The sequence below is a fragment of the Frischella japonica genome (genome assembly GCF_014489845.1).
Classification (GTDB): domain Bacteria; phylum Pseudomonadota; class Gammaproteobacteria; order Enterobacterales; family Orbaceae; genus Frischella; species Frischella japonica.
This window is the reverse complement of sequence record NZ_JABURY010000018.1, coordinates 57,672-115,342: the sequence shown is the minus strand read 5'-3', so window position 1 is coordinate 115,342 and position 57,671 is coordinate 57,672. Positions and strand designations below refer to the sequence as shown.

The window sequence follows — 57,671 nt, the reverse complement described above, 5'->3', positions numbered from 1 at the left end:
TGATAAGGTTGTAGTGGTTGATAAGCTTACTTATGCAGGCAATTTAGCCTCTTTGAAGCAATTTCAAGGTAACGATCGTTTTCAATTTGCACACGTTGATATTTGTCATCTTGAACAGTTAAAAAAGATTTTCGAACAATTCCAGCCAGATGCTGTTATGCACTTAGCAGCAGAAAGTCATGTAGATCGCTCTATTGATGGTCCAGATGCGTTTATACAAACCAATATTATTGGTACTTATAATATGCTTGAGGCAGCTCGTAGCTATTTTCACACTTTGGATCCGAGTAAAAAAGCGTTATTTCGATTCCATCACATATCCACCGACGAGGTATATGGTGATTTACATGGTACAACAGACTTATTTACTGAAACGACGCCTTATGCACCGAGTAGTCCTTATTCAGCTTCAAAAGCATCTGGTGATCATTTAGTGCGTGCTTGGTTACGTACATATAGTTTACCGACAATTGTCACAAATTGTTCCAATAATTACGGACCTTACCATTTTCCTGAAAAATTAATTCCGTTGACCATCCTAAATGCTTTACAAGGAAAACCTTTACCTGTTTATGGTGATGGTCAACAGATTCGCGACTGGTTATATGTTGATGATCATGCTCGTGCATTATATATGGTTGTTACTAAGGGAGAAATTGGTGAAACTTACAATATTGGTGGTCATAATGAACAAAAGAATATTGATGTGGTTAAATCAATTTGTTCGTTATTAGATGAATTATGTCCAAAACATCCGAATAATATTAACAGCTATCATGAGCTTATTACATTCGTCACCGATAGACCTGGTCACGATGCACGTTATGCTATTGACGCCACAAAGATTCATCAAGAATTAAATTGGATGCCAGAGGAAACCTTCGAAACCGGATTACGTAAAACAGTAGAATGGTTTCTCAATAATCAAGATTGGTGGCAGGCTATTTTAGATGGATCGTATAGGAATATCACATTAGATTAAAGTAATATTGGAGGTATTTAATGAAAGGGATAGTTTCGGCCGGTGGTACTGGAACCCGCTTGCATCCGATAACGAGAGGTACTTCTAAGCAACTACTGCCAATATATGATAAGCCGATAGTATATTATCCAATATCATTTTTAATGTTATCAGGAATCCGAGATATATTAATTATTTCTACACCCGATGATATTGACGGTTTTAAACGCCTTTTAGGTAATGGTGGTGAATTTGGGGTTAATTTTAATTATGTTTAACCTAGCCCAGATGGTTTAGCTCAAACTTTCATCTTAGGGGAAGAATTTATCGATAGAGATAATTGTAGTTTGGTATTAGATGATAATATTTATTTTGGGCAAAGTTTTGGTAAAAAACTTCTTCAAGCTGCTAATAGAAAAGAAGGTGCGACTATATTTGGCTATCAAGTCACCGATCCTCAACGTTTTGGGGTAGTTGAGTTTGATAAAAATTTCAAGGCACTTTCTATTGAGGAAAAACCAGCAAAACCAAAATCAAACTGGGCTGTTACTGGATTATATTTCTATGATAATCAAGTTGTAGATTTAGCTAAACAGGTTAAACCATCAGCCAGAGACGAACTAGAAATTAGCACCCTAAATCAAATGTATCTTGAGGAAGATCAATTAAATGTTGAAATGCTAGACCGAGGATTTGCTTGGTTAGACACCGGTACACACGATAGCCTGATCGAAGTGTCCCAATTTATTCATACAGTTGAAAAACGCCAGGGAATGAAAATCGCCTGTTTAGAAGAAATAGCATTTAATAATAAATGGTTAAATCAAGATCAGCTAAGGGATGCAGCTAATAGACTCAATAAAATTGAATATGGTCAATATCTATATAGATTGTTAGGAGAATAAAACTAATGCAAGTTATAGATACCGCAATTGCAGATGTTAAGATAATTCAGCCAAAAGTTTTTGGTGATGAGCGAGGTTTTTTTTAGAAACATTTGAAAAACGTCGCTATCAAAAAATGTTGAATATAGATTACGATTTTGTTCAGGACAATCATTCCCGATCACGAAAAAATGTATTAAGTGGATTGCATTTTCAAAAAAGAATCCTCAAGATAAATTAGTTCAAGTCGTTAGAGGTGAAGTTTTCGGCGTTGCTGTCGATATTCTTAAAGATTAACCAACATACGCCACATTGATAGGAGTAAATTTGTTTGAAAATAATAAAACGCAATTTTGGATTCCACCAGGATTAGCCATGGGTTTGTCGTTATTTCTGATATTGCTGATTTTGAATATAAATGTACTGATTACTATAATCCCCATGATGAAGGTTGTTTATTGTGGAATGATCCAACAGTTAATATTAACTGGCCGATGTTAAGTCCATTATTATCGGATAAAGATAAACTTGGAAAATTATTAGGAGAATTGTAGTGAAAGTTTTATTAACTGGTGCCAATGGTCAATTAGGACGTTGTTTCCAGGATATAGTTCCTAATGAATGGCAATTAATAGCAGCTGATCATGACGTATTAGATATTACTAATACAGAACACGTTGAATCTTTTGTGAAACAATATCAACCTGATGTTATTGTTAATGCAGCTGCTTATACAGCAGTTGATAAAGCTGAATCAGAAGCGGTAATTGCCAGAAAAATTAATGCACAAGGTCCTTATAATCTTGCGGTTGCTGCTAATAAAAATAATGCGCGTTTTTATCATATTTCAACTGACTATGTTTTTGATGGTGAAAAAACTAAGCCGTATCTGACCACAGACCAAACAAATCCTCTTGGTGTGTATGGTAAAACCAAGTTGCAGGGTGAACAATTATGTTTAAAAGTTAATCCGAATGTAACCATAATCCGTACTGCGTGGGTATTTAGCCAATATGGCAACAATTTTGTCAAAACGATGCTTCGACTGGCTAAAGAACGAAGTGAATTAAAAATTGTTAATGATCAAATTGGTTGTCCTACTTATGCCGGTGATTTAGCATATTGCATTATTCAGTTAATTAAACAAAATAATATACCTGGGATTTATCATTATTGTGGTGATGAGGTAATGAGTTGGTTTGATTTTGCAAAACTAATCATTTCCAAAGCTTATGAGTTGAATATGATTCCAAAATTACCAAAATTATCTGCTTTAAGCTCGTATGAATATCCAGCACTAGTTAAAAGACCTGCATATTCAGTGTTAGATAAAAAAATATCAGTAACTATAATTATATACCAGGTAAACTGGATAATACGCTAAATAAAATCGTTACAATGTTAATGTTATCACTGTAAATAAACATTTTAGTAGCTAAGAAGTATTGAAATTAAAACTCTGTGTTGAGGTTATAATATGTTAAAAAATAAAGTTTCACGTTTTGCTATGCCTACTTTTGCGGTTTTCAAAATGTTACTTGACATAGCAGTTATTATTATTAGTTTTATTATAACAAATTATTTATTCGATAAATATGATCAAAAAATTGATGGCAATTTTTGTTTAATGGTTGTTATCTTTTTTTTAGTTATTGCTAATATGCGAGATTTTTACTATTCATTATTCGCTAGTAAACTCAAAGAGTTATTTATTGATTTACTAAAAATATGGTGTTTTAGTTTTTGGGGGGCTTTCGTTTTTTATAAAAGTGTGACTATTTTTTCTATATCGTATGAAATTCTAATTATTTGGTTCCTAATTGCCGTCATCATTTATTATATTATTCATTTTTTATTTGAATTGTATTTAAATAATAGAATTAATCAAAAAGTATTAAATGTAACTTTTGTTGGTAGTAGAGCACAAAGAAGATTATTATCTTTAAACTTAAAAAAAATACCATGGACCAAATATAACATTACGAGATATTATGAAGAAAATATATATTCTTGTAATGATTCTAATTGTAAAGGTGATTTACAACAATTATTACAAGATGCAAAAAAAGGCGTATTTGATCAAATTTTTATAGCTGATTCTATTGAACACCACAAGATTTTCGTCGATTTAGTCAGAAAACTGGCAGATACAACTTGTACTGTTATTTTCTTACCTGATATTTTTACTTTTGATTTATTAAGATCAAGAATTCACACTATTAACAATATTCCAATTGTCTCTATTTATGATACTCCACTTAAAGGATTTAACGTATTGTTGAAAAGAATTGAAGATATTATAGGGTCTATTATCATATTAACAATCATTTCGCCGCTTCTGTTCATTATTGCAATTCTCGTTAAGTTGACGTCAAAAGGTCCTGTGTTATTTAAGCAAGATCGCTATGGAGTGAATGGAAGAATTATCAAAGTATGGAAATTTCGGTCAATGAAAGTGATGGAGAATGACCATCAAGTTAAACAAGCGACGAAAAATGATCCAAGATTAACTAAAATTGGTGCTTTTTTACGTCGAACCTCTTTAGATGAGTTACCGCAATTCTTTAATGTATTATTTGGTGATATGTCAATTGTGGGACCAAGGCCGCATGCTGTTATTCACAATGAACAATATCGTACGGAAATTTTAGGTTATATGTTAAGACATAAAGTAAAACCGGGTATAACTGGATGGGCTCAAATCAATGGTTACCGTGGTGAAACAGACACTTTAGATAAAATGGAAAAACGGATAAAATATGATTTAGAATATATTCAGAATTGGAGTTTAAATTTAGACATAAGAATAATTTTGCTCACAATTATAAAAGGTTTTACAGGGAAAACAGCATATTAAAACGTGTGACAATTTCATTGTTAAAGTGATTTTGTATCCTATTTTAAGGTTAAAGTATCAATCATGAAAAAAAATGTATTAGTCCTACTCTCACAAGGTTGTGAAGAGACAGAAGCAGTAACAACAATCGATTTACTAACCCGCGCAGGTATTGAAGTGACCTATGCTAGCATTACTGACGAACGTGAAATACGTTGTTCGCGTGGTGTCGTAATTTTAGCGCAAAAAACCTTTTCCGAAATTAAGGATCAAGTGTTTGATGTGCTGGTATTACCGGGTGGTTTGAAAGGTGCGGAGAATTTTCGTGATAGCCCCACTGTAATCGAAAAATTAAAACAAACTCATGCGCTAGGCAAAATCATAGCGGCAATTTGTGCTACACCGGCAATGGTTTTACAACATCATAATTTATTTCCGAAAGCAGCTATGACGGGCTATCCTAGTACTAAAGCTGCATTTAAAAACTGGCGAGATGATCGTGTTTATTATGACGAAACCTATCGAATTTTAACAAGCCAAGGTCCTGCAACATCGATTGATTTTGCATTAAAAATTATCACTGTTCTATTAGGTCAATCAACAGCGCATAGAGTAGCAACTGAATTAGTGCTTCCTATTGGTATTAATGATTATACTCATTAGTTTCACACATTTTTAGCCGATTGTGTTGTGGATCTTACGATCCACTACAGTTCTTATTGCATATCTTACTCACCCATATCATCACATTATTTGTTTGTCATTATTTATATAATCTTTGCCTCTTATATCTTGTACCGTTATTGACTTATTAATAAAAACAAGAATAATTCTCGTTTCTATTATATAAATAATACTTATTTTTATTTGGTGTCATAATGAATAAATTCCCTTCACTTTCTTTGTTTGTTATTAGCCTTGGCTTGGCATCTGCTCCAGTCATGGCTGAACAAGAAGAAATGCAAGCAGACGTAGCAGAGCAATCGAAAAAAGAAAAAGAGGAGGACATTAAGGATGTAATGGTTGTTAATGCCTCAATTAATGAGGTGGTAAAACCTGAAATGATTACGTCTGAGGACATCAAAAACAATACTATTGGCAATGGTAATATTACTGATTTGATAAGAACCTTGCCTGCCGTACAAATGTCAAATGGTGGGATGAGTGGTAACCAACAAGGGGAAATCAAACCGACCAAAATGACAATTCGGGGAGCTAATAGTTACCAAAATAATTTTATGCTCGATGGTATCAGTTTTAATAATGATTTTGATCCATCAAGTGATGGTAATGGTGTGACTGCTACAACGATCGAATCAAGTGAACAGGGTTATTATATCGATAGCCGACTAATCGATAATATTAAAGTATATGATAATAACATTCCCGTAGAATATGGTAATTTTACCGGCGGTGTTGTTGATATCACCAGTAAACGTTGGCGTTATCATAATGGTGGAAGCGTTTTCTATAGCACTACCCGTTCGGGTTGGAATCAAGTGCATTATGATCACCAAATCAAGTTTAGTACTGCCAACAATGATAATAGCCGTCCTAGTCGTTTTCAGCCTCATTATAAAAAAAATAGCTTCGGCGGCTGGTTTGAGTCTGGCATTACCGACACATTAGGGATTGTATTTTCTGCCTCCCATCGTGAATCTGATATTTCGGCGGTCAAGTTTCAAGGGCTATCACCAGAACTAGATGAAAATAATAATATTGTCATCACAAATAAACCTTATCAAGGCTTTAAAAATCAAACTCGAGATGCCGATAATTTTTCTGGCAAGCTTAGCTGGTACATGACTGAAAATACCAATGCAGATTTATCAATTAACTATTCGAAACATAAAGATTATTCATTTTCACCTAAAGAAGACCACTCAGGTAACCAAACAGATCATACTGGTATTGGTGGGATGTTTGAATTAACCAGTAATTTTGATATGGCAGAGTTATCAATAAATGCCGGTTATCAGCAATTACAAGATAAGCGTACCAGCGATCAAAACTACTTTATTGGATTTAATGATTATTCACAATATCCAAGTGCAAGTTATAATTCTGGTGGAATAGGGGATTTAAAAACAACTCAAAAAAGCACTAATTTAAAGACTAAACTACAGTTTCGTCCAATACAGCTATCTGGGACAATTCATGAGCCAAAACTAGGACTAGAATATAGTAAAACTAAAGGAATTTATCAGCGGGATAAAGATTATTATCGTTATAATTTTTATTATTTAAACATGGGACCGTGGATGAATGATTACTGGTCTACATCCGTTTTTGAAGCGGGTCGCCATTCCGCTAGTTATACGAATTATGCAGCATACGTTGATGATACGATCAAATATCATCGTTTGACTTTACGACCAGGGATTCGCATGGATTATGATGATTTTGTTAAAGAAGCTAATTTTGCACCTCGTATCACAGCATCTTATGATGTATTAGGTGATGGGAAAACCAATATTATTGCTGGTTATAATCGCTATTATGGACGCAATATGTTGATATATGCATTATATGGTGCTCAAAATGCAGGTCTAAAAAATTGTACGGGTTATATGGATATTGATGATTGTGCACCAGGAACAGAAATAGATGAAAATTGGCAACATCAAAGTGATTTTGAAGGGTTAAATTCATTATCAACACCATATAGTGATGAGTTCAGTTTAGGCTTAGAACAAGTTGTTCTTAATACACTTTGGAAATTCCAATATGTCTATCGTAAAGGACGTAATGAAGTAATAAGCCGACCAAAAATAGATAATTCAGTGGTGAAAATTTTTGATAATTCAGGTGAAAGTTCACACAATAGCTTTTCAATTAGTATGAGTAATCCTGAACCGTGGATGTTAGGAACTACAGAAAACACGCTGACAAGTTCAATTATTTGGGAAAAAAATGAAAGTAACAAACCTAAAAATGGATATGCAAGTTATGATCCTTCAGGAAGAGTTAGTAAAGATTATGTTTACTACAATGGTAAAGTCATTAAAGCATCAAAGTTGCCGGCAACCGATTTTAATTTGCCATTACGTTTAAATGTCGAATTAAAAACTCAGATTCCTGATTGGGGATTATCCGTTTATAATTTATTAGAATGGCATGGACGACGTTATCAAGCTGTTCGTTATGACAACAAATATTATAATGATAGAGAACATGGTCAAATGGCACGATATGAACGTGAAGATTTTGCTAGCACTTTACGTTGGGATATGAAAGTTTCTTGGGCACCTTCATTTGCTTATGGTGGAAGCGTTTCACTTGAAATCGATAATGTTTTGAATAAAAAAAATGTAACTGATCGTTATGCATATTATAACTCAAATAGAGAAATGATCATTGCTAATTCCTATGATGTCGGTAGACAATTTTGGCTACAACTCAATTATGATTTTTAATTTTCTAGATCAACATGCAAAAATTTAAACAATTTCTTTATTTAATTAAACCTTTTTGGTTTTCATCCCAAGCGATAATAGCTTGGGTATTACTGATTGCCACTTTAGCACTAAGTTTAAGTACTACATGGCTAAATGTTTTATTGGCTGATTGGAATGGTCAATTTTATAACGCGTTACAATTGTTAGATAGTAAAACTATAATCAATTTATTGTGGCAATTTTCTCTATTAGTTGTGGCATTGATTTTGTTAGTAGTATTTGCTGACTTTCTGCGTAAAAAACTACAAATTAAATGGCGTGACGCCATGACGCAATTTATCACCGCCAAGTGGTTAGCTCATAACGGACAATATTATCATTTAACCTTGCAAGGGAAAATGCCCGATAATCCTGACCAGCGGATTGCTGAAGATGTCAATTTATTAATTAGTCAAAGTTTAGAATTATTAATCTCTTTTTTGACTTCAACGCTAACTTTTTTTTCGTTTGCGACCATCTTATGGCAATTATCTGGTGCATTACAGTTTACCGTTTTTTCTTCGGATATTTCGATACCTGGTTATATGTTTTTTGTTTGCATAGTTTATGTATTTGTTGGATCATTATGTACCCATTTTATTGGTCGCAAATTACATCCCATCAATATTGAACAACAAAAAAATGAAGCGAATTTTCGTAGTGATTTAATCCGCTGTCGTGATAATGGTGATAGTATTGCTGGACAACATGGCGAAAGTGTCGAACAAGAACGCTTACAGATAACGTTTTCGGCAGTCGTACGCAACTGGCATCGTTTGATTGGTAAAGAGCGTAATCTGCTGTTTTTTATAAATGGCTTTAGTCAAATATCTAGCTTAGCGCCTATCTTTTTTGCTTTGCCGAAATTTATTAGCGGAGCCATACAGTTAGGTGGTTTGATGCAAATTCGGATTGCATTTATGCAACTTAATAGTGCCTTGAGCTGGTTTATCTTTAGTTATAAAAATATTGCGGTTTGGCAAGCTACTGTTACTCGTCTTTATCATTTTATGCAGTTATTAGAGGAACCGATTGATAATTCAATTAACCCGACAACAGACAATCAACCAACCAAATTAGCGGTTAATCATTTAGCTATCAGCGTGGCTAGCAAAGAGCAGCCAATTTTAACTACGTCTTTTACCGTTAAAACAGGGCAAATCGTTATGATTAAAGGACGCTCTGGTATAGGAAAGTCAACATTGTTAAAATGTTTGGCCGGTTTTTGGCAAGATTATACGGGAGAGATTATTCGTACTTCTGATTTTATATGGTTACCGCAAAAAGTTTGGATAGGTGAAGGAAAATTAGCTGATTTAGTGAGTTACCCACAACCATCAATCAAGTATCAGCAAGATCAAATCGCTTTAGTACTTGATCAGGTGGGATTGTCGCAACTTAAATCAGATTTACAACGCACAGCAGACTGGCAAATAATTCTATCAGGCGGAGAACAGCAACGATTATTATTTGCACGTTTATTACTGCAAAGACCTGCCCTAATGTTACTTGATGAAACTACAGCCAGTTTAGATATTGAAAGTGCAAAACAATTAATTTTGTTATTAAAAACTGAGTTATCGAACAGTGCGATGGTTTTTATCTCTCACCAAAATGAATTACAAACATTGGCTGATACCATTATTGATATAGATACGAGTACAGGAAATCAGAAATGAGAAAAATCACTTTTCTATTAATTATGACATTACTGGTTGCGTGTACAAACCAGCAGACAAACCTACAAAATCCAAAAGTTTCACAATTTACCTTAGATAATGGATTAGATGTGGTGTTTTTCCCACGTGAAAAAGAGGGGCTTGAAATGCGCTTAGTGGTTCATAGCGGATCATTACAAGAAGATGAGCAACAACTTGGATTAGCGCATTTTGTGGAACATATGGCATTTAAAGGTACTCAACATTTTCCCGATAAAAGTAGTTTCAAACGTTTAGAAAAATATGGTATTACCTTAGGCTCGCATATTAATGCAGTCACTGGTTTTAATGCAACCACTTATAAATTATCTTTACCGGATGATGGTAAAGCAATCAATCTTGGTTTGCGAGTTTTGTCTGATTGGGCTTATCATATTGCATTTAATCAACAAGATTTTGATAGTGAACGTGATGTCATCATTGAAGAGTGGCGGTTACGTCAAGGCGTTGCTTACCGCATCAATAGTCAGTTGGAAAATTTGCGTTATCAAGGTAGCCTTTATGCAGATCGTAACCCAATAGGAAAACTATCAATTATTAAAACAGGCCCCTTAGAACAGGCTAAACGTTTTTATCAACAATGGTACCAACCACAAAGAATGAGTTTAGTTATTGTGGGTTCATTTGATCAACAATCAATGAAACAGGCGATTGAAAAATTATTTGGTCAACAAGCTAGAGGTGATACACCCCAAGATATTCCAACATTACGTTATTACAAGCCACAAAGCGCCCCATTAATTGAAACGATTTTCGATCAAGAGCAAGGGCAACGTATGATTCAAGTGATGTTACAAAAAAACTTGCCACAAGCTTTAAATACTCAAACAGGTTTTAAAGACGATGTGATTGATCAACTATGGCTATATATATTAAATCAGCGTTTTAGTTTACTAGTTGAACAGCAGAAAATTCAAGCAATGCAAGGACAAGATAAAAGCGTATTACTAGATCAACAAAGACAACAGTATACCTTTTTCGCTGTTCCTAAACAGGATGATTATTTAGAAGCAACGCAGCTATTATTTACAGAATTGCAACGGCTAGCAGCTGTACCAGTATCTGATGCGGAATTATTTGAAGCTAAGCAGGCAATAACCAGTCAGTTATCTCAGCAAGCACTAAACGAAATCAATTATAGTAATACTTATCAGGCTGATCAGATCGCTACAGCATTACAGTATCATTTGCCAATCATCAGTAAAAAACAACAATGGCGCATGACTAATGATATATTTAATCGTATTAGTGCCCAACAATTACAAAAAATTGTGGCAGAAAGATTAGCCACCAGTGAGCTTCGGGTAGCGATTATTGGGCCTGAAACTGATAAACAAGTGATTACAAAACAAGCTGTTCTTACCGCATGGGATTCCATTCGGGCTAACCAAAATTTAACGGTTTTCCCTTATCAGAAAAAGCCAATTCAATTGGCGATTACACCAATTTCTACGGGTAAAATAATTGCTTCGCAAACGATAGGAGCAATAAATAGTGAACACCTGCAGTTAACAAATGGTATGCAGGTCATTTTACATTCTGATAATAAGCTGAGTGATAATGTGCAGATTAAGTTGCGCGTGCCAGGCGGACAATCGATTGACAGCAAAGATCAACTTGGATTAGTTGCATGGTCACAACTTATTGCCAATTCTTCAACTAATGAAAGTGTTAATGTCATGCAGCTCAAACAACGTCAAATTGAATTAACTCCTTATACCGAACTGTTGTATCACGGTTATGAGGGGAGTGCGCCAGCAGATCAATTAGAAACCTTATTTAAGCTATTATATATGAAATTAATGGCGGCTAAATTTGATGAAAATAAATTGATATCAGCAAAACAAAATGCCCAGTTAAGTCGAGCTCATCAACCTGTTGAGCGGCACTTTCTTGATTTTATTCATCAAAAATCATTCCATCATAGTGAACGTTTAACGGTTGATCCTAAAGGCTCTTGGCAAAACTTCAATCTTGATCAATTGAAAAAACAATATCACCAGTTGTATGCTAATCCTGCCGCGATGACGGTCGTCATTGCTGGCAATTTTGATAGTAATAAGGTTAAACAATTGATAACAACTTGGTTAGCTGGTATTCATCAAATAGATCAGGCAAATGCGGTTACAAAATGGCATGATAATCATATTACGCCAATTCATGATGTTTTACGAGTTGATTATCCTTATGGTACTAGTAATAAAACCATGGTTAGTATGCTTTATTCGACCGATGCAAAATGGCAAATGTCTGATCAACTAGCTTTAGCATTGTTAGATAATATTATCAATGTACGCTTAAGAACGATTATACGAGAACAGCATTCTGGCGTATATACGATTGTATTTTCAGAACAGTTAATTAAACGTCCTACAGCTTATTATTTAGCACGTTTAAATTTCACAACCGATCCTAAACGGGCAACGCAGATAACGGAATTAGTCAACAAAACGATGGATAATATTCGGCATTATGGTGTAAGTAGCGAAGAGTTAGCTCAAGCTAAACAAGCATGGTTGGTTAACCATAAACAAATGGTTAAAAGTGCACAATATTGGGTGAATGCGATCGCACAGGTAGCAACAGATGATCAGGATTATGATCAATTAGTTAATCAGCCAGAGTATATTAAGTCAATTAAATTAGAAAAAGTGAATCAACTTGCGAATCAATTTATTGGCAAGAATATAAAACAATTTCGTCTACTTCCAAGTGCCGAAATTAAATAGCTTACATAAAGCTATAACAGCTAACTTTTGTTAGCTGTTTTATTTATTTCTTAATCTATTTTTAATATAGCGCTATAAGTCGAATTTACTGTCTAAATACTTTTACATTAGTGTAGCCTTGTTCGATTAAATACAGTGCTTGTAATTTACTCATTACGCCACGTTCACAATATAAAAGATATTGTTTATGATGGTCTAAATTGCCAAACTGGGTTGATAATTTGTAAAAAGGAATGGATTGAATATCAACACCTTCCATTTGTAACGGTTTATCTTCCTGCTCATCGGGAGAACGGATATCTATGATAATATTATTTTCATCAAAGTCAGATACCGTTTCTACAGATCGAATAGTGTTATCAGTTTGTTTAGCGATTTCACGAATATCAATATTTTCCGCTTCACTGATGGCTTTATCTAAAATCGCAAAGTCAAAGTGGGATTCCTCAGCTTCAATTTTTTCTTTAATCGCTTTAACGGTCGGATTTTTCGAAATGACACCACAAAATTCAGGCATGGTTTTTGCGATATCTTCGGTACCAATTTGTCGCGCTAATTTGATAATTTGCTCTTTATCATGAGTAATTAATGGTCGTAGAATCAAAGTATCGGTTGCATTATCAATTAAACGTAGGTTGGTTAACGTTTGGCTTGAAACCTGACCTAATGCTTCGCCGGTTACCAGTGCCTGTACACCATATTTTTCAGCAATGCTAGATGCCGCCCTAACCATCATCCGTTTTAAGATAACACCCATTTGCCCATCATCAATTTTTTCTAAAATCTCACCCACCACATCCGCAAAATTTATAGCAATAAAACGTACTTTATGAGAGCGACCAAAACGATGCCACAGATAATGTGCCATTTGTTTTACACCAATCTCATGACTGGCGCCACCTAAGTTAAAGAAACAATAATGTACTCTTGAACCTCGACGGATTAACATATAACTTGATACGCCTGAGTCAAATCCTCCAGAAATTAGCGATAATACATCTTCTTGAGTGCCAATTGGAAATCCGCCAATGCCTGCGTACCGCCCTTTCACTAATAGCAATTTATCGTTTTCAATTTCTAAATGAACAGTCACATCAGGTTTAGTTAATTTGACTTTAGCGCTCTCAACCGACTGATTCAAACCACCACCAACATAACGTTCAACTTCAATTGAACTAAAATCGTGTTTACCTCGACGCTTGACACGAACACAGAAGGTTTTATTTTCAATCAATGGGGCATAATAATCCCGCGATTTTAGATAAATATCATGTACATCAGTGAAAGGTAATTCATCAACAGCTAAAATATGATGAATTCCAGGAATACGTGAAAGCGCATCTAAAATAGCGGGTTCTTCATGAGTATTCTTTGCTCTGACTTCGATATAGTCCCAATGACGAACCACAGCTACCGCAAAGTCATGTGTCAAAATATTACGAATATTACTGGTTAAAATCTTAATAAATCGTAAACGGACAGAATCACTCTTAATGGTGATTTCAGGAAAAAGTTTAATAATAAATTTCATTTGTATTACCACTGCATAAAAAATTCGCGACATTATACCGATTTATTACAGAAATGCGTACTATAGATTAAGCAAATAACAATAAAATATAAAAATTTGCTTGCTTGTTTGGTCAGCTTTCGCTAATATTTCGCATCAATATTTTTATTTTCCTTTTATCAAAGTTGTTAAAGCTTAAAAAAGGACAATCAAATTAGCTGTGGGTTAATATGTACGGAATTTTAATCGTTGTATATTTAGTTATTGCAGTCGCAATTGTTGCCTTAGTTCTAATCCAAAAAGGTAAAGGTGCGGATATGGGAGCTTCATTCGGCGCTGGTGCATCTGCAACACTATTTGGTTCAGCTGGCACCGGGAATTTTCTGACCCGTACGACAACGATTTTAGGTATTTTATTTTTTATTCTTAGTATTGTATTAGCTAATCTTGATAGTAAAAATGATGCTGGCAAAACCTTTTATAATATTGGGGATGATACACCTGTTGCAACGCAACAAACTGAGGATGGTCAGAAGCCTGTCACAACTGATTCGCTTATTCATCAAGAACAAGTCAATCCAGTTTCTGATATTCCTGAATAAATTTTAGATGCCGTGGTGGTGAAATTGGTAGACACGCTATCTTGAGGGGGTAGTGCTCTAAGGGCATGCGGGTTCAAGTCCCGCCCACGGCACCAATTCAATAATCAGTAATATTCTTCAAAATCCTTTAAACCACATCAAAACTAGTACGAATATATTTTACTATTCTGCAAGTATCAGTAAGACATATTTGAATTGATATTTTGGGAGACTACATTAAGGACTACGCGGACATAGTCCCATAATTTCATAGCCACCAAAAGGTGAAAGTATGCCTAAAAAAAGCTCCAATGACTGATACACAAATTAAGAACGCCAAGCCACAAAGTAAGGATTATCCTATTTATGATGGTAGTGGTTTGCTTTTTCTTATCAAGTCTACAGGTACAAAAATATGGCAATTTAGCTATAACACCCTTAAACTCCAAAAAATATCTTTATCATGCATATATTGAGTATGTCCGAAATTCAGTGCTTAATAATCCCATTTTCACTAAATGGTTTTGGCACATCATTAGATTAGGCTATAAATGAAAACCAAAAGTCTTATATTAAAAAAACGTACTAATACTGGGATGAATCAAATTTACAAATAAATTGAGACATGAATAAAGATTGGCTATCATGAACTAAAGATTTTATAAAATAACCTTCATTTTACGGTAAAGATAAATTCTTTATTAAATGTAACCTTTACTTTATGGTGATTAAATAATATCATTTAACTCAATTTTTAAAAAATGAGTTAAATATGAGAATATCACACGCTAAATCATTAAAAGAAATGATTAAAGTTATTCATTCTATAGATTTAATTAAGGTTTTAGGTAAATTTAAGGAAACTGATGTAAAAGGTCGGTATCTCCATTGGAATGACTTTAAATATAAAAAAAATGATGAAGATATTGATATTGATTTAGCATGGGCTGCGACTAAAATTTCTAGGTTACAGTCAAGTAAAAAAATTAATATAGGTGAATATCAATTTAGCTTTTGTGTTCCTGATTCTTTACAAAGAGATCTCCACACAATAGATAAAAAATCCAGTGGTTATATAGGGACGAATAATCCTGAATCGATGGATGGAGTTAATAATAAATATTTAGTTCATTCTTTAATTATGGAAGAAGCTATTTCATCGGCTCAGCTTGAAGGCGCTTCAACAACAAGAAGAATAGCCAAAAAAATGCTTGAATTAGATAGGAAACCAAAAAATAAATCTGAAATTATGATTTTAAATAATTATTTATTAATGAAGAAAGCATTGGAAATGAAAAATGAAAGTTTATCTATTGAGCTAATTCTCAGTTTTCATGAAATAGCAACAACTGGTGCAATAGAAAATAATGCTGTCTGTGGTGAGTTTAGACAAACAGATGATATTTATGTTAGAAACCATTTACAAGAAGTTATTTATACGCCACCTAAAGCAGATAAACTTTATGATTTGATGAGTGATTTATGTAATTTTGTTAATACTCGTCATGATTGTGAAGAAGGCGAGTTTTTTATACATCCAGTAATTAAAGCAATATTGTTACATTTTTTTATTGGCTTTATTCATCCTTTCGGAGATGGAAATGGAAGAACTGCAAGAGCCTTATTTTATTGGTTTATGATGAAGTCTGGTTATTGGTTATTTGAATATACATCAATAAGTAAATTAATTAAAAACGCACCAATACAGTATGCAAAAGCTTATTTATATGTAGAAGATGATGAATTAGATACTACTTATTTTCTATACCACCAAATTGATATTATCATGCGGTCTATCGACGAATTAAATAATTATCTACATAGAAAGCAACGAGAATTAGCCTATTTCTTAACTAGAATTAAAAATTCTAAAATAGCATCAAAGTTAAATTTTAGACAAATTGATATTCTAAAAAAAGCAGCTAAAGAACCGGGTAGGCAATTTATTGCAAAATCGATAAGTATTGAATACAGTGTGTCTGAAAATACAGCAAGATCTGATTTAAAAGGGCTGGAAGATAATGGACTATTATTGCTTATTGGAAACAGCAAAGTTAGAACATATATTTCACCATCTGACTTGTTGGATAACTTATTAGATAATTAATCTCATTATCATAACTATGAGCCGCTATTATTTAGCGGTTTTTTTATTTAGTGAATACGTAAAGTGAACACCAGTAAATAATTAATCCTAAAGTGTTTACCGTCTAAATCCTTTTAGAATAAGGCTTATAAGAAATAATAAATAATGTAAACATTTTTTATAAAATTTAATTTTTATGGAGATAAGGTAAAAGTCTACAATTTTTCAGTTTGATAAATTAGCGCAGTTTTTTAGCGATAAAATATTATAGATTTCTTATGGTTTAAAAATAAGAAAAAGCTTTGGAGTTAAAAGACAATTGATTACAGAACTTGAAAAAATTTAAGCTTTGTCGTTTAAACAGCGTATCTATACTTACATGTTTAGTAAGACCAAAGAGACTAATAAAAGTTTTTGCTTTAATATTGCCTGATGCGGTTTCTAATACAATAGTATTAAGCCCGTAAAGTTATAGCGAAAATAATTGACTCGGTCATATCCAATGACTTTACCGCTTTGACATGACCGAGATGTGTTGCTAATTCATCTAAAAAGCACTAATTTAAAATTAATGAGTTTGCTATTTTTATTTATTTCTGACATTTTTTTATACGCTATAAAATAATGTCAGAATCAGATTGAATAAAGACTATTACACATTAATTAAAAATCGATTTTAGTCGAATTTAACTTTTTTGAGTTTATCACTTAATTTGAGAAAGTATAACTTATTTATCATCTTCATCGTCATCGTCTTCCCACTCGTTTTCATCTTCTTCTTCGTCATCATCATAACCATCATCCGCCCAATCATCGTCGTCATCATCACAATTTTCTTCATCATACACACCTTCAATTGGTGTAAAATCATCATCTTCATTAATGTTACCAGCTAATAACTGAGCAAGAGATGGATAATGTCGAATATCATCCATTAAATAGCAAACCATATAGGCATCTTTTTTATTACACGTGATACCCAATGCATTTAATGCGACATATAAATATTCTCCACCAGCTCTCTTTTCAACATCATTTTGATTAAAAATATGAGCAGCTCGCTCTGCAATGGCTATATAAAGCTTTTCTAAATATTCTCTGCTTTTCAATTTTTCGGCTAATCCGAGTTCATTAAGAATATAAGCCGTTTCTTTGGCTTGATTCGGATTGTCAATATTAATAAGCTGAGCTGCTAAAAACGTGAATGCATATTCATCATTGTCGTCAAATCCCCATTTTGTTAATAATTGAGGTATATGATTTCCTTTTTGCCCATCGAAATCAAATCTAGCTTTATGGCGATTAAGGTAGATTATACTATCTTGCAAGCGACGGTAAGTGACTAAGTATTTTTTATCGTTATAAGCATTGACAAATGCTGCAACTGCACCGACTGGCATACTATCATCACGCATATTCGTCTTTTCATCAGTGTTATTGGTAATGATCTTGGTTAACAATTCATTAATTAAAGGTCGTAAAGACTCATGTTTGACAGCGGCTAGATAAAAGTCTAGCTCATTATCACCTGACACAACTGTATGAGGAACAAATTTACCATCTTTTACTTGACCATAAAAAATACCTTTTCCTTCAATAGCTTCGATATACTGGAAAAAATTTGTATAGTGATTTTCTAAAGTATTTTGTAGGGACTTAGGATCATTAAAATCAACAATAAATTGATTGTCTTGCAAAAGTACACCATCCACTGTTTTTGCAGCAATATCTTCAGCAGTTTCTTCTGTTTCAACACGATCAAATTCAAAACCATTTTGAACCATTTTCATTATTAAACCATTAAAAGCAATGCCTATATCATTTTGATCGGTAAAGGTTTCGATCTGAATATCAGAGTCTAATCCTGATCGCAAAGTTAAACCATTTAATTCTATAAAGCCGGTTTGACCTTTTTTATTTTTATAATATGTACGGGTGATCATTGTTTTCTCCAAATTAATTTTATTATGCAATATCATCTAAACTAATAGATGAATTTTCATGTATAGATCTTAATGCATTAATTAGCTTAACTTCATTAAAATCAATATCGACTGTTTCTAGTACTGGTTCTAAACAGACACTCATCAAACTCTTCAAGTGATTTGGATAATCATAATGGTTTTCTTTGGCATCAAGTAAAAGATATTTTAAAAATGTCTCTTTTCGTTGAATACTGTCTAAAATTTCTGGATCTAAATTTTCAAATCCGTGTTGACCTGCGACACTACAACTACGACTTGCCATGAGTCGAATAGCATTATCATATTTTTGCCATTTTTCTATCAGTTTTGCTATTTGCCCACATTGATAGACTTCATGGTCCATATCTAACACTCGCAATAACTCAATATATTTAGGAATATATTTTTGGTCATACATCGCTAAGGCATATGCAGCATGCAGTGCTTTTGGTGTCTCTTCATCCATCCAAGGTCCTTCTTCATCAATAGCAAGATTGATGTAATCAATAATTTTCTTGTGTAAAGCTGGAAATTTCACTGCAGCTTCAAAAAAGAATAACTCACTACACAATCCAACTTGATAAAATTTATTGTCTTCTTCTTCATGCTGATATTCTTGAAATTCACCGTTTACTATCGAGCCAAAACTCAAAAATTCTTCGATTTCGTCAAAATTGTCGATTAAACGATTAAGGACTCGTCGCATTTGCTCTTTATCATTTAAATTAACACAAATTTCCCAATCATCATCGACATCATCGTACTCATCGTGATCTTCTGCTTCATACTGTTCAAGCTCTTGTTCTAATAAGCGCTCTTCATCATCCATATTCATTAAAATAATTTCAGGATGATAAGTATTATTTTTATAGCCATCTTTATCAGAAATCGTAGGTATGTCCCCATCATAATGCTGAATATATTCCGCTAATACTAAAAATTCATCTAATTCATCGTGGGGAATGGCGGAGCCGGTTATTAACATCAATCCATTTTGGGCTTCTAGCACTAATTCATAGGTTTTTGTTCCTGGAGGGGTTTGCGGAATAGATAACACTTTACACCACAACTCAACATCTTCTGATAATTGTTCGCTTACATCTTGATAGATATTTTTATACTGCTGAAAGTAGTCATTAGCCTTATAATTTTTCACATAAGAGATTGTTATTCGATATCCTAGATTATTTGGTGGGTTTGTTGATAAGCATCCTGTGGCTGATTTCACAAATAGATAGTGCTCATCATCAACTTGTTGATAGCGCATTTTTGCATCAGTAAATATTGTATTATAAGTACTGGGTAGTAAAACATCTAACCCGCTTCCAACCAATACCACATGAAACGGTTTTTTAAATAAACGAAAGCTTTTGTCTAATTCTTTTGACACATTTGACCTCTTTTAATTTTAACATTGGGATTTTCGAAGTTGAACAATTTATGTTCATTAGTTTTTTAATACATACAACAAATCTTGATCTGGATAGGATGCTCCACCACCTTGTGCCACAAAAATATAACCATCATTTGCTATGAAGAGCTGACGTACACCATCATCACCATGGAAACTCGGAAATTGCCACATTTGCCAATCTTGATTTTTTAGATTAAATGTTCCTACGGCTTTTTGATGGGGATCTAATATTATAAGCATATCGTTATGATAATGAATTGGTCCACCTACAGGTACATCAACTACTGTATGGGCATTTGCACCATCTAAATAACATAAACGATAGATGGGGTTTTGTTGTTCATTTTTTGATATTAATTTAAATAAACCATAGACTTGATTATGTCCGTTACATAGTCCCATAATACTAAATGATTGCCAATACTCATCATCATCAAACTCACATACAATATGATCAATTTTCATAGAGCTAAAATTCAATGTCTGAATGATATTATCTCGAGTATAAACCCACAATTGGTCGGTCATTTGAAAACTATCAATAAAACCATTTAGAGTATAGAGTTCTGCGTTTTCAACAATAGAACCCGATAAAAAATCAATAATATTAACTTTAGTACAACGAGCCTCTTGAGTTAAAATTACTAAATGATTATCAACAATATACCCTTTTGCGGTCAATCTACCATATAAACTGACTTTCCATTGTTGCTTGCGTTGTTTTAAACATATCCCTACTAAATTTTTTTGCACAACACAAACAGCGCGATCATTGTGAATATAGATAGGTCCACTCATATCTTGACCTAAACCGACTGACCATAAAACTTTGCCAGATTGCTGATCTATTTCAGCAAAACGGTTTTCTACGCCAGCATAAAGATGTCCGTTATAAGAATAGGGATAACTAATGCCATAACGACCAAATAGTGTCTTACCTGTTATTTTATCTATGCAGTAAGTTCGGTCTATTCCCTTTTCTGTTACATACAAGTAAGAGCTGGTTATCATTAGATGATCTAAAGAATATCGCGGCAATGCTAAACTAGCATAAAGATGTAAATTTGAATTAACTGCTTTATTAGGTGTGTTGAGTGGTTGCCAATTTAATTCAACCGCATGGCTATTGGCTTGCTTATGTTGATTGATAGCAATATTTTCAGCAAATTTTCTTTGTAATGCTAATTTTTCAATTAAATCTTCAGCTGTTTCGCCCAAACTATTCGCAATAAGGGGATTGGCACCATATTCTAATAGTGTTTCTACCAAATTATATTTATCACTATCTGCAAGCGCTAAATGTAACGGAGTATTGCCTTCGTGATCCTGGATATTCGGGTTCGCCTTACCTTTAGCAATTAAATGAATAATGGCATCTTCTAATTCTATATCCATAAATGATGCCGAGCTATCAGCTAAAGTAATGTAGTGAAGTGGTGTGCGCCCTTTATTATCCTTAGCATTAACATCCGCACCTAGAAAATATAATAAGCTTAAAATTTCCGCTTTTTCATAGATTTTATGACGTTGGATATGATGTAATATGGTGGCACCATCATCTTGATAGCGTCGTGTTACATTAGGTCGGCAGCGCAATAAAGAAATTAAAGCGTAATACCGCCTATCTTCACTTGATGATTCATCATATAGGTTATCATCTTCAGGTTTTGCTGAATTATTAGCTGGTATCTGTAATAATGGATGGGCTAATTTTCCCGGATCATCTTTTAAGCTATACCTAGCATAGAACATAATTGGCGTCATACCGTAGATATCAGTACATTCAATATCGGCGCCTGCTTTTTGCAGTAATAAAGCTAAAAAATCTCGGTCGCCAATCACACCAGAAAACCACTTAACTAAAAAATCCCCTTTGGAATCAGGATCTTTAATACCATATTCTGCACGTAATTGAGACCAAAACATTGAACTAGTCTTACTAAGAACGGCATTAAAAAAATTATTAACGCCTAACAACTCATTAAGTTCATCGCCTAACTGCCAAGGCACCCCAGAGCCATTAAACCAAAAATAAAACAATCCGTTACGATGAATATTATTTACAATATTAATTTTGATATTATTTTTTAGCATATAAACGATATTTTCTATCGCAGTTGATTCGTGGGTAGCGCAACAAACATAATGGATCAATGAATTGCCATGTTCATCATAAATAGGACGATCGGGTTTCGATAAAAAACGTTTTATGGCCGGTGAAAAACTTAACATAGCCGATGTTAAAACTGTTTTAATTGGTAGATTATCTTCAAAATCAACATAGAGTTTTTCAACATAATGAATAACATTTGGGCTCATTTCTCTAATGGCATAGTCAAACGCGTTTTCACCACCTCCAAATTTTAATCCTGGGCGTATAATCTCTCCTGTACTATAAATATAGGGATCAGCGCCTGCTGAAAGTAGCTTTTTAATCAAAGGTAAATCATCACCAAAGTGATAAAATGCAAGATGCATTAGTGATAAACCTGAGTTGGGATCTACGCCATCCATCGAAATGCCATTGTCAACGAGATAAATAATAACCGGTTTATTTTTGTGCACCAAACTATCAAAAAGAACTTGACGATCTAAATCTCGTACATTGATTTTGACCAATTCAAGTAATTGTTTTACTAAATTAACTTTCAAATAAGGTAATAAAGCTTCAAAGCCTTCATCATTAGCGAAATCATAATTAACGCTAAGTAAAGTTTGGGTAATATCATCTATTTTTTCACTATAGCGATAGTGGATAACAATAGTCCTTAAATAGGATAACTTATTATTCTCAGCAGTATTAATATAAGGCGTAAGTAATTTGAGCATTTCCTTATGATGATTCATTAATGCAATCTCATATCCATTATCGCAATAATTGGGTATATCGGGCCGTAATCCTACAGACAGATATTGAATAACTGAATTGATATCATTGTTTCTAATGGCACGAAAAAATCTTCTAATATCCTGAGGTTGAATCCCTTTTTCAGTAGAAACAAGTATTGACTCTTTAGCTACTCGTTTTTCCTCTATAGCAACAGTATCAGTAATGTTTAGACAATTAAACCAATCAGGAATTTTTTTTTCAATATAACCTTTATTTAATTTAGCTTCTATTTCTTTTAAACTATTAGCATGACACAATTCTTCTGTTGCAAACTGCTTAGTAAGCACTTTACCTTCTTTCTTTAATTTACCGGTAACGGTTAATTGAGTGGTTTTTTGAGTGCAGATATACCAATATTTATTAGATAAACCATCAGAGAATTCAAAATAGCTTGTTATCATTATTTTTCGCCACATAAATAATTAATCGATAATGATTATATATTTATTGATTTTTGAAAGTGTGTTTCTAATAATAAATGAAAAACACTATATTTAGCAACTGAAAGATATAACCACTCTTAAGACAAAAAAATAATAAACGAGCAAGAATAAAAACAGATTGATTCATCAAATTATAAAAAATCACTGTTGTTATAAAAAAATCTAAATTTAAAATCAATTTGGATTTTTCAGCTAAATATAAATTATTTAATTAGCATTAAAAGAATAGTTATTTTGTTATGCGCTGAGCATCCCCATAAAATTTCAGCAAAAGTTATGTTTTTTTTGGTTGGGCAACCTTACCAGCTGTTTTATCATATCGATGTTCACTTTTATTAAAAAACATTGCTGACACCAAACATAATAAAATGCAACTTATTATAATGGCTGCTATTGTTAAGGCGATTTTTATTATATCAATGTGTTGTAATAAATTAATATCCCATATTAGTAGTATCACCCATAGTGAAAGCATAAAAATAAAAGCTATGCAAAGACTGGCTAAAATTGTTCTCATTTTTTGACCCTTTATTAAAGCTTATCAATATACTCTTTTTTCTTGGCTTCGAATTCTGTTTGTGTAATAACACCCAGCTCTAACAATTGTTTTAATTTAGTGAGTTTATTAAAAACATCATTGGTTTCTGCTGTTTGCTTATCCAAAACGCCTTGAGTATGTTCTGTGTTTATAGCATTTTGTGTAAAAGTTTTAGACAATTCCGCACCTGCCATAAATTGTGCACCTAAAGCAGCTACACCACCTTCATTTCTAGCCGCATCACGTATAGCTTGTAGTTTTTCCATTTCAGCATAACTTAAGTTAGCTTTACCGGCAGCAATGACATCTACTGAAATATTAGCTATTTTGGCTATTCGGTTTTCAGTTTCTTGATCAAACTGTGAAGCAATAATCCGAAAATCAGTAAGACTAAGGCCTAATTTCGTAAACTCATCGGTTAGTTGTTTCTTAACATTTTCTGATATTTGATTAAATTCTGAATCAATTTGTAGAAAAGCATATTTACCCGATGCTAATATAGATGTTATTACCTGAATGATTCGGCTTGTAATTAACTCTTTGGCATCATTTACGGTGTATTGTTTTTGTTGACCAATAATTTGTTGATAAAAATGGCGAATATCACTGATACAATAAGAATAATTACCATTCATTTTTAGTTGAATAGGGAATTGGTAGTCAGGATCTAAATACTTAATTGGTGACGAAGTTCCCCAGCCTTGGTTTACCGTAGTTGTTGTTTTGAAAAAGTATATATACAGTTTATGTTCACTTTCAAATGATTGTCTAATTTTTAATAACGTTGTGATAAAAGGATGATTATCAGTTTTTAAATTATAAATACCAGCCTCTTCAATAATATCAACAATTTTACCTTCATAAACCAAAACGCATCCTTGTCCAGGGGCAACGATAAGTTTAGATGCATTTTTGATTTCATTATTGTTTATATTTGGGCATTGATACCATAAAATATTTGCCGAATTATCAGCCCATTCAATTACGGAAGCAAATTGTTTTTTAAAAATTCCAAACATAGTTATATTTATTCCTAATTGTTTAACGAAGTGATATCGAGACTTAATGTTTGTTTTCCTTTTTCATTTAATTCAATTAAATGATCATCTGTCATTAATAAAATACGATCCCCTAATATTTTTCCTCGAGTATTCTTGAAGTTTAATGGGAAATCGTAACTCCAAATTATTTCAGCACTTTTTGCATTTAATAATTGTACGATATAATTTTCGGCTTTTACTGGAGAGGTTGTAAAAGCAATTAAAATAAATTCTTCATTAAAATCCAATAATTTAGGGAAGAAGTAGACACGATCTGGAGTAAAATTCTGATATTTTATGGTACGAGTTCTATTCATCATCCATTCATTCATAAGTACTTTTTGATAAGGGGTTTCATCAGTAAAAAAACCATCTTCTGTACCATAAAATTTTCGCCAACTAAACGAAGGCTGTTCTCTTGGATAATTTGGTTGATATTTGTAATCAAATTTTATCAGCAGCGAATCTTCGTCAGGATATTCATAGCTATAGATATTAAATGCAAAGCCCGTGCTAGTAGCTGTATTTTCCGGTAAGGATTTGAAACCAGAATTGGCGTCAAAAAAAGCATCTTTATCATAAAGTTTATTGATAGTTGGATAAAAATAAAAATGTTTACCTTCATTCGTGTAAACATATAGGCCACTTCCCCAATCGTCTCTAACAAATTCAATTTTTGCTAAACCTTGCGAAAATTCTGGATGTTCGGAAAAGAAAGAGTCATTGACATTTTTAAAAATTTTTTCTTTTTTATTTAGTTGAAATAGTTTTAGATTATTGATTAACAATAATATTTCACCATCATCCCATGTTTTTATAACATAGGGGAATTTATTATTATGCTCATCAATCAAATTGAATTCACTCTCAAAACGCTGGGTTTTGGTATTAAATATTTTGATGAAATATTGATCTTGGGTTGGTTTCATGGATTCTGATATTGATAAATGACTTTCCATAATTAAATAAGGAGTGTCATTAGTGATAAACATAGCAATATTTTTATGTTTCCATAACTCTTTTTTCGTTGGTTGAGTTGGTTTTATACGATTTTCATTTGATGTAACATAGCTCCTGTATTCAACTACCTTGGGTTGAGTTGTTTCGGTATTTTTGATTTGAATTACAAAAAATCGAATCAGGAATAATGCAGAGAAGAAAATAATTAATCCGATGATTAAAAGTTTATTCGATTTAATGGTATTTTGTGGTCCGTTTTGTTGGTGATGAAAAATATGCATATCATTTTTATCAATAAAATAGATTGCACCACATCCGTCACAATGGTATTTATCATTCCCAAGCGAACTATGTTTAATGCACCCGCACTGTGGGCATTTGATGGTTAGTATATTAGAAGCCATATGTTAAATATAAGTTATAATTATAAGTGAGGTGTAAGGAAGAGATATTATAAGCTTTTTATAAAATTACAAAATAATTATTTTCGGTTAAAATTAAGGCGAGAATACAGATATAATCATACGATCATAAAGTAAGCCTATTGTGACATCCCAACATTGTAAGTGAAATTATTATTTAATTTAATATGATAGCATTATATGTTTTAATTGAATCAATCTGTGATCAATATTATGAATAAACCATTTAAAAATGATTGCTATTAACAACACAATTTCATTATGATAAAATTTTTAACGAAATACAACTAAGCCGAATTAAAAAAATAAAAAGGTAATAAATGAAGAAGTTTTTCAGTTGTGGATTATATTTAATCCTTGCTTTAATTATGATTGGATGTGCTAAATCCCCGCAATCAAAATTTGACCGCATTAAAGCATTTAATAATAATTCAGTAGACCTCACCCCTTATGCACGTTATATAAAAAAACAAAAAATTATTACAGAAGAGCAGGGTAAGCGTTTAAGTGTAAATGTTTTTGAGAATAGTAACACTGGTGATTATTTAAAGAGTCAGTTGAATTATCTTGATCCTCAATTCGAAATATTAAATACCAGTCAAGAATTTGATCTGGATAACAATAAATTTAATCTTTTACTCCCCATTTTGCAAATTAAAATCACTGGCGGAACAATTATAAGAGATGAAAATAATGAGATTGTTAGATTAATTGGCGTTAATGACCAGACAATTTTTGATAATAAATATCAATATGGAAGTACTTATTTCATACAAAACGGTAAAATAATCCGTACTGTAAGCGTAGGTAATAAAGCCATTTGGGAGGCGAATATTACTTGGGATGGTGATTTACCAACTAAGGAAGAGACCAAAGTGACAGTAAATGGAAAAATAATAGTAAGGATGATTAACTATTTTTTCTATAATCATAAAGGACAATTGATCAAAGAAGAACATGATATAATAAATTCAGAAAATATTTCAAATGTTTATGAAATATTTTATACTGAATATAACCAGTATGGGGATTGGATTAAAGCGCTAAAATATTCTAAAGATCAAATATCGGTAGAACCTAAGGTAACAATAACCAGAGAAATTGAATATTGGTAAAATAGTGAATGATATTTATTGGGATATTAGGTTAAATTTAGCTTGAAAATATTGCCATAAAGCTATGAACACTACCTCTATCGTATTTTGATTAGTAAAAAGTTGTATATTGGTTATTAATTTAAATGATAATTTGGTCGAAAACAATCAAAACTCACGTTTAAAATTGGGGTAAATTTATATTTGCATTTTTAGCGGAAAAGCGTATAATTTTAGCACATCTATCGCGGGGTGGAGCAGCTTGGTAGCTCGTCGGGCTCATAACCCGAAGGTCGTTGGTTCAAATCCAGCCCCCGCAACCACTTGAATTTATTAAATAACAAAGTTATTTAATGTTTTTACAGTAAAGTGGCTTCATTGCAGAATCTTAAATGTAGCCTCGCTTGTCGAGGTTTTTTAATGTCTGGTGGAGTATTATTACTGAATTTAATGGATTATTGATTAAGTTGGGCTTTATGCCCTTTTTTATTTTGTAATGGTGTTGTGGAGGTCTCATTGACTAATTTAGAACAACAATTAATAAATATTATTCAAGGGCCAGTAATGGCTTTAGGTTTTGAATTGGTTGGCGTTGAATACATACGTAGCCGTTTACCAATTTTACGCGTTTATATCGATAGCGAAAATGGCATAACGGTTGATGATTGCGCTGATGCGAGCCGCCAAATTAGTGCTGTTTTAGATGTTGAAGATCCGATCACAACAGCTTATAACTTAGAAGTTTCGTCACCGGGAATGGATCGCCCACTATTTACTATTGAGCACTATCGTCGTTTTATAGGTGAAGAGATAAGTGTGTCATTACGTATTGCCGTGGCTAACAGACGTAATTGGAAAGGAACGATTAAATCAGTGGCAGATAATGAAATGATTACCTTAACTATTGACGGTAAAGATGAAGTTTTCGCTTTAAGCAATATTCAAAAAGCCAATATCGTTCCTAAATTTTGAACCTAATTTAACAAATTATAGATAAGTAGGTAGAACAGGATGAATAAAGAGATTTTAGCGGTTGTTGAAGCCGTGTCTAATGAAAAAGCGTTATCAAGAGAGAAGATTTTTGAAGCTTTAGAATCAGCACTGGCAACCGCAACAAAAAAGAAAAATGGACAAGACATTGATGTCGTTGTAAAGATTGACCGTAAAACAGGGGATTATGATACTTTCCGTCTTTGGACTGTCGTTGAGCAGGTTGCCCAGCCATTGCGAGAAATCACCTTAGAAGCGGCGCAATATGAAGATCCGTCTAAGAAGATTGGTGATTACGTTGATGAGCAGATCGATTCGATTGCATTTGACCGTATCACTACACAAACAGCGAAACAAGTGATTGTACAAAAAGTTCGCGAAGCGGAACGTGCGATGGTCATTGATATGTTCCGTAATCGTATTGGTGAGATCGTAACCGGTATCGTTAAGAAAACTAATCGTGATAGTGTAATCCTTGATTTGGGTAATAATGCCGATGCGATGATGATGCGTGATGATATGTTACCACGAGAAAATTTCCGTATTGGTGATCGTGTACGCGGTATTTTATATTTAATTGAGCATCCAAATAAGCCTGCACAATTATTTGTAAGTCGTTCTAATCCGCAAATGATGGAAGAATTATTCCGTATAGAAGTGCCTGAAATTGGTGAAGAGATGATCGACATCAAAGGTGTGGCGCGTGATCCTGGTTCAAGAGCTAAAATTGCGGTGAAAAGTAATGATCGTCGAATTGATCCCGTCGGCGCTTGTGTTGGTATGCGCGGTGCACGTGTACAAGCGGTTTCTAACGAATTTGGTGGTGAACGTATCGATATCGTATTATGGGATGATAATCCTGCACAGTATGTTATCAATGCAATGGCTCCAGCAGATGTTGTTTCAATTGTTGTTGATGAAGATAAACATACGATGGATATTGCGGTACATGAAGAAAACTTACCACAAGCGATCGGGCGCAATGGGCAGAATATTCGTTTAGCATCCCAATTAACAGGTTGGACTTTAAACGTCATGACCACCGATCAATTGCAGGAAAAACATCATCAAGAATCATTTGCTGCTATAAAAAACTTTATGAAGCATCTTGATATTGAGGAAGATCTTGCTACTTTATTAGTTGAAGAAGGTTTTAGTAGTTTAGATGAGCTTGCTTATATTCCTGTTGATGAATTGTTAGAAATTGAAGGGTTAGATGAAGAGTTAGTGACAGCATTAAGAAGTCGTGCAAAAGATGCGTTAACCAATCTAGCATTAGCCCATAGTGGTGAGAAGCAGCCAGCTCCTGACTTACTCAATTTACCCGGTGTAACACAAGAATTAGCCTACAAATTAGCAGCTAATGGTGTTACAACATTGGAAGAGTTAGCTGAACAAGGTATAGATGAATTGGCGGATATCGAAGGTTTGACAAGTGAGCAAGCCGGTGAATTGATCATGAAAGCCCGTAACATCTGTTGGTTTGCCAACGAATAGTTTAAACGTAACAGGAAGAGACAATTACCTATGACAAAAGTATCGATAAAAACACTGGCGCAAGAGATTAATACTCCAGTGGAAACCCTGTTGCAAAAATTTGCCGAGGCAGGTATTAATAAAACGGAAACGGATGCCGTGACTCAAGCGGAAAAAGAGGCGTTATTGGCGCACTTTAATCCCCAACAAGCACCGACAAAATTAACTTTGCAACGTAAAACGCATTCAACCTTAAATGTTCAGGGTTCAGGTGGTAAAAGTAAAGAAGTTAAAATAGAAGTCCGTAAAAAGCGAACGTTTGTAAAACATGACGCAGCTCAGATTGCTGCCGAGCAGGAAAAAGCGCGTCAGGAAGCTGAACAAAAAGCCGCTATTGAGAAGGCACGTTTATTAGCAGAAGAAAAAGCTAAACAAGAACAAGAAGAAGCCGAAAGATTACGTAAAGAGCAAGAATTGCAAGCGGAACAAGCTAAACAAGCTGAATTAGCAAAAGCTAATGCTGAAAAGCAACAGAAAGAAGAAAAAGCAGTTAATTTGGATTCAAAAGCTAAAAAAGCGCATGATGAAAAAGCTCGTTTGGAAGCTGAAGCCAACGAAATAAAACGTAAAGCCGAAGAAGAAAATCGACGTAAACTTGAAGAAGAAGCGAAGCGAATGGCTGAAGAAGCTCGTAAGCTAGCAGCGCAATATAACGATAATGCTGAAGAACGCACGGAAGATAATGAAGATTATCATATGACAACTTCAGCTTATGCTCGCGCTGCAGAAGATGATAATGATCGTGAAGTAGAAAGTGGTCGTGGTCGCGGACGTGGTAGCAAGATCACGAAACAGAAGAAAGGCAGCAAACTTTCTGAAAGTAAAGCCGAACGTGAAGAAGCGCGTGCGATCACTCGTAGTGGTCATAAAAAGAAAGGTAAAAGTACTATTCAACAAGGTTTTAATAAACCAGTACAAGCGGTTAACCGTGATGTTGTCATTGGAGAAACTATTACCGTTGCAGAACTGGCTAATAAAATGGCGGTTAAGGGTTCAGAAGTAATTAAAACTATGATGAAAATGGGGGCAATGGCAACCATTAATCAAGTGATAGATCAAGAAACAGCACAACTTGTTGCTGAAGAGATGGGTCACAAAGTAGTACTTCGTCGCGAAAATGAATTGGAAGAATCCCTAATGAGCGATCGTGATACCGGAGCTGAAAAGGTATCTCGTGCCCCAGTGGTAACGATTATGGGCCACGTTGACCATGGTAAAACTTCATTACTTGACTATATTCGTAAAGCGAAAGTGGCATCTGGTGAAGCGGGTGGGATTACGCAGCATATTGGTGCTTACCATGTAAGTACACCAAACGGTGACATCACATTTTTAGATACTCCAGGTCATGCGGCATTTACCTCAATGCGTGCACGTGGTGCAAAAGCGACTGATATCGTGGTACTCGTGGTTGCAGCCGATGATGGTGTTATGCCACAAACTATTGAGGCAATTCAGCATGCCAAAGCGGCTAATGTGCCAATCGTGGTGGCAGTGAATAAAATTGATAAACCAGAGGCCGATCCAGATCGAATTAAAGGTGAATTAGCTCAATATGGCGTAATGTCTGAAGATTGGGGTGGTGATGCTCAATTTGTCCATGTATCAGCAAAAGTGGGTACTGGGATTGATCAGTTACTTGAAGCCATTTTATTACAAGCTGAAGTATTAGAGCTAACGGCAATCCAAACGGGTATGGCAAGTGGAGTGGTTATTGAATCATTCCTTGATAAAGGTCGTGGTCCAGTGGCGACAGTGTTAGTACAATCCGGTACTTTACGTAAAGGTGATATCGTTCTTTGTGGTTTTGAATATGGACGTATTCGAGCTATGCGTAATGAACTAGGTAAAGAAGTGGTTGAAGCTGGTCCATCTATGCCTGTTGAGATTTTAGGGTTATCCGGTGTGCCAGCTGCTGGTGATGAAGCAACGGTTGTTCGAGATGAGAAGAAAGCACGTGAAGTAGCACTTTATCGTCAAGGTAAATTCCGTGATGTTAAACTTGCTCGTCAGCAAAAAGCTAAACTGGAAAACATGTTCACTAACATGACTGAAGGGGATGTATCTGAATTAAATATTGTACTAAAAGCTGATGTACAAGGTTCAGTAGAAGCTATTTCTGATGCGTTGCTTAAGTTGTCAACTGATGAGGTGAAAGTTAAAATCGTCGGTTCAGGTGTTGGTGGTATTACAGAAACCGATGCATCATTAGCTGCCGCATCTAATGCAATTATTCTTGGCTTCAACGTTCGAGCTGATGCATCAGCTCGCAAAGTAATTGAATCAGAAAATCTAGATTTACGTTACTATTCGGTTATTTATGACCTGATCGATGAAGTAAAACAGGCGATGAGTGGAATGCTTTCCCCTGAATATAAACAAGAGATCATTGGTTTGGCTGAGGTACGCGATGTGTTTAAATCTCCTAAATTTGGTGCTATCGCAGGTTGTATGGTGGTTGAAGGTGTTGTAAAACGACACAATCCAATCCGTGTATTACGTGACAATGTGGTCATTTACGAAGGTGAGTTAGAGTCATTACGTCGTTTCAAAGATGATGTTAATGAAGTACGCAATGGAATGGAATGTGGTATCGGTGTTCGTAACTACAATGATGTTCGTGTTGGTGATTCGATTGAGGTGTTTGAAACCATCGAAATTAAACGTACTATCTAATTTACTTTTGAGAAAGATTCGTCTTTCACGTAATGTTATTCGGTTTTGTGCCAATTGGCACAAAACGACATCAAATAAGAGGATTCAACCATATGGCGAAATCATTTACTCGTCCACAACGTGTTGGTCATGAATTACAAAAAGAAATTGCCATTATCTTGCAAAGAGAGATCAAAGATCCTCGTCTTGGTATGGTAACTGTTTCAGGTGTTGAACTATCCAGAGATTTGTCTTATGGGAAAGTGTTTGTTACTTTTCTTAATGATAGCGATCCAGAGGTTGTCACTCAAGGATTAAAAGTATTGAACGATGCCACAGGGTATATTCGTTCATTAGTCGGGAAGGCAATGCAACTGCGAATTATTCCCGAACTAAAATTCTTTTATGATGAATCGTTAGTAGAAGGGATGCGCATGTCTAATTTAGTCAGCCAAGTGGTTCAAAAGGACAAAAATCGACATCAAGATTAACTTTTATGTTGGTTAAGTTTATTCATCATTAAATCCTTTGTTACTGTGCTAACAAGGGATTTATTTGTTTTAGTGATAAACATAAAATTTATTTACTCATTCATCGGTTTGTAAACTTATTTTAGCGAGAATATGTTTTGTTTTAGCGCGATAAATTTACTGTGGATGTGTGTTTTTATATTTGTTCAGGTCGTTAATATATGGCAAGAAGAAAAAAAGGTCGTAACCTAAATGGTGTTTTATTATTAGATAAGCCACAAGGTATGACTTCTAATGATGTATTACAAAAAGTTAAAAATGTCTTTAATGCTCAAAAAGCTGGACATACTGGGGCATTAGATCCACTCGCAACAGGAATGTTACCTATATGTTTTGGTGAATCGACCAAGTTTTCGCAATATCTTTTGGATTCCGATAAACGATATCGGGTTATTGCACAATTAGGTATAAGGACAGATACCTCGGATGCTGATGGTCAAGTAGTCGCTGAAAAAACTGTCAAAATTAATGAAGCAGATATTTTGGCCGTGTTACCTCATTTTCGTGGCGATGTAATGCAAATACCCACCATGTTTTCAGCATTGAAATATCAAGGGCGACCATTATATGAGTATGCTCGACAAGGCATAACTGTCACCCGAGAAGCAAGACCTATTACCATTTATGAAAATCGTTTTATTAGTTTGAACAATAATCAATTAGAACTTGAAATTCACTGTTCTAAAGGAACTTATATTCGGACGATTATTGATGATTTGGGGGAACAACTCGGTTGTGGCGCGCATGTAATTTATTTGAGGCGCTTACAAGTTTCCACCTATCCTTCAGAAAAAATGGTTTCTTTGGATTTTTTGCATCAACATAGTGTGAATCAATCATTATTAGATGCACTTTTATTGCCTGTTGATAGTCCAGTATTTGATTATGATCATATTGAACTTAATGCTCAGCAAGCTAAGGCGATTTTATTAGGTCAGCAAATCCACTTTGATGAACCCTATCAGGGAAGAACATCATTGGTAAGAATTTATCAACACCAAACCTTTATTGGGATGGGCGAAGTTATTGGTCAAACTTTGTTTCCTAAGCGATTAATTCATACGGAACAATAAAAAATGTTAAGACGTTTTACCCCCATTTTTATTATTTTAATTTCCATGGCTTCAGTACAAGGTAGCTCATCACTAGCTAAACATCTGTTTCCTATCCTCGGACCAGAAGGCATGACAGCATGGCGACTATTTTTTTCGTCAATTATGTTAATTTTCATTTTCAAACCATGGCGTAAACCAATCAGTAAACAAGCTTGGAAGTATATTATTTTATACGGACTATCTCTTGGTTTTATGAACTTAAGTTTTTATTCAGCAATTGCTCGAATCCCGATAGGGATTGCTGTTGCAATTGAATTAACCGGACCTATTGTGGTCGCGATGTTCTCAGCGCGTAAACTTCTGGATTTTGTTTGGTTAGCTATCGCCATTGTAGGATTAGTCTTATTATTACCACTGCATCAGGCTAATACCAGCTTAGATATTTACGGTATAATTTTGGCATTATGTGCAGGGACTTGCTGGGCATTATATATCCTTACTGGACGTAAAGCAGGACAATTGCAAGGTAGTTCAAGTGTTGCTCTAGCTTCAGGTCTAGTCTGCTGTATTATTTTCCCAATTGGTGTTTGGCATAACGGGATGGCAATGTTTTCGCTCGATGTTTTGCCTTTAGCATTTATTGTGGCAGTGTTAGCATCGGCAATACCATACGCTTTAGATGTGATTGCTCTACCTAAAGTACCCGCTTTAACGTTCAGCACTTTGATGAGTTTATCACCGGTACTCGGCGCTTTATCTGGTTTTTTATTTTTACAAGAAAAACTATCAACCAATCAGTGGTTTTCAATTAGTTTAATTATCATGTCATCTATTGGTACAGTGTTATCGATTAAACGTCAACCGAAGATAAAACCTATAGCAAAATGTAAAAGTTAATATTTGTAGAAGGTGGTCGCACAGCCACTAGTGTTCACGAAATTGCTTTTTCAAATCTTAAGCAAAGCTATTATTTTCAATCTAGTTATTTTCTGTATGGTCGATTGATAGCGTTTTACAGGTAGGGCATCAGTCATAGAAAAATGCTGAAGTTTATAAATATAAGGGGGGCATCGCCCCATTTAACCGATTAAGTTTCCAGTATGGTAATGATAGTTTTCATCTAATTAGATTATACCGTTTAGTTAACTAACAGTTTATTAATAATAATTTATCAGCTAAAGGTAAAAACGGGTATGTAGTAAACATAAAAGGCTGTGGGGCATCGCCCCATTTAACCGATTAAGTTCCCAGTATGGTAATGATAGTTTTCATCTAATTAGATTATACCGTTTAGTTAAGTGACAGTTTATTAATAATAATTTATCAGCTAAAGGTAAAAACGGGTATGTACTAAACATAAAAGGCTGTGGGGCATCGCCCATTTAACCGATTAAGTTCCCAGTATGGTAATGATAGTTTTCATCTAATTAGATTATACCGTTTAGTTAACTAACAGTTTATTAATAATAATTTATCAGCTAAAGGTAAAAACGGGTATGTAGTAAACATAAAAGGCTGTGGGGCATCGCCCCATTTAACCGATTAAGTTCCCAGTATGGTAATGATAGTTTTTATCCAATCAGATTATACCGTTTAGTTAAGTGACAGTTTATTAATAATAATTTATCAGCTAAAGGTAAAAACAGGTATTTAATAAATACAAAGGGATGTGGGGCATCGCCCCACTAAAACTTATTTACTTTCAAGTGCTACAGCTTGTTGTACCGCCGGTATTGTTTCAATATGTTTTACATATTGCTCAATAGCTGGATAAACCTGAGTTAATTTAAAATATTTAAGCCAGTTTAGCACCACATAAAGATATGCATCAGCAATAGTAAAGGAATTGGTTGCAATAAATTGACGATGAGTTAAATGCTGTTCAACATGGGCTAATTTTTTTTCTAAAACGATCAATGCTGCGTTTTTGACAGATTCTGAATCTGATTTAAATAATGGTAAAAATGCAGGATGTAATTCGGTGCCGACAAAACTAAGCCATGAAAGCGTTTGATAGCGTTCAATCTTTCCGACAGGCGCAATTAATTTAGCATCTGTTGCTTTATCGGCAATATATTGTGCAATCGCAATATTTTCTGTCAAAATGGTACCATCATCAAGTTCAAGTGTCGGTACTTGCCCTTCTGGATTAATATCATAAAAATTAGCACCATGTTCGGTTTTTTTAGTCTTTAGGTCAACTTTTTCTACGCTATAATTAAGACCAGACATGCAGAGTAAAATATGCTGGGTAAGTGAACAGGCAAAAGGGCTATAGTATAGTTTCATTATTCATTTCTCCATAGTGGGTGAAAAACTTTATAAATTTATTTAATCTATCATAGCGCGGTTCTTGAATATAAACAAAGGATTCTCAATAGTCAGCAATCTTTAACTAATAAGTTAAGTGATGAAACACTAAAATACTTAAAGTAGGTTGATGCCCCACAGCCTTTTATGTTTACTACATACCCGTTTTTACCTTTAGCTGATAAATTATTAATAAACTGTTATTTAACTAAAAGGGCATAATCTGATTAGATGAAAACTATCATTATCGAATTGAAAACTTAATCGGTTAAATGGGGCGATGCCCCACAGCCTTTTATGTTTAGTACATACCCGTTTTTACCTTTAGCTGATAAATTATTAATAAACTGTTATTTAACTAAAAGGGCATAATCTGATTAGAAGAACTATCATTATCGAACTGAAAACTCAATCGGTTAAATGGGGCGATGCCCCACAGCCCTTTATGTTTACTACATACCCGTTTTTACCTTTAGCTGATAAATTATTAATAAACTGTTATTTAACTAAAAGGGCATAATCTGATTAGATGAACTATCATTATCGAACTAAAAACTTAATCGATTAAATGGGGCGATGCCCCACAGCCTTTTATGTTTACTACATACCCGTTTTTACCTTTAGTTGATAAATTATTAATAAACTGTTATTTAACTAAAAGGGCATAATCTGATTAGATGAAAACTATCATTATCGAATTGAAAACTTAATCGGTTAAGTGGGGCGATGCCCCACAGCCTTTTATGTTTAGTACATACCCGTTTTTACCTTTAGCTGATAAATTATTAATAAACTGTTATTTAGCTAAAAGGGCATAATCTGATTAGAAGAACTATCATTATCGAACTAAAAACTTAATCGATTAAATGGGGCGATGCCCCACAGCCTTTTATGTTTACTACATACCCGTTTTTACCTTTAACTGATAACTTATCATTAATAAACTGTTACTTAACTAAACGGTATAATCTGATTAGAAAAAACTTTCATTACAGTAGCGCAAACTTGCTAGATTAGCATGCTAATCATTAGCAGTTCCTGCGCATTTCAGTTTAAAATGGAACAGGTGTGCCGACTAACCAAAGTACGATTGGTAAGGTAATTAAACTTAATAGGGTACTGATAAACGTTGAACTTGAAACGAGCTCGGGTTTAGTATTAAATTGTACCGACATCAGTGTTGTATTAGCTGCACTAGGCATCGCAGAAAGAATAATCAAAATCTGTTTCGACATATGATCAATCGGTAAAAAATAAACTAATGCTACTGAAATCAATGGTGAAATTATCATTCTAATTGTTAATGCAATGCTAATCTTAGCATACTCTATTTGTTTAATAGTTAAAGTAGCTAATTGCATTCCTAATATAATCATGATTACCACAATAGATGCATCGCCAATCATAGCTATTGAATTTAGTACGGCGGTTGATAATGGAATTTGACAAACCTGAAATATAATGCCAAGTAATGCTCCATAAGCAATAGGCATGCGAATCACTTTTTTCAATACTGCCTTTTGGCTTACCATATCAGGATAATTACTACCTTTTGCGGCATAGTAAATACCAACAGTACTCATAACAAACTGTTGTAATACCATGATAATCACAGCTAGATCAAAACCAATTTCCCCAAAAAAAGTCAAAATAACGGGGGTTCCATAATTACCATTATTCATAAAACATGAACTTAGTACCATCGCACAAGATTCTTTGGCTCGCCATTTCATCAATAAACCACATAAGTAAACGATACCAACTAAAATAAAACACAGTGAAAAAAGATAAACAGTATAAAAAAGATAATTAACCGTCAAAGTATGTGTGTAAAATGTTTTGAAAGCCAAAAAAGGAGACAACACATAAAGTGACATTTTCGATAGGTTAGCAATATCAAATTTAAGCGTTTTTTGAGCGATGAAACCGACAATAAAAATACAAAAAATTGGAAACAAAATTAGGAAGAATTGCATAATAATTTTTTAACTTTTGCGCATATTACCAATATTATATACCGCATATCGGTTTATATGTAGTATTTTGCCCATCACTTAATAATTAGTTTTCATCTATTGATAATAAATAGCAAAGTTCGTAATAACATCTGTTAATATAAGGGTATCGTGCTTAAGATTCATTATCCATTTCATCAATCACATCCAAAATAGCCTGTCGTAGTAGCTGGCAGCTTTGTTCATTAAGTGCTTGATTATTTTTATTGGTTAAGACAAATAAATCTTCTATATGTTCGCCAATGGTGACGATTTTTGCACTACGCAGTGATAAGTCTAAATTAGAAAAAATCTCACCTAAATAGGCGAGTAAACCAGGCCTATCTTTCGTAATTAATTCAACGTATGTTTTACGATCATTAAGGCTGGATAAGAAATTAATTTCTGTTGGTACCGTAAAATGGCGCAATTTTGATAATGGCCGCTTAATTTTGGCACGTTTATAATCAGTTTGCCGTAAGGCTTTTTCTAAACTTGTTTTAATCTCTTCATGACGATCATGGCTAATTAGTTGACCATTTGGGTCAAGTACAATAAATGTGTCTAAAGCATACTCTTTTTTATTGGTGGTGATTAATGCGTCATGGATATTCAAGTTACGTTTATTTAATTCATTACTTACTGTAGCAAATAGATATGGTCTATCCGGCGAGTAAATGAAAACTTCAGTACCACCATGAAACGGTTTTTCATTAATGACCACCAATGGTTCTGTTAGATTATGATAAAGTAAATGTTTAACATGCCAAACAATTTGTTCTGTTGTATAACGCCAAAAATAATCAAATTGATAATTTTGCCAAAATACTTTAATCGTAGTTTCATCATAACCATCTAGCTTAAGTAATGTTAAGGCAGATTGTTTATGTTCTCTGGCAATACTACGATGCTCTGGAATTTGGTGAATGCCTAAATTAAACAAGCGATCAGTTTGGCAGTAAAGTTCGCGCATTAAACTTTGTTTCCAACTATTCCATAAGGTTTCATTAGTTGCACAGACATCAGCAACAGTCAGGCAGAGTAAATATTGTAAATAGGTTTTATTCTTAACTTGCTGAGCAAATTCACGAATGACAGCTGGATCTTGCAAATCGCGGCTTTGGGCAGTAATCGACATTAATAAATGATAGCGAACTAACCAAACGATTAATTTGCTATCTTTTTCGTTGACATTGTGTAATTGGCAAAATTGTTCCACCAAATCTGCGCCTAATTCGGAGTGATCACCAGAGCGACCTTTGGCGATATCGTGAAATAGAGCTGTAATCACTAATAATTCAGGTTTAGCTAATTTGGCATAGACTTGCGAACTATTAGGATGTTTTTTTTGCCCATCTGGAGTGGTAAAGTCGGCTAATTCCAGTAACAGACGGATGGTATGTTCATCTACGGTATATTGATGAAATAAATCAAATTGCATCATGCCGACTATGCGTTTCCAACCTGGAATATAAATCGCTAAAATACCATATCGATGCATAGGTAATAAGGCTTTCTTTATTACATCTGGATGTTTGATTATTTGCATAAATTGTTGGCGTGCTTGCGGATACTCACACAATAAACCATTCATTTTGCGACGCGCTGAACGCAATTGCCGAATTGTATTAGAATAGATACCAATGATTTGTCGATTTAAAAGCATGGTATGAAATAGCTTTAAAATCATTACTGGGTTATCAATAAACAAATTATTATCTTTAACATCAATTAATTTATCACGTATTTGAAAATATTGATCAATATCATAGGGCCTGTTTTCTGGTTTAAGTGTGAGTATTGATTCTTCAAACAGTTGCAATAACATTTGATTTAATTCAGTTATATTATGTACGACACGGTAATAATCGCGCATCATTTTTTCAACCGGTTGATTTCCTTCCCCTTGATATCCCAGTAATCTGGCGATACTCAACTGCCGATCAAATAGCAATCGATTGTCATAACGATTAATTACGATATGGAGGGCAAAACGTATACGCCACAAAAATCGTTGGCAATTATTGATTTCTTCGATTTCTTCTGGCGTAAGGTAGTTAAAATGATTTTGTTCCTGTAAAAAATTGCTACCAAAATGTCTTAATGCAATCCATTGTATTATTTGAATATCACGTAAACCACCAGGACTATTTTTTATATCAGGTTCAAGGTTATAACTGGTACTGTGATATTGTCGGTGACGCTGCAATTGTTCATTAATTTTGGCTTGATAAAATTCTCGCGATGGCCAGATGGTGTTGTTAAGTATCTGATGTAGTAATTCATTAAAGAGTTTATTATTACCAACAATCAATCTAGCTTCGAGTAGATTGGTCATAATAGTTATATCGTTTTTAGCTTCTTGTAAACATACTTTTAAGGTTCGCACGCTATGACCGACATCTAAGTGTAAATCCCACAATAAGCGAACGAGTTGACCTATTTTATCTTCAATTGATTTTGTCAATGGTTTATCACTAAGGATAAGAATATCTACATCAGATAATGGATGAAGCTCACCACGTCCATAACCGCCAACAGCAATGAGTGATATTCGATTAATTTGAAATAACGAAGAAATTTGTTCAGGTAATTGGAAATATTGCCATAAGCGGATAAGTAATTGATCAATAAATTTGGAACGCATATAAATCAGTGTATCGATATCGGTTTTTGCTTCAAATTCTGTCACAGACCATTGATAAAATTTATCTAATAACGATTTAAGATTATTTATCGATAACTGCTCATTATCAATATCGAGCGGAGAAAATGGTAAATTGAGCGTTGAGTAGATTTCAGTTTTCATTAAGCATTTATCATCGACCGTCAATTATTATTTAATATCGTTACCCTAAAATATTAAGTTGTCAATGATAACATTATTTTAAATGATCAACCAATAATTGCCCTAGCATCAAAGTATTACTAATACACATTGAAAAAAATCTAAAAAAAGTGATTACACTACTAATAGCATGACTCAGTAAATAAAAAAAGGGGGCTAGTACATAAGCCCCAAATAACTATTAACAGAAAGGAAATATAGCTTCAAAATCTTCAGAAAAAATATTTACACATCTTTTCATTCAATTTCTAAGCAGGTTTAAGAATAACACTATAATTTGATTTACGCAATACTTTTTGTAAATAAAAATTAATAAATATTTACTTTTAATATTTTGATTTATTTATGCTTTTGATTAAATGAAATTTATTCACTTTTTAAAGTTAACATTTTAAATATTTTTATTTACATTAAAATTACATTTTATTTACAAATAGGCGGAAAGTGAAAAAAAATAAGTTAATCGGTTTGTAAGTTTTCAACTTAATCAAGTATTTTGTGTTATCTTTTATTAAAGATATCGTGGTTAATATTAAGGCAACAAAAAGACTTATGGTGATTGAAGTTTAACAAGCTAGGTTATCGCTTTAATTGTTCACTGATAAAGTAAAATCTTTCATCAATTCATATAAAAATTCTATTACGCAAATATAGCTCAGTCGACCACATGTGATCGACTGATATGTTTTTGTAACGCTAATATATCATTGAGTTATTTTTAACAAAGAACGAAAAAAGTACAATAAAATTAGGTTATTTAATCAATAGGTGAGGATTTATAATGTGAAATCACTTAAATCATCTTCATTAATTTCTGAATCAATTTGCCCAACTAAGTAAGAACTAATTTCAGCTTCTTGAGGTGCAACTTGTACATTATCAGATACTAACCAGTTATTGATCCAAGGAATTGGATTGGATTTTGTTTCAAAAGGTAATTTAAGTCCTACGGCTTGCATACGAATATTGGTGATATATTCAATATATTGACATAAAATTTCTTTATTTAATCCAATCATTGAACCACCGGAAAAAAGATATCCTGCCCACTCTTTTTCCTGATTCGCAGCTTTTAAAAATAATTCGTAGCACTCTCCTTCACATTCTTGAGCGATTTCAGCCATTTCTGGGTCATCTTCACCACTGCGTAAGGTATTAATCATAAATTGAGTACCTGTTAAATGTAATGCTTCATCGCGAGCAATTAGTTTAATAATTTTAGCATTACCTTCCATTAGCTCGCGTTCAGCAAAAGCGAATGAACAAGCAAAGCTGACATAAAAACGAATTGCCTCTAATGCGTTCACACTCATTAAGCATAAATAGAGTTTTTTCTTAAGCTCACGCATGTCAATATTTATTGTTTTACCATTCACTTCATGTTTACCAGCCCCTAATAAACTGTAATAACTGGAATATTCAATTAAATCATCATAGTATTGAGCAATGTCAGTTGCGCGTTTTTTTATTTCTTCATTGGTAACAATATCATCAAATACAATTGAGGGATTATTCACAATGTTACGAATGATATGAGTATAGGAACGAGAATGGATCGTTTCGGAAAATGACCATGTTTCCACCCAAGTTTCTAATTCTGGAATAGAAATGAGTGGTAATAAGGCAATATTAGGGCTACGACCCTGAATAGAATCTAATAACGTCTGATATTTTAAGTTACTAATAAAAATATGTTTTTCATGTTCAGGTAAAGCAGCGTAGTCAATCCGATCTTGGGAAACATCTACTTCTTCTGGGCGCCAGAAAAAGGATAATTGTTTTTCAATCAGTTTTTCAAACATTTCATATTTTTGTTGATCATAACGTGCAACGTTAACGGGTTGACCAAGAAACATTGGTTCTTTGAGCTGATCATTGTGTGTTTGGCAGAAAATGGTATAACTCATAGTAAGATTCCTCAATGATTAAATAGCTAATTATGGTTAAATATTAAGCTGATTTAACCATAAAAACATAGTGGTAGATAATTAACTACCACATTATATATACCAAAACGATAGGGATAATGATTTCCTATGCTATAAACGTTTATCTATGTTTAAATTTTACAAGCACCACCTTCACACCCGTCATCAGTTACAGTAATGATATCTTCCTGAATATCTTCTGCTCCATCACGCGTATTATGGTAATAAAGTGTTTTGACACCATATTTGTATGCGATCAACAGATCAGCAAGTAATTGTTTCATTGGTACTTTGTCATTAGCGAATTTAGTTGGATCATAATTAGTATTCGCTGAAATTGATTGATCAACAAATTTTTGCATAATGCCGACCAATTGTAAGTAACCGGTATTATTCGGGATTTGCCAGAGTAACTCATAAAAATGCTTCAACGTCTCATACTCAGGCACCACTTGTTTTAAAATGCCATCTTTAGATGCTTTCACACTCACATAGCCTCTAGGTGGTTCGATGCCATTAGTTGCATTAGAAATTTGCGATGAGGTTTCCGATGGCATTAACGCTGATAGTGTTGAATTACGTAAACCATATTGTTTAATCGATTGACGTAATCCTTCCCAATCATAATTCAATTTTGTTTTAACAATATCGTCCAAATCACGTTTATACGTGTCAATCGGTAAAATACCTTGTGCATAAGTTGTTTCATGGAATAGTGGACAAGCACCTTTTTCTATAGCTAATTCATTAGATGCTTTTAACAAATAGTATTGTATTGCTTCAAAAGTACGATGAGTAAGATTATTGGCACTCCCGTCAGAATATTTCACACCATGTTTAGCTAAATAATAAGCATAGTTAATCACTCCAATACCTAGTGTACGGCGGTTCATAGTGGATGTTTTTGCGGCCGGTACCGGATAATCTTGATAATCTAATAATCCATCAAGAGCGCGTACTGCCAAACGCGCTAGTTCTTCAAATTCGTCTAATGATTCAATCATCCCTAAATTAAAAGCAGATAAGGTACAGAGAGCAATTTCACCCGTTGCATCATTAATATTATTTAGCGGTTTTGTTGGTAAAGCGATTTCCATACATAAATTGGACTGACGTATCGGCGCTACCTCGGCATTAAACGGACTATGGGTATTACAATGATCGACGTTTTGAATATAAATACGTCCGGTCGAAGCACGTTCTTGCATAAGAAGTGCAAATAATTCTACAGCTTTAACGGAACGTTTGCGAATCGATTCATCAGCTTCATATTGTTGATATAACTGTTCAAATTCATCTTGATTTGAAAAAAAGGCATCATATAAGCCTGGAACATCTGACGGACTAAATAACGTAATATTTTCACCGTTAATTAAACGCTGATACATGAGTTTATTAATTTGTACCCCATAATCTAAATGACGGACTCGGTTTTCTTCTACACCGCGATTGTTACGTAACACTAATAAACTTTCTACTTCTAAGTGCCATAATGGATAAAATACCGTTGCCGCTCCACCACGTACTCCTCCCTGTGAGCATGATTTTACTGCAGTTTGGAAATATTTATAAAATGGTATACAACCAGTATGAAAAGCTTCACCGCCCCGAATAGGGCTACCTAACGCACGAATGCGGCCGGCATTAACCCCTATTCCAGCACGTTGAGAAACATATTTGACAATTGCACTTGCGGTGGCGTTGATTGAATCTAAGCTATCATCACATTCAATTAATACGCATGAACTAAACTGACGAGTCGGGGTGCGTACTCCTGCCATAATCGGTGTGGGTAATGAAATTTTAAATGTTGAAATCGCATCATAAAAACCTTTTACGTAATCGAGGCGAGTTGCTTTAGGATAATTAGCAAATAAGCAGGCTGCAACTAAAATATATAAGAATTGCGCACTTTCATAAATTTGTCCAGTTACTCGGTTTTGGACTAAATATTTACCTTCAAGTTGTTTTACCGCTGCATAAGAAAACGTCATATCACGCCAATGATCTAAAAACCCATCCATTTGATTAAATTCAGATTCTGTATAGTCAGTTAATAAATGTTTATCATAACGACCATCGGCTACTAATTTTTTAACATGATCATAAAGTTTTGGGGGTTCGAATTGACCAAAGGCTTTTTTACGCAGATGAAAAATTGCTAAACGAGCTGATAAATATTGATAATCAGGTGCTTCTTGTGATATTAAATCAGCAGCCGCACGAATAATTGTTTCGTGAATGTCCTCAGTACGAATACCATCATAAAATTGAATATGAGATCGAAGTTCCACTTGGGATACTGAAACATTATTTAATCCTTCGGCTGCCCAGTTTATCACCCGGTGAATTTTATCAAGATCAATTGGCTCTTTTTGACCATTGCGTTTAGTGACTAACATCGATTTGTTCATACTCTCATCCATATAATAAATTACAAAAAACTAATAAAACATATAATAATTGATAATGATCAAAAAATACAATATGTAGTGTCTATTAATAAATAAAGTACTATATATTGTGTTTTATGGCGAAAAATAGTACAACCAATATTATCAAACTGCCGATGAAATAGTTCTACAATAAGGATTTATTGGTGAATTAGAGATGACATTTTTTATGCTATATTTTAGATATTTAAATCATTAATAACGAGCAGAAAGTTATTAAATAGTCATGTAGATTATTTTAAATGCACTAAAATCATACAATTTAATGATAAGTATAGTACAAACTTTCAACAATATTGGCATCAGTTATTTATCGGAAATGCACAGACATTATGTCAATCTAGTATGCAACAAATTAAACAACAACATGATAAAGTGATTGTATCGATTTTTGTCAATCCAATTCAATTTGGACCACTTGAAGATTTAGTCAGTTACCCTCTTGGCCTTAAGCGTGAAATACTGGCTGGCCAAAAAAGGGGGCAATTTACTATGTTGCCTAACAGTGGACGAACTCTACGATCCGTATTTTGTTCTTATGTTGATGTTAATGGGAGAACTGAAGCACTCTGTGGTAAAAGGCGGCCAGGCCATTTTAAAGCTGTTTGTACTATTATAACTAAGTTATTTGATATTACTCAGTTAGATCGCGCTTATCTCCGGCAAAAAGATCCCCAGCAACTGGCAGCGATTAAACAAATGGTTAATGATTTAAACTTTTAATATTGCCGTAATCAGTTACTCTATCGTGCGTGAGGCTGATTGTTTAGCGAAAAGTTCTCGCAATAGTTATTTGTAACAGCAAGAGCAAAGTGCCACGTTATGCTTTTATCAAGCGATGAAAGTTGCACAAATTTTGATTAAACATGGCAAAGAAGATTGTCATAATTGCATCATGCTATTGGAGAAAAATATTGCGCAACAACCATTAGCTAAAACTGATTATGTTGAAACAATCGATTTCAAAACCTTAAACCCAGTCGATAGTATCAAATAATTAGTTTTAGTCGCTTTGGCAGTTTATATCGGTAAAATAAGGCTTATAAACAATTTTATTTACTAACCAAATGAATTGATCTAAATAACGATATTTAATTTTTCTTAAAAAATCACACCTGAGCTAATTAGTGTGTTTGCTAGTGTTAACTAATTCAGTTAGGTTATTACCAATAACTTTTGGAGATAGACGCGCTCATCATTGAGCTTCTATTATTGTTTTTTATTACACCAGACCGCCAACTCAGCATAACCCCAATTGTTCATAGTCTCACACCAAATTTGGCGCCATTTACTCACAGTGCTTAGACTCAAATTAAGTGAAGTTGCAATCGTTTTATTGGTATTATTTGCGACCAGCAATGCAATAAAAGGTTGCCATTGTTCGGGGTGTGGGATTTTATTTAATGGCGTTTTACTTAGTAAATTAAACGTTTTACGACATTGTCGACAGCGAAAGCCAGTTCGATGTCCTATTTTAACTGTATTATCAGATTGACAATGATGACATGGAAATTTTTCTATAGTTAACAATTGTTTAATTAATTTAGATAAAGCAGTATATTGTTCTTCGATCATTGTCGGCAACATATCATTTTGGGTCACTCGAATTTGTGTATACCAATAATGAAAGTGAGGATAGTGTTGTTGCATATAATCTATTAATGCATGTTCGCGACGTTTAACCATATCAATCGTACAATCTAATTCATAAGCAAGAGTATGATGTGTCGCTTTTTCAATTCGACGCGTTAGAATCATACCTAACCAAATTGTTGGTACCAATCGATTAAATGGTGTTTTTGTTAGAGGATTGAAATATTTTTGGCAACTTTTACATCGGAATGTGAGCGGTTTTTCACGAATTTTACGAAAATTGATTTGGTGACAAAATGGACAACATTCTTTAACCTGTTCCGGTAAATATGACAAATCATTAAGTAGTGCATCAAAGTCATTTTGTAGCTCTGCTGGCACTAAATCATAGAACATCGCAGTTTATCCAATAACATAAAACGAGTCTAAAATCATAGCAAAAATAAAGCGAAAGGTACATATAAACTGTGAAGCTGCTTATATTTTGCTCATTGAAGAAGGAGGTTGGATATAATTGATTATTATAACCATATATTTATTGGTTATTTTATCCAAAAAATATTTGATGTTAGATTGCAGAAATAGATTTGAAATGACATTAATTCTCGCAATTGATAATAAGGAATTCTGCTATGACTATAGGTAAAATCGTCACTTCTGAAAAGGTTAAAGAGATTGATAAGAATGGTAAATTTGTTCGTCAACACAATCATTTTACGGCGCCTTTTGGTGACCAAGCTGGCATGTTACCAGTCGAAGCAGGGCGTTATCGTTTATTATGGGCTGCGGTATGCCCGTGGGCACATCGTTCCATCATTGCCATTAAATTATTAGGTCTGGAAAATGTGATTAGTATAGGTAAAGCTAGTCCTGTCAGAACTAAACAAGGGTGGGAGTTTTCTTTGGATCCAAATGGTGTAGATCCTGTATTAGGAATTCGTTATTTACCAGAAATTTATGCTAAAACTGATCCTGATTATAGTGGACGGGCTACAGTCCCTACCGTGGTTGATGTCAAAACCGGTAAAGTTGTAAATAATGATTATTTTAATCTAACTTATTATTGGGAAACCGTCTTTAAACCCTTTCACAAAGCTGATGCCCCTGATTTATATCCTGAACATCTGCGAGCTGATATTGAAGAACTTAATCAAACATTATTTCATGAGTTAAATAATGGTGTCTATAAAGCTGGGTTCGCTCAATCGCAACAAGCTTATGAAGATGCTTATAATTTGGTATTTAACCGATTAGATGAATTAGAGAAACGGTTAAGTCATTCGCGTTATTTGTTTGGTGATCATATCACTGACTCAGATATTCGCTTGTATGTCACATTAGCACGCTTTGATGTAGCTTATTATTCGGTATTTAACACCAATCGCAATCGTTTAGTTGATTTTCCGCATTTATGGGCTTATTCCAGAAGGCTTTATCAAATTCCTGCATTTGGTTCTACTACCGATTTTCAGGCAATTAAACAAGGTTATTATTTAGGGGATCACGCAAAAAATCCTTATGATATTTTGCCGCTAGGACCTGACGTAAGTATTTGGTATACATCAAACAATCGATAACGATCTCATCAATTAACTCGCTATGTAAAGATCATCAGGATAAAGTATTATGCCAAATATAGTAGATTTTCCACTGATTATTAGACTAATTCCGACGTTATTAGCCTATTTGCCGATGACCTTATTTATAACGTTTTTTTCGATGATATTTGGGGTATTAATTGGTTTAATCATTGCACTGATTAAATTAAATCAAATTCGTATATTATCACCGATGGCAACCGTTTTTGTCTCGTTTATTCGTGGTACCCCGTTATTAGTACAATTGTATTTAAGTTTTTATGGGATTCCAGTAATGTTACGTTATATCAATTATTTTTATGATACTGATTATAATGTTAATAATATTCCATCAATGTTATTTGTATTAATTGCCTTTTCCTTTAATGAAGCAGCATATAATTCGGAAACTATTCGCGCCGCTTTGCAATCAGTCAATAAAGGTCAAATTGAAGCTGCTCAATCCCTCGGTATGACATATCGCCAGGTTCTACAACGTATTATAATTCCAGAGGCGTTTATTGTTGCATTACCAAATTTTGGTAACACTTTAATTGGGTTATTAAAAGGTACCTCATTGGCTTTTGTATGCTCGGTTGTGGAAATGACCGCCCGAGGTAAAATTCTGGCCGGTTTTCATTATCGCTATTTTGAAGTGTACATCTCACTAGCATTAATTTATTGGGCATTAACTATCATTATCGAACAATTAATTAAAATGGCTGAAAAACGATTAACGATACCTGATAACGATCAGATACCAAATTATCGAAGAGGTAAGTTACTATGATAAGTGTTCGTAACCTTACGCTTTATTTTAATCAGCATTGTATTTTAAATAACCTCAGTTTTGATATACAGAAAAATGAAATTATTGCAATAATTGGTGCATCTGGGGCGGGTAAATCATCGTTATTGCGGTGCTTAAATTTATTAGAAAAGCCTCAGCAGGGTAGGATTCGTATTGGTAATCAAGAAATTGATTTAGCTCATGTAAAACGTAATGAAATAGTACAATTCCGGCAACAAAGTGCCATGGTTTTTCAGCAATTTAATCTTTTCCAACAGAAAAATGCCCTAGAAAATGTCATGGAAGGATTAGTGGTGGTCAAGAAGTATTCTCCTCAACAAGCAAAAGCGATTGCCTTAGAAAAATTAGTGGAAGTGGGTTTAAGCGGACGGGTCTATCATTATCCCAAACAATTATCAGGCGGGCAACAACAACGGGTAGCTATAGCCAGGGCATTAGCAATGAATCCAAAAGTATTATTGTTTGATGAACCTACATCAGCGCTCGATCCCGAGTTAGTTGGTGAGGTACTCATGAGTATTCAACAGGCAGCTAAAGCCGGAAACACGATGATTTTAGTGTCTCACGAGATGCAATTTGTTTACGAAATTGCTACGAGGGTATTATTCTTAGATCAAGGACAAATCATTGAGGATGGCACACCAGAGCAAGTCTTTCATTGTCCGGTACATCCCCGAACTAAAGTATTTTTATCACGTTATTTTGCAACTTTATCGTCAGATTATCAAATTTAGTGATGAGTCATAGCAGGGAAATCTATGGGAATTGTTATCCAACAACATTGTCAAAATATCAATTGGCAGCAAGTCGCGGATTTATTGCGATTTTATGGACTAAGTGAATTAGATGCCGTTACGCAAAGGCAAGTATTTGAAAGAAGCTACGCAGTAGTTTTTTTATTAGAAAATCAACATGTAGTTGGGGTAGGAAGAGCATTATCAGATGGGATTTGTCAGGCAGCAATTTATAACATAGCGTTAGCTAAACATTTGCATGGCAAAGGATATGGTAAAGTCATTGTTGAAACGCTAGTAGCACAGGTTAAGCAGTGTAACATTATATTATATACGCATCCGCAGACGGTTAAGTTTTACCAACAGTTAGGATTTGATTTAATGAAAACAGGAATGGCACGTTATCAACCTGATCATGTAATTGAAATGAAAAACATGGGATTTATCTAATTAATATTAAAGCCATTAGTAATGCGTTTATCCGTCAGTTAATTAAGGAGATAGAGGTTATGAAATATATTCAATGTTATCTGCTTTTCTTTTCAGGTTTGTTGCTATTATCGGGTTGTGATAATAAACAAAATTCTTCCGAGCAAATTAGCAAAAAGAAAATTGTAATTGCCACTTCAGGTGAGCCGAGTCCTTTTACTACGGTTAACAGTAAAGGGGAATTGATAGGCTATGATATCGATGTAGTTAAGGCCATTTTTGCCGAATTACCACAATATCAAATTTCATTTGAAATAACGGAATTTACCTCAGTTTTAGCAGGACTTGATGCCGATCGTTATCAAGTTGGCGCAAATAATTTTGCGATGAATGAACAGCGTAAAGAAAAATATTTTTATACTGATCCAATTTTTCTTAACCAATATGTTATCGCTGTAAAATCTGATGATAACCGTATTAATAGTTTTAAAGATTTGCATGGTAAATCAACAGAAACAACGCCTGGATTAAATTATTCAACAGCTTTAGAACAATATAACCAGCAAAACCCTAATAACCCTGTCAACATTGATTATAGTGAAGCCGATCTGTTGGCATTATTACAACATGTCGAAAGTGGTAAATATGATTTTCAATTAGTCGATCGTGCGATGTTACAACAATTTATCGATCAACATCAATTAAAATTAAAGAGTATTGAATTAAGTGCTGAGGATAGTGCGCGTATAGGTTTACCCTATAGCTATTTATTAGTGAGTAAGAGTGGGCAAGGTGAACAGTTAACCCAAGATCTAAATCAAGGAATAAAAAACATTATTCACAATGGAAAGTTGGCTGAAATAAGCTATCATTATTTCAATGCTGATTATTCGCCAAAATAAGTATGAATTCTTACTAAAAGTGAGATGAAGTAAAAAATAATCTGATTCTTATAAAGTAAAAATGTTGTAATAAAAAACCACCAAACGGTGGTTTTAAATTACGAATATTAACAAAAGTATTATAAACCTTTTGCTTTTAAACGTGCAGCATGTTCCAGATAGATATTGACTGGATGTGGATTGATTGGGTGCATTCCGCCAATTTGGTTAATCGCATCAAGGTGATCCATATGATAGTCTGATTTGATCACTTTACCCAAATGAGTACTGAATCGTCCAACTACTCCATCATTTTGATCTTTTTCTTTAGTAAATAATTTGCCTAATTCAATTAAGATAGCGTGGGATGGGTCAAGGTTATTCAAGCCTTCATTTAAGATATCTCTTTGTTTAATAATTCCACTCCAAGAGTAATAATAAATACCATTACTTTCAAGTTCTTTACCTTCACCACCCCAAGTCGTTGGCAGCCCTTGTGGATATTTTTTATTAAATTCAGCAGTGCCTTTAGTTGATAAACTTTTGACTGCCGAATAGAAATCTTGTGGTAAAAGTGGTTTAGTACTAAATAAACTAATAAATGCCATGAAAGCATTGACAATAACCGAAGCAGCTTCGCCAACGATTCGCCCTTCATAAACATCAAGCAATAGATCGGCAATTTCTAAACCAAAATTAACGCCATTAACTGATGTTACAGAAGCAACTAAATTAGGTGCTTCAGCTGCCACATAACGAGAAGTCGGGGCACCTTGGCTGTGGCCAATTAAATTCACTTTCTCTGCGCCAGTTTCATTCAAAATATCCTTAACCTCTTTTAAAAGTTGTTTTCCTCGCTCCTCGGTTGAATTAGTTGCTGAAATAGCAGGAGTGAAAACGACAGCACCTTCTTCTTGTAATCTTTTGGCAATGTTGAAAAAATAAGGATAGCCCATAATTTTATCAAAACCAAAAAGACCGTGTACAAGAACGAGTGGATATTTAGTTTTAGCAGTTTCTTTCATAATATATTCCTTATGTGATTTTTGTTGATTAAAAAATTACCTGAGTAATTTCTGTTTTTAATAAACTTCTGATGACACAGCCGTTTATTTTTATGTAATTACCAAAAAAATGTTTCTCGGTAGTTATATAAAATTGTTTTAAAAATTTGATTGATAATTTGGGGGAGTGATTGTTAGCCATTGTTATGGCTTAAATCGAAGCCTGCTGTTTTTAAATAAAAAAAGCCACAATACAGTGGCTTAATAGCATTATATAGTAGCGAAACCCTATATGTATTCATTGTATAGAAGCAGCAAACGGAACTTTAAAAAATCGAATAAATTGTTGATTAAAAAATTACCTGAGTAATTTCTGTTTTTAATAAACTTCAGATGCATAGCCGTTTATTTTTATATAATTACCAAAAAATATGTTTCTCGGTAGTTATATAAAATTGTTTTAAAAATTTGATTGATAATTTGGGAGAGTGATTGTTAGCCATTGTTATGGCTTAAATCGAAGCCTACTGTTTTTAAATAAAAAAGCCACAATACAGTGGCTTAATAGCATTATATAGTAGCGAAACTCCATATGATTTAATTGTATAGAAGCAGCAAACGGAACTTTAAAAATCGAATAAAAAGTAGAAGATAAAATAATTTTAATAATATGATTCAATTTGTTATATTGAGTGCATTTGACGATTAAAATTTAGTCGTTATTTAATAGCTTTTATGATACTTAACCTATTGCACATAATTTTTAATAGATGGATCTAATTAACTTAACGAGTTTTTAAAATAGAAAACACATAGCTATACTCATTATGATATATGCAATAAATTTACTCTATTTTTAACATTAATAATTGATTTAAGTTTTTGAGAAAAGTTACTATGAAAGGATTTAACAACTTTTTAAATACAGATAATCTATTTTCCTAAAGTATAGCCTTATTTTTCCCAAAAGTCAAATTTTATATTCATATTAAAAATGTTTTTATAATCGCTCATTAAAAATATCCAGAAACAACTAAATATTAGGCATTATTAGCTTAAATTTTGACTTTTACTATAATTTAACACTTCTATTTACCAAAAAATAACGCTTTATTAGATATAATAAGAACATATTATTATTGAGATAAGTCAAATAAAATGTTGCTAAGTTTTTGTTTTTTAATAACATTAATAGTGTATAGTTTTTACAAGCATGTTTAGATTAAGTTATAATAGTTACATATTATGATATTTAATGAATCCATCCACATAAATATATGTGGTATTAATTATTGAGTTAATCAAAGTAACGATAAAACAGAGTTTAGTAATTTGAAATTTCAACAAGTTAAGAGTACAAAAATGTACTGGCTATGACAAGTACATTTTATCTATTCCCTGTATTTTTGCACGGTCTATAAAAATAAATCCATAACAAATTACCGTCCTATTACCGAATATAAATTTTTATTAAAGTTATTTTTAGGAGTTTTAAAAAATGAATCTGATTTGGTCAGCAGTTGGGCAAGTAATAAGTTCTTGTCTTCCGGTATTTTTGTTAATTTTTCTTGGTTGGCTATGTGTACAACAGAAAATATTTACTAAAGATTCTAAGAAGTTATTATCTGGATTAGTCTCAAATTTTGTCTTTCCGGCACTGCTGTTTGTTCATACTTCCCACGCTAAGCCATCAGAAATATTCAATGGTACTTGGATGATCGCTTTTTTCTGTACAATGTCTTTTTTATGGATAATTTGTTTTTTAACTAACAAATATATATTACATAAAGAATTAAAAGCAACGGCAATGAGTTCAATGTTATGTTGTTTTCCTAACATGGGGGGAATGGGTGTGCCATTTTTAACCCTGATGTTGGGAGCCTCTTCTACGATTTCTGTTGCTATAGCGAATTTCGTAGTTGCTTTGTCATTAATTCCAATGACAATTTTCTTACTAGAATTATGTGATACTAAAATCTCAGGTGGTAAAGTTACTGGAACCATGGTACTGAGTGCAGTGAAAAATTCACTGATGAAACCCATGTTTTTAGCAGTTATTCTTGGGTTAATTGTCAGTGTAACAGATGGTACAACGTGGATGCCACACTTTATATTCAATACGTTTGATATTATGTCTAATGCATGTAATTTTATCTCTCTAATTGCGGTTGGAGTGGGTATTTATGGTGTTAAATTGACTTTTTCAAAACCATTGATAGTGAATATAATATTAAAAAGCTTTCTTACCCCAATTGTTGCTTTGATTGCAGTACATCTTTTTGGCATTACTGGAATGGAAGCTGAAGAATTGGTCTTTTTATTAGCAATGCCAACTGCATCGACCGCCGTCATTTTGGCATTCAATTGGAATGTTGAACAAGAACAAGCATCAAGTATTTTCTTTGCCTCAACGATTTTATCAATATTTATTTTACCAACATTATTACTCATTATGGATTTCACTGTACCCGGTGTTGCATAATAAATGAGATAATAATGATAACCCTTCATTTAGCTCTCGTTGAATGAGGGGTTATTTATTGAATTAATAATCCAAATTCGCTATAAAAAATAATAAAATATTTGTGTGCAATTTACCCTAAATATCTCAGTTTTGCTATTATTGACATGCATAATATGAACCTGGACTAGTAGAACTTAACTTAAATAAAGTTTGATTGTTGGCAATATCAATACTGATAAATTAAGACTTGTATTATTTGATAAAAAAGATTAAATTTAATCTTATATTATTGTATTTAAACAATATTTTATCTTCGAGTGCCGTGTCAATTAATTTATGGGGGAATGCGTTATGCCATATCAAACACGAAATGATTTACCTGAATCAGTGCGTCACGTTTTACCCGAACATGCCCAAGACATCTTTAAAGAAGCTTTCAACCACGCGATAAAACAATATCAAGATCCGCAAAAACGACGCGATAATAGTTCCCCCGAGCAAATTGCGTTTCGAGTTGCATGGTCTGCAGTCGAAAAAGTTTATCGAAAAGATGAAAACGGTAAATGGCAGTTAAAATGAAGTCCAAACTTGATACAAAAAGATAACCTTGTATTGTTAGCACTGTAACTTTTAATTTATTACATGTTGATTATAAATAATAGCATCATTAATGCTGCTATCTAAGCATTACCAAAGCTGTTAAGATTATGTTGTAATATGTTTGAAAGAAAGCTTAATGTCTTTAATAACATTAACTTGTTTTCAATTCGTTAGTGAACAAGAAAAAGTCGCTATCACAAGATCAAGATAATCTAAAGAACCATTATTTATCGAAGTTATTGAACGTATTAAGTAAACAGTCACATACTCGCTGGAGTAATCTATAAATTTATCGTTTATCATTATTGAAAACAACATTGTCAATCTCTTGTATTTTATCGGAAATTGTAGGCGCTTAGTGGATAATTTACGAATTTTTTGGCGAAATTACGCGCGTACTATGGCGATATTTAACTGATTCCTCTTTTACAGAAAAATGTATTAACGAAAGAAATTAATGATATAAAAAAATTACATTATCAGTTTTCTGCTGATAATTATCATTACCAACTGCTTTTGTTAACTCGGATTGCAATATTTTTTATCTAGAGTTGACAGATGAAGAACTAACCTTGCTCTCTAACCAATACTTATTTTCAACCATGTTTAGATTGTGAACATGATGAAATAGAACCTTTGAATTTGTAGTTATTATCCATTGCGATGAAACGAATCTATCGCGCTTACAAAATATGTACAAATTAATAGTGAGTTTGGTAAAAACGTTATTTTTATAACTAGTTAATCTGGTATTTTTTACAGTCATCTTCAATATATTAGATTAAATTTATGATTGAGTTGTGCATAAAATCGCTATTTATTTGTTCATCAGTACGAATCACTTCTTACATATCCTTACTTCTGTTACAAGACTAATCATTTTTTGCCATTCCATATCGGTTATAAGCAAACTTATTATGTTGAACTTGCTAAGTTAAATATATGGTTTACGAAGTAGAGTTATTGGAAAAATCATTATTTTTTTCCTGATCGATGCGGAAAAAGTTGGTTAGTAATTATCTTTTTTTCCTTTTATACTTAATCTAAATTCTCAATAAACATAGGTACTTAATTATGAATAATAAAGGTTTACCAAAAGACTTTTTATGGGGAGGAGCCGTTGCCGCTCATCAATTAGAGGGAGCATGGCAAGCAGGTGGTAAAGGGATGAGTGTGGCTGATGTGATGACGGTAGGATCACCAAAAAGTTATCGTAAAATTACCGAAGGAATTGTTGCTGGTCAGTATTACCCTAATCATGAAGCGATCGATTTTTACCATCATTATAAAGAAGATATCAAACTTTTTGCTGAGATGGGCTTTAAATGTTTCCGAACATCTATAGCTTGGACGCGTATTTTTCCTAAAGGTGATGAATTAGCGCCCAATGAAGAAGGTTTAAAATTCTATGATGATCTGTTTGATGAATGCCTTAAGTACAATATTGAACCTGTCGTTACATTGTCTCATTTTGAATTACCTTATCATCTAGTGACTGAATACGGTGGTTTCCGTAATCGAAAATTGATCGATTTTTTTGTGCGTTTTGCTGAAGTTTGTTTTGACCGTTATAAAAATAAGGTCAAATACTGGATGACATTTAACGAAATTAATAATCAAGCTAATTTCCATGAAGATTTTGCGCCATTTACTAATTCGGGGATTTATTATAAACCAGGTGATAACCGCGAACAAATTATGTATCAAGCTGCTCATTATGAACTTGTTGCCAGTGCTAAAGCAGTACAGATAGGGCACGCAATCAATCCAGA

General features: G+C 33.6%; 42 protein-coding genes, 2 tRNA genes and 2 pseudogenes (2 of these 46 cut by a window edge). 32 read left to right on the top strand and 14 right to left on the bottom strand.

The genetic code is table 11. The annotated features are described in order from the left end of the window. The 9 genes and pseudogenes from rfbB to FcAc13_RS09005 form a co-directional block, all read left to right on the top strand. Positions 1-982, top strand: partial view of a dTDP-glucose 4,6-dehydratase gene (rfbB, locus tag FcAc13_RS09045; protein ID WP_187755893.1) — the 3' portion only. The gene continues 74 nt to the left of window position 1, outside the view; only the last 982 of its 1,056 coding nucleotides appear in the window; its start codon lies beyond the left edge, outside the window; the stop codon is at positions 980-982. Between the two features lie 20 nt (positions 983-1,002). After that, positions 1,003-1,866, top strand: a pseudogene (gene rfbA, locus FcAc13_RS09040) (glucose-1-phosphate thymidylyltransferase RfbA). A 5-nt stretch (positions 1,867-1,871) separates the two neighbouring features. Continuing rightward, a pseudogene (rfbC, locus tag FcAc13_RS12425) lies at positions 1,872-2,399 on the top strand (dTDP-4-dehydrorhamnose 3,5-epimerase). Continuing rightward, positions 2,399-3,229, top strand: a complete 831-nt coding sequence (gene rfbD / locus FcAc13_RS09030; protein WP_187755892.1) for a dTDP-4-dehydrorhamnose reductase — start codon at positions 2,399-2,401, stop codon at positions 3,227-3,229. Before rfbC ends, rfbD begins: the two are co-directional and overlap by 1 nt. 93 nt (positions 3,230-3,322) lie before the next feature. Beyond that, complete coding sequence (locus FcAc13_RS09025; protein WP_187755891.1) at positions 3,323-4,702, top strand: undecaprenyl-phosphate glucose phosphotransferase; 1,380 nt, start codon at positions 3,323-3,325, stop codon at positions 4,700-4,702. Positions 4,703-4,765: 63 nt separating this feature from the next. Continuing rightward, complete coding sequence (locus tag FcAc13_RS09020; protein ID WP_187755890.1) at positions 4,766-5,344, top strand: DJ-1 family glyoxalase III; 579 nt, start codon at positions 4,766-4,768, stop codon at positions 5,342-5,344. Positions 5,345-5,559: 215 nt separating this feature from the next. Next, positions 5,560-8,097 carry a TonB-dependent receptor gene (locus FcAc13_RS09015; protein WP_187755889.1) on the top strand — a complete coding sequence of 846 codons (2,538 nt, stop codon included), beginning with the start codon at positions 5,560-5,562 and terminating at the stop codon, positions 8,095-8,097. A gap of 14 nt (positions 8,098-8,111) precedes the next feature. Beyond that, positions 8,112-9,797 carry an ABC transporter ATP-binding protein/permease gene (locus FcAc13_RS09010; RefSeq protein WP_187755888.1) on the top strand — a complete coding sequence of 562 codons (1,686 nt, stop codon included), beginning with the start codon at positions 8,112-8,114 and terminating at the stop codon, positions 9,795-9,797. After that, complete coding sequence (locus FcAc13_RS09005; RefSeq protein ID WP_187755887.1) at positions 9,794-12,565, top strand: M16 family metallopeptidase; 2,772 nt, start codon at positions 9,794-9,796, stop codon at positions 12,563-12,565. Before FcAc13_RS09010 ends, FcAc13_RS09005 begins: the two co-directional genes overlap by 4 nt. 85 nt (positions 12,566-12,650) lie before the next feature. On the opposite strand, the gene thiI is transcribed toward FcAc13_RS09005, so the two are convergent. Next, positions 12,651-14,096 (bottom strand): tRNA uracil 4-sulfurtransferase ThiI, encoded by a 1,446-nt coding sequence (thiI, locus tag FcAc13_RS09000; protein ID WP_187755886.1) that lies wholly within the window; start codon positions 14,094-14,096, stop codon positions 12,651-12,653. Between the two features lie 209 nt (positions 14,097-14,305). Here thiI and secG point away from each other — a divergent pair, with 209 nt between their 5' ends. The 4 genes from secG (at position 14,306) to FcAc13_RS08985 (ending at position 16,763) form a co-directional block, all read left to right on the top strand. Next, entirely contained in the window at positions 14,306-14,677 is a 372-nt protein-coding gene (gene secG / locus FcAc13_RS08995) for a preprotein translocase subunit SecG (RefSeq protein WP_187755885.1), read from the top strand. A gap of 9 nt (positions 14,678-14,686) precedes the next feature. Next, a tRNA-Leu gene (locus tag FcAc13_RS08990) sits at positions 14,687-14,772 on the top strand. 195 nt (positions 14,773-14,967) lie between these two features. Continuing rightward, entirely contained in the window at positions 14,968-15,132 is a 165-nt protein-coding gene (locus tag FcAc13_RS12420) for an integrase arm-type DNA-binding domain-containing protein (RefSeq protein WP_343066782.1), read from the top strand. 296 nt (positions 15,133-15,428) lie between these two features. Then, positions 15,429-16,763 (top strand): Fic family protein, encoded by a 1,335-nt coding sequence (locus FcAc13_RS08985; protein WP_187755884.1) that lies wholly within the window; start codon positions 15,429-15,431, stop codon positions 16,761-16,763. Between the two features lie 707 nt (positions 16,764-17,470). Here the strand turns inward: FcAc13_RS08985 and FcAc13_RS08980 are convergent. The 6 genes from FcAc13_RS08980 to FcAc13_RS08955 all read right to left on the bottom strand — a co-directional run bounded on the left by FcAc13_RS08980 (position 17,471) and on the right by FcAc13_RS08955 (position 26,395). Further along, positions 17,471-18,685 (bottom strand): hypothetical protein, encoded by a 1,215-nt coding sequence (locus FcAc13_RS08980; protein WP_187755883.1) that lies wholly within the window; start codon positions 18,683-18,685, stop codon positions 17,471-17,473. 22 nt (positions 18,686-18,707) lie between these two features. Beyond that, a complete protein-coding gene (locus FcAc13_RS08975; protein ID WP_187755882.1) occupies positions 18,708-20,096 on the bottom strand; it encodes a hypothetical protein in 1,389 nt (462 codons plus the stop codon). Between the two features lie 57 nt (positions 20,097-20,153). Next, entirely contained in the window at positions 20,154-23,411 is a 3,258-nt protein-coding gene (locus tag FcAc13_RS08970) for a WGR domain-containing protein (RefSeq protein ID WP_187755881.1), read from the bottom strand. Positions 23,412-23,727: 316 nt separating this feature from the next. Next, a complete protein-coding gene (locus FcAc13_RS08965) occupies positions 23,728-23,970 on the bottom strand; it encodes a hypothetical protein (protein ID WP_187755880.1) in 243 nt (80 codons plus the stop codon). Between the two features lie 14 nt (positions 23,971-23,984). Continuing rightward, a complete protein-coding gene (locus FcAc13_RS08960) occupies positions 23,985-25,010 on the bottom strand; it encodes an SPFH domain-containing protein (RefSeq protein WP_223064577.1) in 1,026 nt (341 codons plus the stop codon). Positions 25,011-25,024: 14 nt separating this feature from the next. Continuing rightward, the gene (locus FcAc13_RS08955; RefSeq protein ID WP_187755879.1) at positions 25,025-26,395 is read right to left on the bottom strand and encodes a hypothetical protein; all 1,371 of its coding nucleotides are present in this window, start codon (positions 26,393-26,395) and stop codon (positions 25,025-25,027) included. Positions 26,396-26,733: 338 nt separating this feature from the next. Between FcAc13_RS08955 and FcAc13_RS08950 the strand changes: the two genes are divergently transcribed. The 8 genes from FcAc13_RS08950 to FcAc13_RS08915 all read left to right on the top strand — a co-directional run bounded on the left by FcAc13_RS08950 (position 26,734) and on the right by FcAc13_RS08915 (position 35,170). Continuing rightward, on the top strand, positions 26,734-27,528 hold the full coding sequence (locus FcAc13_RS08950) for a hypothetical protein (RefSeq protein WP_187755878.1): 795 nt from the start codon (positions 26,734-26,736) through the stop codon (positions 27,526-27,528). 225 nt (positions 27,529-27,753) lie between these two features. Next, positions 27,754-27,830 (top strand) — tRNA-Met (locus tag FcAc13_RS08945). Positions 27,831-28,023: 193 nt separating this feature from the next. Then, positions 28,024-28,479, top strand: coding sequence for a ribosome maturation factor RimP (rimP, locus tag FcAc13_RS08940; RefSeq protein WP_187755877.1), 456 nt, complete (start codon positions 28,024-28,026; stop codon positions 28,477-28,479). 39 nt (positions 28,480-28,518) lie between these two features. Then, entirely contained in the window at positions 28,519-29,994 is a 1,476-nt protein-coding gene (nusA, locus tag FcAc13_RS08935) for a transcription termination factor NusA (protein ID WP_187755876.1), read from the top strand. A 30-nt stretch (positions 29,995-30,024) separates the two neighbouring features. Further along, positions 30,025-32,709, top strand: coding sequence for a translation initiation factor IF-2 (infB, locus tag FcAc13_RS08930; RefSeq protein ID WP_187755875.1), 2,685 nt, complete (start codon positions 30,025-30,027; stop codon positions 32,707-32,709). 92 nt (positions 32,710-32,801) lie between these two features. Continuing rightward, entirely contained in the window at positions 32,802-33,179 is a 378-nt protein-coding gene (rbfA, locus tag FcAc13_RS08925) for a 30S ribosome-binding factor RbfA (protein ID WP_187755874.1), read from the top strand. Positions 33,180-33,379: 200 nt separating this feature from the next. Continuing rightward, on the top strand, positions 33,380-34,291 hold the full coding sequence (gene truB, locus FcAc13_RS08920) for a tRNA pseudouridine(55) synthase TruB (RefSeq protein ID WP_187755873.1): 912 nt from the start codon (positions 33,380-33,382) through the stop codon (positions 34,289-34,291). A gap of 3 nt (positions 34,292-34,294) precedes the next feature. After that, positions 34,295-35,170: an EamA family transporter gene (locus FcAc13_RS08915; protein ID WP_187755872.1), complete on the top strand. Its 876-nt coding sequence runs from the start codon at positions 34,295-34,297 to the stop codon at positions 35,168-35,170. Positions 35,171-35,965: 795 nt separating this feature from the next. Here FcAc13_RS08915 and gstA read toward each other — a convergent pair. From gstA to nrdA, 5 genes are all read right to left on the bottom strand, one after another. Then, positions 35,966-36,562: a glutathione transferase GstA gene (gstA, locus tag FcAc13_RS08910; protein ID WP_187755871.1), complete on the bottom strand. Its 597-nt coding sequence runs from the start codon at positions 36,560-36,562 to the stop codon at positions 35,966-35,968. Positions 36,563-37,635: 1,073 nt separating this feature from the next. Continuing rightward, on the bottom strand, positions 37,636-38,559 hold the full coding sequence (locus FcAc13_RS08905) for an AEC family transporter (RefSeq protein WP_187755870.1): 924 nt from the start codon (positions 38,557-38,559) through the stop codon (positions 37,636-37,638). A gap of 154 nt (positions 38,560-38,713) precedes the next feature. After that, positions 38,714-41,386: a bifunctional uridylyltransferase/uridylyl-removing protein GlnD gene (glnD, locus tag FcAc13_RS08900; protein ID WP_187755869.1), complete on the bottom strand. Its 2,673-nt coding sequence runs from the start codon at positions 41,384-41,386 to the stop codon at positions 38,714-38,716. Positions 41,387-42,201: 815 nt separating this feature from the next. Next, positions 42,202-43,332, bottom strand: a complete 1,131-nt coding sequence (nrdB, locus tag FcAc13_RS08895) for a class Ia ribonucleoside-diphosphate reductase subunit beta (RefSeq protein ID WP_187755868.1) — start codon at positions 43,330-43,332, stop codon at positions 42,202-42,204. Between the two features lie 152 nt (positions 43,333-43,484). Then, a complete protein-coding gene (gene nrdA / locus FcAc13_RS08890) occupies positions 43,485-45,767 on the bottom strand; it encodes a class 1a ribonucleoside-diphosphate reductase subunit alpha (RefSeq protein WP_187755867.1) in 2,283 nt (760 codons plus the stop codon). A 384-nt stretch (positions 45,768-46,151) separates the two neighbouring features. Here nrdA and FcAc13_RS08885 point away from each other — a divergent pair, with 384 nt between their 5' ends. From FcAc13_RS08885 to FcAc13_RS08875, 3 genes are read left to right on the top strand one after another with little or no spacing between them, the layout of a single operon-like run. Beyond that, a complete protein-coding gene (locus FcAc13_RS08885; RefSeq protein WP_187755866.1) occupies positions 46,152-46,529 on the top strand; it encodes a pantoate--beta-alanine ligase in 378 nt (125 codons plus the stop codon). Positions 46,530-46,554: 25 nt separating this feature from the next. Beyond that, positions 46,555-46,605: a hypothetical protein gene (locus FcAc13_RS12530; RefSeq protein ID WP_425499468.1), complete on the top strand. Its 51-nt coding sequence runs from the start codon at positions 46,555-46,557 to the stop codon at positions 46,603-46,605. 39 nt (positions 46,606-46,644) lie between these two features. Then, positions 46,645-46,803, top strand: coding sequence for a hypothetical protein (locus FcAc13_RS08875; RefSeq protein WP_187755865.1), 159 nt, complete (start codon positions 46,645-46,647; stop codon positions 46,801-46,803). Between the two features lie 212 nt (positions 46,804-47,015). Here the strand turns inward: FcAc13_RS08875 and FcAc13_RS08870 are convergent, their stop codons facing one another. Further along, entirely contained in the window at positions 47,016-47,795 is a 780-nt protein-coding gene (locus tag FcAc13_RS08870; protein WP_187755864.1) for an IS1 family transposase, read from the bottom strand. Positions 47,796-48,031: 236 nt separating this feature from the next. On the opposite strand from FcAc13_RS08870, the gene FcAc13_RS08865 reads away from it, so the two are divergent. From FcAc13_RS08865 to FcAc13_RS08845, 5 genes are read left to right on the top strand one after another with little or no spacing between them, the layout of a single operon-like run. Further along, the gene (locus tag FcAc13_RS08865; RefSeq protein ID WP_187755863.1) at positions 48,032-48,976 is read left to right on the top strand and encodes a glutathione S-transferase family protein; all 945 of its coding nucleotides are present in this window, start codon (positions 48,032-48,034) and stop codon (positions 48,974-48,976) included. A gap of 49 nt (positions 48,977-49,025) precedes the next feature. Then, on the top strand, positions 49,026-49,766 hold the full coding sequence (locus tag FcAc13_RS08860) for an amino acid ABC transporter permease (protein WP_187755862.1): 741 nt from the start codon (positions 49,026-49,028) through the stop codon (positions 49,764-49,766). Then, positions 49,763-50,521, top strand: a complete 759-nt coding sequence (locus FcAc13_RS08855; protein WP_187755861.1) for an amino acid ABC transporter ATP-binding protein — start codon at positions 49,763-49,765, stop codon at positions 50,519-50,521. The genes FcAc13_RS08860 and FcAc13_RS08855 overlap by 4 nt, the downstream gene beginning before the upstream one ends. A gap of 24 nt (positions 50,522-50,545) precedes the next feature. Then, positions 50,546-50,971: a GNAT family N-acetyltransferase gene (locus FcAc13_RS08850; RefSeq protein ID WP_187755860.1), complete on the top strand. Its 426-nt coding sequence runs from the start codon at positions 50,546-50,548 to the stop codon at positions 50,969-50,971. Between the two features lie 59 nt (positions 50,972-51,030). Then, positions 51,031-51,852 (top strand): transporter substrate-binding domain-containing protein, encoded by an 822-nt coding sequence (locus FcAc13_RS08845; protein ID WP_187755859.1) that lies wholly within the window; start codon positions 51,031-51,033, stop codon positions 51,850-51,852. Positions 51,853-51,971: 119 nt separating this feature from the next. Here the strand turns inward: FcAc13_RS08845 and FcAc13_RS08840 are convergent, their stop codons facing one another. Further along, positions 51,972-52,856 (bottom strand): lipase family alpha/beta hydrolase, encoded by an 885-nt coding sequence (locus FcAc13_RS08840; protein WP_187755858.1) that lies wholly within the window; start codon positions 52,854-52,856, stop codon positions 51,972-51,974. 1,477 nt (positions 52,857-54,333) lie between these two features. On the opposite strand from FcAc13_RS08840, the gene FcAc13_RS08835 reads away from it, so the two are divergent. From FcAc13_RS08835 to FcAc13_RS08825, 3 genes are all read left to right on the top strand, one after another. Further along, on the top strand, positions 54,334-55,317 hold the full coding sequence (locus FcAc13_RS08835) for an AEC family transporter (protein ID WP_187755857.1): 984 nt from the start codon (positions 54,334-54,336) through the stop codon (positions 55,315-55,317). A 333-nt stretch (positions 55,318-55,650) separates the two neighbouring features. Beyond that, positions 55,651-55,878: a ChaB family protein gene (locus FcAc13_RS08830; protein ID WP_187755856.1), complete on the top strand. Its 228-nt coding sequence runs from the start codon at positions 55,651-55,653 to the stop codon at positions 55,876-55,878. Between the two features lie 1,095 nt (positions 55,879-56,973). Beyond that, positions 56,974-57,671: the beginning of a 6-phospho-beta-glucosidase gene (locus tag FcAc13_RS08825; protein WP_187755855.1), read on the top strand. The gene runs 739 nt beyond the window's last position; 698 of the gene's 1,437 nt are visible here — the first part of the coding sequence; it begins with the start codon at positions 56,974-56,976; its stop codon lies off the right edge, out of view.

Excerpts from the sequence above, each read along its gene's own strand:
- FcAc13_RS08875 (WP_187755865.1), top strand. The coding sequence starts at position 46,645 with ATGAAAGTTGCACAAATTTTGATTAAACATGGCAAAGAAGATTGTCAT.
- FcAc13_RS08855 (WP_187755861.1), top strand. The coding sequence starts at position 49,763 with ATGATAAGTGTTCGTAACCTTACGCTTTATTTTAATCAGCATTGTATT.
- infB (WP_187755875.1), top strand. The coding sequence starts at position 30,025 with ATGACAAAAGTATCGATAAAAACACTGGCGCAAGAGATTAATACTCCA.
- FcAc13_RS08860 (WP_187755862.1), top strand. The coding sequence starts at position 49,026 with ATGCCAAATATAGTAGATTTTCCACTGATTATTAGACTAATTCCGACG.
- truB (WP_187755873.1), top strand. The coding sequence starts at position 33,380 with ATGGCAAGAAGAAAAAAAGGTCGTAACCTAAATGGTGTTTTATTATTA.
- FcAc13_RS08970 (WP_187755881.1), bottom strand. The coding sequence starts at position 23,411 with ATGATAACAAGCTATTTTGAATTCTCTGATGGTTTATCTAATAAATAT.
- FcAc13_RS08955 (WP_187755879.1), bottom strand. The coding sequence starts at position 26,395 with ATGGCTTCTAATATACTAACCATCAAATGCCCACAGTGCGGGTGCATT.
- FcAc13_RS09005 (WP_187755887.1), top strand. The coding sequence starts at position 9,794 with ATGAGAAAAATCACTTTTCTATTAATTATGACATTACTGGTTGCGTGT.
- FcAc13_RS08870 (WP_187755864.1), bottom strand. The coding sequence starts at position 47,795 with ATGTTCTATGATTTAGTGCCAGCAGAGCTACAAAATGACTTTGATGCA.
- FcAc13_RS09015 (WP_187755889.1), top strand. The coding sequence starts at position 5,560 with ATGAATAAATTCCCTTCACTTTCTTTGTTTGTTATTAGCCTTGGCTTG.
- FcAc13_RS08915 (WP_187755872.1), top strand. The coding sequence starts at position 34,295 with ATGTTAAGACGTTTTACCCCCATTTTTATTATTTTAATTTCCATGGCT.
- FcAc13_RS08960 (WP_223064577.1), bottom strand. The coding sequence starts at position 25,010 with ATGTTTGGAATTTTTAAAAAACAATTTGCTTCCGTAATTGAATGGGCT.
- FcAc13_RS08830 (WP_187755856.1), top strand. The coding sequence starts at position 55,651 with ATGCCATATCAAACACGAAATGATTTACCTGAATCAGTGCGTCACGTT.
- FcAc13_RS08835 (WP_187755857.1), top strand. The coding sequence starts at position 54,334 with ATGAATCTGATTTGGTCAGCAGTTGGGCAAGTAATAAGTTCTTGTCTT.
- gstA (WP_187755871.1), bottom strand. The coding sequence starts at position 36,562 with ATGAAACTATACTATAGCCCTTTTGCCTGTTCACTTACCCAGCATATT.
- FcAc13_RS08845 (WP_187755859.1), top strand. The coding sequence starts at position 51,031 with ATGAAATATATTCAATGTTATCTGCTTTTCTTTTCAGGTTTGTTGCTA.
- FcAc13_RS08850 (WP_187755860.1), top strand. The coding sequence starts at position 50,546 with ATGGGAATTGTTATCCAACAACATTGTCAAAATATCAATTGGCAGCAA.
- nusA (WP_187755876.1), top strand. The coding sequence starts at position 28,519 with ATGAATAAAGAGATTTTAGCGGTTGTTGAAGCCGTGTCTAATGAAAAA.
- FcAc13_RS09010 (WP_187755888.1), top strand. The coding sequence starts at position 8,112 with ATGCAAAAATTTAAACAATTTCTTTATTTAATTAAACCTTTTTGGTTT.
- FcAc13_RS08965 (WP_187755880.1), bottom strand. The coding sequence starts at position 23,970 with ATGAGAACAATTTTAGCCAGTCTTTGCATAGCTTTTATTTTTATGCTT.
- FcAc13_RS08905 (WP_187755870.1), bottom strand. The coding sequence starts at position 38,559 with ATGCAATTCTTCCTAATTTTGTTTCCAATTTTTTGTATTTTTATTGTC.
- FcAc13_RS08950 (WP_187755878.1), top strand. The coding sequence starts at position 26,734 with ATGAAGAAGTTTTTCAGTTGTGGATTATATTTAATCCTTGCTTTAATT.
- thiI (WP_187755886.1), bottom strand. The coding sequence starts at position 14,096 with ATGAAATTTATTATTAAACTTTTTCCTGAAATCACCATTAAGAGTGAT.
- FcAc13_RS09020 (WP_187755890.1), top strand. The coding sequence starts at position 4,766 with ATGAAAAAAAATGTATTAGTCCTACTCTCACAAGGTTGTGAAGAGACA.
- FcAc13_RS08840 (WP_187755858.1), bottom strand. The coding sequence starts at position 52,856 with ATGAAAGAAACTGCTAAAACTAAATATCCACTCGTTCTTGTACACGGT.
- glnD (WP_187755869.1), bottom strand. The coding sequence starts at position 41,386 with ATGAAAACTGAAATCTACTCAACGCTCAATTTACCATTTTCTCCGCTC.
- secG (WP_187755885.1), top strand. The coding sequence starts at position 14,306 with ATGTACGGAATTTTAATCGTTGTATATTTAGTTATTGCAGTCGCAATT.
- rbfA (WP_187755874.1), top strand. The coding sequence starts at position 32,802 with ATGGCGAAATCATTTACTCGTCCACAACGTGTTGGTCATGAATTACAA.
- FcAc13_RS09025 (WP_187755891.1), top strand. The coding sequence starts at position 3,323 with ATGTTAAAAAATAAAGTTTCACGTTTTGCTATGCCTACTTTTGCGGTT.
- nrdA (WP_187755867.1), bottom strand. The coding sequence starts at position 45,767 with ATGAACAAATCGATGTTAGTCACTAAACGCAATGGTCAAAAAGAGCCA.
- FcAc13_RS08985 (WP_187755884.1), top strand. The coding sequence starts at position 15,429 with ATGAGAATATCACACGCTAAATCATTAAAAGAAATGATTAAAGTTATT.
- FcAc13_RS08885 (WP_187755866.1), top strand. The coding sequence starts at position 46,152 with ATGCAACAAATTAAACAACAACATGATAAAGTGATTGTATCGATTTTT.
- FcAc13_RS08865 (WP_187755863.1), top strand. The coding sequence starts at position 48,032 with ATGACTATAGGTAAAATCGTCACTTCTGAAAAGGTTAAAGAGATTGAT.
- FcAc13_RS12420 (WP_343066782.1), top strand. The coding sequence starts at position 14,968 with ATGACTGATACACAAATTAAGAACGCCAAGCCACAAAGTAAGGATTAT.
- FcAc13_RS08980 (WP_187755883.1), bottom strand. The coding sequence starts at position 18,685 with ATGATCACCCGTACATATTATAAAAATAAAAAAGGTCAAACCGGCTTT.
- nrdB (WP_187755868.1), bottom strand. The coding sequence starts at position 43,332 with ATGAGTTATACCATTTTCTGCCAAACACACAATGATCAGCTCAAAGAA.